This is a genomic window from Stenotrophomonas lacuserhaii, from assembly GCF_039674585.1.
GTDB classification, from domain to species: domain Bacteria; phylum Pseudomonadota; class Gammaproteobacteria; order Xanthomonadales; family Xanthomonadaceae; genus Stenotrophomonas; species Stenotrophomonas pennii_A.
The window spans coordinates 1-46,873 of record NZ_JBDJNU010000030.1; the positions used below are offsets into that span (position 1 = coordinate 1).

General features: G+C 67.5%; 36 protein-coding genes. 15 read left to right on the plus strand and 21 right to left on the minus strand.

What is annotated here, in order from left to right:
• Positions 1-140: 140 nt before the first annotated feature.
• The gene (locus tag ABE522_RS12230; protein ID WP_346591915.1) at positions 141-1,505 is read right to left on the minus strand and encodes a glutamate--cysteine ligase; all 1,365 of its coding nucleotides are present in this window, start codon (positions 1,503-1,505) and stop codon (positions 141-143) included.
• Between the two features lie 173 nt (positions 1,506-1,678).
• Between ABE522_RS12230 and ABE522_RS12235 the strand changes: the two genes are divergently transcribed.
• Both ABE522_RS12235 and ABE522_RS12240 read left to right on the plus strand, forming a co-directional pair.
• A complete protein-coding gene (locus ABE522_RS12235) occupies positions 1,679-2,506 on the plus strand; it encodes a helix-turn-helix transcriptional regulator (RefSeq protein ID WP_406846350.1) in 828 nt (275 codons plus the stop codon).
• Between the two features lie 340 nt (positions 2,507-2,846).
• Positions 2,847-3,818, plus strand: a complete 972-nt coding sequence (locus ABE522_RS12240; RefSeq protein ID WP_346591917.1) for an MBL fold metallo-hydrolase — start codon at positions 2,847-2,849, stop codon at positions 3,816-3,818.
• Positions 3,819-3,904: 86 nt separating this feature from the next.
• Here ABE522_RS12240 and yihA read toward each other — a convergent pair whose 3' ends face one another.
• Positions 3,905-4,504, minus strand: coding sequence for a ribosome biogenesis GTP-binding protein YihA/YsxC (gene yihA, locus ABE522_RS12245; protein WP_042614138.1), 600 nt, complete (start codon positions 4,502-4,504; stop codon positions 3,905-3,907).
• A gap of 124 nt (positions 4,505-4,628) precedes the next feature.
• On the opposite strand from yihA, the gene ABE522_RS12250 reads away from it, so the two are divergent.
• The 5 genes from ABE522_RS12250 to fhuE all read left to right on the plus strand — a co-directional run bounded on the left by ABE522_RS12250 (position 4,629) and on the right by fhuE (position 10,282).
• Entirely contained in the window at positions 4,629-5,426 is a 798-nt protein-coding gene (locus tag ABE522_RS12250) for a c-type cytochrome (RefSeq protein ID WP_346591918.1), read from the plus strand.
• Between the two features lie 102 nt (positions 5,427-5,528).
• Positions 5,529-6,176 carry a thiol:disulfide interchange protein DsbA/DsbL gene (locus ABE522_RS12255; protein ID WP_346591919.1) on the plus strand — a complete coding sequence of 216 codons (648 nt, stop codon included), beginning with the start codon at positions 5,529-5,531 and terminating at the stop codon, positions 6,174-6,176.
• Positions 6,177-6,276: 100 nt separating this feature from the next.
• A complete protein-coding gene (locus ABE522_RS12260) occupies positions 6,277-7,098 on the plus strand; it encodes a thiol:disulfide interchange protein DsbA/DsbL (RefSeq protein ID WP_346591920.1) in 822 nt (273 codons plus the stop codon).
• A gap of 52 nt (positions 7,099-7,150) precedes the next feature.
• Entirely contained in the window at positions 7,151-7,888 is a 738-nt protein-coding gene (locus tag ABE522_RS12265; RefSeq protein WP_346591947.1) for an endonuclease/exonuclease/phosphatase family protein, read from the plus strand.
• Positions 7,889-8,122: 234 nt separating this feature from the next.
• The gene (gene fhuE, locus ABE522_RS12270; protein ID WP_346591921.1) at positions 8,123-10,282 is read left to right on the plus strand and encodes a ferric-rhodotorulic acid/ferric-coprogen receptor FhuE; all 2,160 of its coding nucleotides are present in this window, start codon (positions 8,123-8,125) and stop codon (positions 10,280-10,282) included.
• Positions 10,283-10,359: 77 nt separating this feature from the next.
• On the opposite strand, the gene ABE522_RS12275 is transcribed toward fhuE, so the two are convergent.
• Complete coding sequence (locus ABE522_RS12275; RefSeq protein ID WP_406846351.1) at positions 10,360-13,233, minus strand: TonB-dependent receptor; 2,874 nt, start codon at positions 13,231-13,233, stop codon at positions 10,360-10,362.
• Between the two features lie 211 nt (positions 13,234-13,444).
• On the opposite strand from ABE522_RS12275, the gene ABE522_RS12280 reads away from it, so the two are divergent.
• Entirely contained in the window at positions 13,445-15,421 is a 1,977-nt protein-coding gene (locus tag ABE522_RS12280; protein ID WP_346591922.1) for a transglycosylase SLT domain-containing protein, read from the plus strand.
• 144 nt (positions 15,422-15,565) lie between these two features.
• On the plus strand, positions 15,566-16,786 hold the full coding sequence (locus ABE522_RS12285; protein ID WP_346591923.1) for a multifunctional CCA addition/repair protein: 1,221 nt from the start codon (positions 15,566-15,568) through the stop codon (positions 16,784-16,786).
• A gap of 24 nt (positions 16,787-16,810) precedes the next feature.
• Here ABE522_RS12285 and ABE522_RS12290 read toward each other — a convergent pair whose 3' ends face one another.
• From ABE522_RS12290 to ABE522_RS12325, 8 genes are all read right to left on the minus strand, one after another.
• Complete coding sequence (locus tag ABE522_RS12290; RefSeq protein WP_042614147.1) at positions 16,811-17,245, minus strand: SseB family protein; 435 nt, start codon at positions 17,243-17,245, stop codon at positions 16,811-16,813.
• Between the two features lie 102 nt (positions 17,246-17,347).
• A complete protein-coding gene (locus tag ABE522_RS12295; RefSeq protein WP_346591924.1) occupies positions 17,348-18,385 on the minus strand; it encodes a S41 family peptidase in 1,038 nt (345 codons plus the stop codon).
• 138 nt (positions 18,386-18,523) lie between these two features.
• Positions 18,524-21,355: an autotransporter outer membrane beta-barrel domain-containing protein gene (locus tag ABE522_RS12300; RefSeq protein ID WP_346591925.1), complete on the minus strand. Its 2,832-nt coding sequence runs from the start codon at positions 21,353-21,355 to the stop codon at positions 18,524-18,526.
• Positions 21,356-21,673: 318 nt separating this feature from the next.
• Positions 21,674-22,741: an acyltransferase family protein gene (locus ABE522_RS12305; protein WP_346591926.1), complete on the minus strand. Its 1,068-nt coding sequence runs from the start codon at positions 22,739-22,741 to the stop codon at positions 21,674-21,676.
• The gene (gene nagA / locus ABE522_RS12310; RefSeq protein ID WP_346591927.1) at positions 22,738-23,886 is read right to left on the minus strand and encodes an N-acetylglucosamine-6-phosphate deacetylase; all 1,149 of its coding nucleotides are present in this window, start codon (positions 23,884-23,886) and stop codon (positions 22,738-22,740) included. The genes ABE522_RS12305 and nagA overlap by 4 nt, the downstream gene beginning before the upstream one ends.
• Positions 23,886-24,914, minus strand: a complete 1,029-nt coding sequence (locus ABE522_RS12315; RefSeq protein ID WP_346591928.1) for an SIS domain-containing protein — start codon at positions 24,912-24,914, stop codon at positions 23,886-23,888. Before ABE522_RS12315 ends, nagA begins: the two co-directional genes overlap by 1 nt.
• An 8-nt stretch (positions 24,915-24,922) precedes the next feature.
• The gene (locus ABE522_RS12320; RefSeq protein ID WP_346591929.1) at positions 24,923-25,990 is read right to left on the minus strand and encodes a LacI family DNA-binding transcriptional regulator; all 1,068 of its coding nucleotides are present in this window, start codon (positions 25,988-25,990) and stop codon (positions 24,923-24,925) included.
• 42 nt (positions 25,991-26,032) lie between these two features.
• Positions 26,033-27,322, minus strand: coding sequence for a sugar MFS transporter (locus ABE522_RS12325; RefSeq protein ID WP_346591930.1), 1,290 nt, complete (start codon positions 27,320-27,322; stop codon positions 26,033-26,035).
• Positions 27,323-27,685: 363 nt separating this feature from the next.
• Between ABE522_RS12325 and ABE522_RS12330 the strand changes: the two genes are divergently transcribed.
• From ABE522_RS12330 to ABE522_RS12340, 3 genes are all read left to right on the plus strand, one after another.
• Positions 27,686-28,705, plus strand: coding sequence for a glucokinase family protein (locus ABE522_RS12330; RefSeq protein WP_346591931.1), 1,020 nt, complete (start codon positions 27,686-27,688; stop codon positions 28,703-28,705).
• A 166-nt stretch (positions 28,706-28,871) separates the two neighbouring features.
• Positions 28,872-31,502 (plus strand): TonB-dependent receptor, encoded by a 2,631-nt coding sequence (locus ABE522_RS12335; RefSeq protein WP_346591932.1) that lies wholly within the window; start codon positions 28,872-28,874, stop codon positions 31,500-31,502.
• Positions 31,503-31,623: 121 nt separating this feature from the next.
• Positions 31,624-33,948 (plus strand): family 20 glycosylhydrolase, encoded by a 2,325-nt coding sequence (locus ABE522_RS12340; protein WP_346591933.1) that lies wholly within the window; start codon positions 31,624-31,626, stop codon positions 33,946-33,948.
• 195 nt (positions 33,949-34,143) lie between these two features.
• On the opposite strand, the gene ABE522_RS12345 is transcribed toward ABE522_RS12340, so the two are convergent.
• Entirely contained in the window at positions 34,144-34,530 is a 387-nt protein-coding gene (locus tag ABE522_RS12345) for a VanZ family protein (RefSeq protein WP_346591934.1), read from the minus strand.
• A complete protein-coding gene (locus ABE522_RS12350; RefSeq protein ID WP_346591935.1) occupies positions 34,527-35,711 on the minus strand; it encodes a class I SAM-dependent methyltransferase in 1,185 nt (394 codons plus the stop codon). The genes ABE522_RS12345 and ABE522_RS12350 overlap by 4 nt, the downstream gene beginning before the upstream one ends.
• A 57-nt stretch (positions 35,712-35,768) precedes the next feature.
• Between ABE522_RS12350 and ABE522_RS12355 the strand changes: the two genes are divergently transcribed.
• The gene (locus ABE522_RS12355) at positions 35,769-36,506 is read left to right on the plus strand and encodes a pteridine reductase (protein WP_346591936.1); all 738 of its coding nucleotides are present in this window, start codon (positions 35,769-35,771) and stop codon (positions 36,504-36,506) included.
• Between the two features lie 204 nt (positions 36,507-36,710).
• On the opposite strand, the gene folK is transcribed toward ABE522_RS12355, so the two are convergent.
• On the minus strand, positions 36,711-37,211 hold the full coding sequence (gene folK / locus ABE522_RS12360) for a 2-amino-4-hydroxy-6-hydroxymethyldihydropteridine diphosphokinase (RefSeq protein ID WP_346591937.1): 501 nt from the start codon (positions 37,209-37,211) through the stop codon (positions 36,711-36,713).
• Between the two features lie 86 nt (positions 37,212-37,297).
• Here folK and ABE522_RS12365 point away from each other — a divergent pair, with 86 nt between their 5' ends.
• Positions 37,298-38,038, plus strand: coding sequence for a proteasome-type protease (locus ABE522_RS12365; protein ID WP_346591938.1), 741 nt, complete (start codon positions 37,298-37,300; stop codon positions 38,036-38,038).
• Positions 38,039-38,161: 123 nt separating this feature from the next.
• On the opposite strand, the gene ABE522_RS12370 is transcribed toward ABE522_RS12365, so the two are convergent.
• The 3 genes from ABE522_RS12370 to ABE522_RS12380 form a co-directional block, all read right to left on the minus strand.
• Complete coding sequence (locus ABE522_RS12370; RefSeq protein ID WP_346591939.1) at positions 38,162-39,676, minus strand: ATP-binding response regulator; 1,515 nt, start codon at positions 39,674-39,676, stop codon at positions 38,162-38,164.
• A 123-nt stretch (positions 39,677-39,799) separates the two neighbouring features.
• Positions 39,800-40,159, minus strand: coding sequence for a hypothetical protein (locus tag ABE522_RS12375; RefSeq protein ID WP_346591940.1), 360 nt, complete (start codon positions 40,157-40,159; stop codon positions 39,800-39,802).
• Positions 40,160-40,282: 123 nt separating this feature from the next.
• Positions 40,283-40,660: a BON domain-containing protein gene (locus ABE522_RS12380; RefSeq protein ID WP_346591941.1), complete on the minus strand. Its 378-nt coding sequence runs from the start codon at positions 40,658-40,660 to the stop codon at positions 40,283-40,285.
• A gap of 171 nt (positions 40,661-40,831) precedes the next feature.
• Between ABE522_RS12380 and ABE522_RS12385 the strand changes: the two genes are divergently transcribed.
• A complete protein-coding gene (locus ABE522_RS12385; RefSeq protein ID WP_346591942.1) occupies positions 40,832-41,869 on the plus strand; it encodes an oxidoreductase in 1,038 nt (345 codons plus the stop codon).
• A gap of 86 nt (positions 41,870-41,955) precedes the next feature.
• Here ABE522_RS12385 and gnd read toward each other — a convergent pair whose 3' ends face one another.
• From gnd to ABE522_RS12405, 4 genes are all read right to left on the minus strand, one after another.
• The gene (gene gnd / locus ABE522_RS12390) at positions 41,956-42,861 is read right to left on the minus strand and encodes a phosphogluconate dehydrogenase (NAD(+)-dependent, decarboxylating) (RefSeq protein ID WP_346591943.1); all 906 of its coding nucleotides are present in this window, start codon (positions 42,859-42,861) and stop codon (positions 41,956-41,958) included.
• Between the two features lie 5 nt (positions 42,862-42,866).
• Positions 42,867-44,156, minus strand: coding sequence for a hypothetical protein (locus tag ABE522_RS12395; protein ID WP_346591944.1), 1,290 nt, complete (start codon positions 44,154-44,156; stop codon positions 42,867-42,869).
• A gap of 2 nt (positions 44,157-44,158) precedes the next feature.
• Positions 44,159-44,740 (minus strand): DUF2242 domain-containing protein, encoded by a 582-nt coding sequence (locus ABE522_RS12400; RefSeq protein ID WP_346591945.1) that lies wholly within the window; start codon positions 44,738-44,740, stop codon positions 44,159-44,161.
• 143 nt (positions 44,741-44,883) lie between these two features.
• On the minus strand, positions 44,884-46,873 hold a 1,990-nt coding region (locus ABE522_RS12405), incomplete at its 5' end, for a YadA family autotransporter adhesin (RefSeq protein WP_346591946.1).

Consider the following 46,873-nt stretch of genomic DNA (forward strand, 5'->3'; position numbering starts at 1 on the left):
CCATGGATGGCGCGAAACGAGGCCCGCAGGAGCGGCTTCTGCCGTCCCCCACCAACCCCTCCCGTCCGGCCCAATCCCGGAACGCGGCTTTACGCGACCCACCACGAGGGGCCCAGCCGTTCGCTGAAACAATCAGTCGATCAGTACGCGAATTCGCGGAACACGTGGTCCACGTCGCCATTCCAGCGCCCATGGAACAGCGCCAGCTTGCGCTCGGCCGGGGTCAGGCCGGACTCGACGATTTCCTGCAGCACGTCCAGGTAATGGCTTTCGTCCATGCCGTCTGCGTTCAACGCAGCGCGGCGCTTCAGGCCGCCCACCGCGATCTTCACCGCCTCGCGCGAAAGATCACGCACCGTGCCGTTGCGGAACGGCAGGTTCATCGCATGCCTGGGCACGCCATCGCGCAGCGCGTGGCGCTCGACCAGGGTGAAATCACGCACCAGGTCCCAGGCTGCATCCAGGGCCTCATCGTCATACAGCAGGCCCACCCAGAACGCCGGCAGCGCGCACAGGCGGCTCCACGGGCCACCGTCGGCGCCGCGCATTTCCAGGTACTTCTTCAACCGCACTTCCGGGAAGGCGGTGGTCATGTGGTCGGCCCAGTCGGTCAGGGTCGGCAGCTGGCCCGGCAGCACCGGAAGCCTGCCGGCCATGAAATCGCGGAAGCTCTGGCCGCTGGCATCGTGGTACACGCCATCGCGATAAGAGAAATACATCGGCACATCGAGCAGGTAATCCACGTAGCGCTCGTAACCGAAGCCGTCCTCGAACACGAAATCGAGCATGCCGGTGCGGTCGGCATCGGTGTCGGTCCAGATGTGCGAGCGGTAGCTGAGGTAGCCGTTCGGCTTGCCTTCGGTGAACGGCGAATCGGCGAACAGCGCGGTGGCGATCGGCTGCAGCGCCAGCGACACGCGGAACTTCTTCACCATGTCCGCTTCGGACGCGTAATCCAGGTTGACCTGCACCGTGCAGGTGCGGGTCATCATGTCCAGGCCGAGCGAACCGACCTTGGGCATGTAGTGCTTCATGATCTGGTAGCGGCCCTTCGGCATCCACGGCATCTCATCGCGCTTCCACTTCGGCTGGAAGCCCATGCCGAGGAAGCCCAGCTGCAACTCACCAGCCACCTGGGCCACTTCGTTGAGATGGGTGCCGGTTTCCACGCAGGTGTGGTGGATGGTTTCCACCGCCGCGCCGGACAATTCCAGCTGGCCAGCCGGTTCCAGCGTCACCGACGCACCATCGCGCAGCAGGGCGATGGTGCGGCCTTTTTCCTGCACCGCTTCCCAGCCGAACCGCTGCAGGCCCTGCAGCAGGGCTTCGATACCGCGATCACCGTCGAAGGTGGGCGCACGCAGGTCGTCCAGCCGGAAGCCGAATTTTTCATGCTCGGTACCGATGCGCCAGGCGGCGCGGGGCTTCTCTCCCGAGGCGATCACCTCCACCAGCTGCGAACGGTCAGTGATGGGCGTCTGCGCGACGTGGCTGGGACTCGACAAGGGACAGGCTCGCTGGTGGGGTGGCGGATGGAATGGGGCTGCGGCCCCGTCATCACAAGGGCGCACTATAGCGTGAGGCCTGCCCGCGTCACGCCCCCGTGACGGACTTCAGCATCCCACCCGCGGGGGCTTGACCCCCGTACACTGGAGGGATGACGTTCGTCCCGCCCGCCATGGCCGATTCCGACACCGCCAGCGTACTGGCCGACATGGCCAGCCTCGCCCACTGCGCGCGGGCCGAAGGCTATGCCTGCGTCACCGCCCTGCGCGAGCACGGCGCACGCTCGGTGGAGATCCCCCAGCCGCAGTTCGCGATCCTGCTGGAAGGCGAAAAGCGCGTACGCACGGCGACCCAGTCCCTGCATTTCGCGCCCGGCGATATCTTCCTGATCAGCCGTCGCTGCCGCATCGATGTGGTCAACCTGCCCGACGCACAGTGCGGGCGCTATACCAGCGCCGTGGTGCCGTTCTGCAGCGAAGCGCTGGCTGCCGCACGCACCTTGTGGAACGAGCCCCTGCCCGCCGCCGGTGAGGCGCTGGCACGTCTGCCGTTGGACGCGCACGGTGCGCTGCTGCGACGCTGGCGGCAGGCGCTGCAGGATGGTCATTACAGCGAGGCGCGGCTGGCCCTCGCCAGCTTCGCCATCACCCTGGCCCGGCAGGGCCATGGCAGCCTGCTGCTGGCGCCGCAGCCGACGCTGTCTGAACAGGTGCGCGACCGACTGGCTGCGGAGCCGGCGCGTGACTGGCAATCCCACGATGTGGAAGCCGCGCTGGCCATCAGCGGGGCGACCCTGCGACGCCGGTTGTCCAGCGAAGGAACGAGTCTGCGCCAGCTGCTGACCGAAGCGCGGCTGGCCCACGCGATGGGCCTTCTGTACACCACCTCGCTGCCGCTGAAATCGGTCGCCGCGCGGGTGGGCTATCGCTCGCTGCCGAGCTTCAGCAAGCGCTTCGTCGAGCGCTACGGCTTGTTGCCCGCCGATATCGGGCGGGCCTGAAGCGCGGCGTGTGCCGGTAGCGACCGGTAGCGCCGAAGGCCGCGGCAGGAGCCGCTGCCAACGTCGCTTGCGACGGCCCGAAGGGTGCCGGTCAGGAAGACCGGCATAGCCATGCTCGGCGAGCGCAGCGGAAGCAGAAGCGTGACGACCAACGGTCGTCACCCACCAAAACCAACGGTCATCACCCACCAGGAGCACCAGCACAAGCTCACGGCCAGCGGCCGTCACTACCGGGACGGGCGCCGCGGAGCGCCATGCGCACCAGCTTGAGCACTTCGCACCGACGTGCCACGCGACGATGGGGCCAGCGGAATGTCCCGCGCAACCAAGCCGAACCGCCATGTCCCTGCAACGCCCCGCGCTGGCCAGCGCCCTGCTTTTCACCCTGTGCGCCTCGCCCCTGGCCGCCCTGGCCAGCCCCCATGCGGCGGCCCGCACCAATCAGGTCCCCGGCGTCTACCACCAGCGGATCGGCGCCCTGCAGGTCACCGCGCTGTTCGATGGCGTCGTGGCGTTGGGCCGCAAAGCGCTGGTCGGGGTCGACCCGGACGTCGTCACCCGCGCCCTGCAGGACCGCTACGTGCCGGAAAGTCCGAAGGGCCTGCAGACGGCAGTGAACGCCTTCCTGATCCGCGAAGGCGACCACCTGACCCTGGTCGACGCCGGTACCGCACAGTGCTTCGGCCCCGGGCTGGGCCAGGTGCTGGCCAACCTGCGCGCGGCCGGCGTGGATCCGGCCGAGGTGGATGATGTCCTGCTCACCCATGCCCACCCGGACCACCTGTGCGGCATCGTCGATGCGCACGGGGCGATCGCCTATCCCAACGCCACGGTCTGGTTGTCCAAGGCCGACGCGGACTACTGGCTGGACCCGGCCAGCGACGCCACCGCGCCGCAGGGCGTGCGCTTCGCCTTCGCGCTGGCGCGCAGCGCTGCCGCGCCCTACCAGGCCGACAACCGCCTGCGCACCTTCGCCCCCGGCGACGCCCTGCCTGGCCATGCGATCGCACTGGATACGCACGGCCACACCCCCGGGCACGTCTCGTTCCGCTTCGACAGCCAAGGCCAGTCACTGCTGGTGTGGGGCGACGTGCTGCATTACCACGCGGTGCAGTTCGCCCATCCGCAGGCATCGTTCGAAGCCGACAGCGACCGGCGCGCAGCGATCCACAGCCGCACGGCGATGCTGGCGCAGGCCACGCAGGGAAAATGGTGGGTAGCCGGCGCGCACCTGCCGTTCCCCGGGCTGGGCCACGTGCGCGGCGAAGGGGAAGCGTATGCGTGGGTGCCAGCGGAATATTCGCCGCTTTGACCAGTAGCGATCCGGTAGGGACGGCCGCTGGCCGTCCTCCTTCCCAACGCCGATGACGGCCAGCGGCCGTCACTACCGCGCCGGGGTCAGAGACCCAGCCAGCCGCCGATGATGCCGCGTGCTTCGTCCACGCCCAGCCGGCTTTCGCCGGAGAACACCTGCACGCCGACGGTATCGCCGAAGGCCTCGTGCAGTTCTTTCTTGACCTTGTTCAACGAGATCATCTGCTGGCTGCGGCTGAGCTTGTCGGCCTTGGTCAGCAACGCATGCGCCGGCAGGCCGCGCTGCACCGCATAGGACAGCATCTGCCGGTCGTATTCCTTCAGCGGATGGCGGATGTCCATCACCACCACCAGGCCGCGCAGGGCCTGCCGGGTGCGGAAGTACTGGTCGATGAAGGCCTGCCAGTGCGCCTGCAGGTCCAGCGGCACCTTGGCATAGCCGTAACCCGGCAGATCCACCAAGTGCGCTTCGGGGGTGACCCGGAAGAACACCAGCTGCTGGGTACGACCGGGGGTCTTGGACACACGGGCCAGCGCGTTCTGGCGGGTAAGGGCGTTCAGGGCACTGGACTTGCCGGCGTTGGAGCGGCCGGCAAACGCCACTTCGGCACCTTCATCAGGCGGCAGCTGCCGCATGTTGTGGGCCGAAACGAAGTAGTGCGCGCGTTCGATGAGAAGAGACATGGCGCATAGGATCGCATGTTGCGCTGCCGCGCGCCCGACCATTGTTTGACCGTGCCATGAACCGGCGTTGATAATCCGGCGTATCCGGGCGGAGGGCCTGGCCGGACCAGAACGGAGCTTTAGCATGCGCCACGCTCGCGTTATTGCCGTTTCCGCTGTCGCCATATCCATCCTGGGCGCTGCCGCCTGGGCGCAGACCCGCATCACCCCGCTGCCGGACAACGGCCCGATCCAGACCGCATCGCTGGAAATCGACTTCAGCAAGACCCAGTGGGGCGATGCCAAGGCCGGCCAGGCCAAGGCTGCCGCCTGCGCGGCCTGCCATGGCGCCGATGGCAACGCGAGCATCGAGATGTATCCGCGCATCGCCGGCCAGAGCGAACGCTATTCCGCCCAGCAGATGGCACTGATCGCCACCGGGCAGCGCACCTCGGGCGCGGCGGTCGCCATGGTGCCCTTCGTCAAGGATCTCACTGCACAGGACATGCGGGATATCGGCGCGTTCTTCGCTACCCAGAAGGGCGCCGCAGGGATCGCCGATGACACCGCCGTCGCCGATGGCCCCTATAAAGGCCTGAAATTCTACGAGATAGGCCAGCAGCTGTATCGCGGTGGCGACGCGGCGCGCGGCCTGCCGGCCTGCATGGCCTGCCACGGCCCGACCGGCGCCGGCAACCCCGGCCCGGCCTATCCGCACATCGGCGGCCAGCACGCCAGCTATGTGTCCCGTCGCCTGCAGGAGTACCAGGCCGGCCGCACCGGGGAGACGGACAAGGCCCACTTCCAGATCATGGCCAGCGTGGCATCCAAGCTCACCGAGCAGGAAATCCAGGCGCTGGGCAGTTACCTGCAGGGCCTGCACGACCGCGCCGACGATGTCGCCGCGCAGGCCACCGCAACGGCGCCGATCGCCGCTCCCTGACCACCGTCGATCGCCTGCGGTATCCCCCGCGCGCGCTGGCTGAGGTATGTTCATCTCCGCGCCGGCACCCGCCGGCGACTGTTTTCATGGAGATGCGTGTCGATGAGGTTGATTCCCCGTCTGTTGCTGTCCCTGCTGGCGTTGCTGCCGCTGGCCCTGTCCGCCGCGCCCGCCGCGTCCGACCTGCAGGAAGGTCGCGATTACGAGCGCATCGCCCAGCCCGGCCCGTTCCAGCCGCTGGCCGGCAAGATCGAAGTCGTCGAAGTGTTCGGCTACACCTGCTCGCACTGCGCGCACTTCGAACCGCAGCTGGTCGCGTGGACCGCCAAGCTGCCCAGCGACGTCCGCTTCACTGCCGTCCCCGCTGCCTTCGGCGGCCCCTGGGATGCCTGGGCCACCGCCTACTACGCCGCTGACCAGCTGGGCATCGCCAAGCGCAGCCATGGCGCGGTGTTCAAGGCCCTGCACGAAGACCGGAGCCTGCCGATGCAGAACGTGTCGGCCGAAGAACTGGCGACCTTCTACACGCAGTACGGCGTCACCGAGGCGGCCTACGTGACCGCGCTGAAGAGCGAAGCGGTACAGGCCAAGGTCACCGCCGCGCGCGATTTCGCCCGCCGCACCCGGATTCCTGGCACCCCGAGCCTGGTCATCAACGGCCAGTTCCTGGTCAAGGGCAACAGTGCCGAAGACCAGTTGCGCATCGCTTCGGCGTTGATCGCACAGGCCCGCTCCGGCAAGGCCCGCTGAACCACGCGCCATCCACACGCGGTGCCCATGCGCCTGCGTGTCATCATTCGTTCCTGGCCGACGCCCGACGCCGGCCTCAACCATTGCTGGAGAAGCTTTGATGAAGACCCGTTTCGCCCTCACCCTGCTGGCCCTGCTGCCTGTCCTCGCCGCCTGCAAGGCCGACGACGGCACCGCCAATGTCGCCGCACCGGCCGAAGCCACCCCGGCCGCCGAGACCGCCCCGGCAGCGGATGCCGCCGCACCGGCCACCAGTGAACAGGCTGCCGGCACCGAGCAGGCGGCGGGCAGCGAAGCCGCACCGGCGGCGGCCAACGACGCCCCGATGCGCCTGACCGGCCCGGAACCGGTGGCCGGCACCGACTACGTGGTGATCGAGAACGGCCAGCCGTTCCAGCCGGTGGCCGGCAAGGTCGAAGTGGTCGAGATCTTCGGCTACGTCTGCCCGGCCTGCGCCGCGTTCCAGCCGCTGGTGGGCCCGTGGAAGGCCGGCCTGCCGGGTGATGTGAACTTCATCTACGTGCCGGCCATGTTCGGCGGCACCTGGGATGACTATGCCCGTGCGTTCTATGCCGCGCAGACCTTGGGCGTCCAGGAAAAGACCCATGAAGCCGTCTATGCCGCGATCCACGCCGAGCAGACCCTGAAGGGCGAGCGCGGCCGCGATTCGGTCGACGATATCGCTGCTTTCTACGGCAAGCATGGCGTGGATGCCAAGCAGTTCAGCGCGGCCATGAGCAGCTTCGCGGTCAACGCCAAGACCAATGCAGCCAAGCAGTTCGCCCAGCGCAGCAAGATCTCCGGCACGCCGTCGCTGATCATCAACGGCAAGTACCTGGTGAAGGGCAATTCGTTCCCGGACTACCTGCGCATCGCCGACCACCTGATCGCGCGTGAGCGTGCGGCCAAGGCCGGCAACTGATCCCGGACAAGCGCATCCCGTCGTGAATTCCCCCACATCACGCACCCTGCGCCTGCTGACGGCCAACATCCAGGCCGGCTCGAGCACCCGCCGTTACAGCGACTACGTGACCCGCAGCTGGTCACATGCGCTGCCGGCGGGTCGCAAGCGCAGCAGCCTGGATGCGATCGCCACGCTGGCCCGCGGGCACGACATCGTCGGCCTGCAGGAAGCCGACCCGGGCAGCCTGCGCTCGGGTTTCACCAACCAGACCCACTACCTGGCCGAACGCGCCGGCTTCAATTACTGGAGCCACCAGCCGAACCGGCGCATGGGCGGGGTGGCCTCGTCGGCCAACGGCCTGCTGAGCCGTCTGGAGCCGGTGGAAGTGCAGGACCATGCCCTGCCCGGCCGGATCGGCGGGCGCGGCGTGCTGCTGGCCAAGTTCGGCGATGGTGCCGAGGGGCTGGCGGTGGCGGTGGCGCACCTGTCACTGGGTGCGGGCTCGCGGTTGTCGCAGCTTTCTTTCATCGCCGACATGTTGTCCGACCACCCCAACGCGGTGCTGATGGGCGACTTCAACTGCCTGGCCGAACGGCCGGAAATGCAGGTGCTGTACCAGAAGACCACCCTGCAGCCTCCGGGCTGCGTGGTGCCCACCTTCCCCAGCTGGCGCCCGGACCGGGCCATCGACCACATCCTGGTCAGCAGCAACCTGCAGCAACGCAGCATCGAAGCCGTCCCGGCGGCGTTCTCCGATCACCTGGCCCTGGCCATGTCGATCGACGTCCCGGCCAGCGCCCTGCGCTGAAAAAGGGGACGGAGGGGATTAAGTCGTTTTCAGCCAAGCAAGCGAGCCGAAAACGACTTAATCCCCTCCGTCCCCTTTTTACGCCATTGATGATGCGAATCAGTCCCATTATCATAGTGTGATCGTGATCGCACAGGATGGTGCGGGCGCGCCTAGCTCTCCCCACTTCCCGCTCCGTCTGGCCACCAGGGATCCCCGGCCAGGCGCCTGTAGCGACCTGCCTGGTTGATGCCAATGACCCGTCCCGCCCCCCTCGCCCTGCGCCGCCTGCCGCAGGCCCTGATGGTTGCGCTGTGCAGCCTGGCTGCCACAGCTGCGTTCGCGCAGGACACCGACACGCCCGATGGCAGCGCCGCCACCACGCTGGATGGCATCGTGGTCAAGGGTGAGCGCGCCGAAGGGTATTCGGTCCGCCGTACCTCGGCCGGCACGCGCTTCGACCTGGCCCCGCGCGAGATCCCGCAGTCGATCAGCATCATCAGCCACCAGCGCATCGAGGACCAGAACCTCGACGACATCATCGACGTGCTGGCCAACACCACCGGCGTCAGCAGCACCCAGTCCGATACCGAGCGCACCGAGTTCTACGCGCGCGGCTTCTACATCGACAGCTACCAGTTCGATGGCCTGCCCACCCAGATGGTGCAGAACTGGAGCTACGGCGATTCCGGCCTGGACCTGGCCCTGTACGACCGCGTTGAAGTGGTTCGCGGCGCGACCGGCCTGCTGAGCGGCGCCGGCAATCCGTCGGCTTCGGTGAACCTGATCCGCAAGCACGCCGACAGCGCCGAACTGACCGGCAACGTGTCGGTCAACGTCGGCAGTTGGGGCCGCACCCGCAGCACCGTGGACGTGACCACGCCGCTGAACGCCAGTGGCTCGGTGCGCGCGCGCGTGATCGGCAGCTACCTCGACACCGAATCACAGATGGACCGCTACAACCAGCACAAGACGCTGGGCTATGCGGTCATCGATGCCGACCTGACCCCGGACACCCAGCTCAGCGTGGGCTACGACTACCAGCAGAAGCGCGCCAACGGCGCGACCTGGGGCGGCTTCCCGATGCTGTTCTCCGATGGCAGCCCGACGCCGTTCGACGAAACGTTCAGCGCCAACCCGGGCTGGACCTACTGGGACACCACCAGCAAGCGTCTGTTCGCCACGCTGGAACACGCCTTCGCCAACGACTGGAAGGTCAAGCTCGGCGCGACGCACGACACCACCAAGGCCGACGACAAGCTGTTCTACCCGGCCTACAACGACTGGACCACCGGCGCCTCGCTGCTGGACAGGAACACCGGCGCCGGCGTTTCGCCCTCGGCCGGTTTCTACAACACCGAGCGCAAGGTCAACGCGGTGGACGGCTTCGTGGAAGGTCCGTTCCAGCTGTTCGGCCGCGAGCACCAGTTCATGGCCGGCCTGAGCTACAACAAGCGCGAGTTCGCCAACTACGGCGACTACCAGGTAGGCTGGGCGCCGCTGGACAACTACCTGGCCGGCGTGGGCAACTTCCCGGAGCCGAACTGGGCCGCCACCCTGCCGTTGCAGAGCGAAGGCACCATCACCCAGAAGGCCGGCTATGCCGCCACCCGCCTGTCGCTGGCCGATCCGCTCAAGCTGATCCTCGGCGCGCGTTACACCGACTGGGAGAGCACTGGCGAAGGGGCCGACCGCTCGCACAAAGTCACTACGCCGTACGCGGGCCTGGTCTTCGACATCAACGACACGTACTCCACCTACGCCAGCTACACCGAGATCTTCCAGCCGCAGACCGCGCGCGACCGCAGCGGTAGCTACCTGGATCCGGTGGACGGCAAGAGCTACGAGATCGGCGTCAAGGGTGCGTGGTTCGACAATCGCCTGAACGCCTCGGTCGCGGCCTTCCGCATCGAACAGGACAACGTGGCGCAGGTCACCAGCGAGCCGATCCCCAGTCGGCCGGGCGAGTTTGCCTACGTCGCCGCGCGCGGCACGGTCAGCCGTGGTTTCGAGTTCGAGCTCAACGGTGAGCTGGCCCCAGGCTGGAATGCCACCTTCGGTGCGTCGCGCTACGTGGCCAAGGACATCAACGACGCCAACATCAACACCAACCTGCCGCAGACCACGATCAAGCTGTTCACCAGCTACACCCCGCAGTCGCTGACCGCACTGACGGTCGGCGGTGGTGCCAACTGGCAGAACGGCATCTACTACCCGGTGCCGGCTTACGGCCGCATCGAGCAGGACGGCTACGCGCTGGTCAGTGCCTTCGTGCGCTACCGCCTCTCGCCGGAGTTCAGCGTGCAGGCCAACCTCAACAACCTGCTGGACAAGCAGTACTTCTCGCAGATCAACGGCTACGGCGCGTATGGCGATGGGCGTAACGGCTCGCTGACGTTCACCTACAACTTCTGAGTCTGGCAAGTGACGACCAACGGTCGTCACCCACCGATGCAGGCAGGTGCGGATCGAAAGATCCGCCCCTGCCTGCATCAGAAGCGCAGGTCCGCGCGTGCGTACCAGTAACGACCACGCGGGATGTCATACGTGGACGCGTCGTAGCCGTTCAACGAGCACGACAGGCAGATCGGCGGATCCTTGTCGAACACGTTGTTCAAGCCCAGGCTCAGCTGCAGGCCCTTCATCCAGTCGACCTTGTAGCCCACCTGCATGTCATGGAAGGTGGTGGCGGCCAGCTTGTTGGTACCCGCGACCTGGTCACTGCAGATCGGGAACGCGGAGGCATCGCCGCACTCTTCAGTAAGCTCGGAAATGTGCCGCACCGTCCACGAGGCATTCCAGTTGTCCAGCGCCCACGACACGCTGGCATTGCTGGTCCATTCCGGGATTGAACTATCGGCCACTTCCACGCCCGGTTCCTGCGGCTGGCGCTGGCCGGCCGCGCCGAGTGCCTCGTAACGGCCAACGAAGGTGTTCTGCCAGCCCAGCTTGAACTGACCGATGTCGGTCTGCGGCAGGGTGTAGAACAGGTCCACGTCCCAGCCATCGGTCTTGATCGAACCCAGGTTGGTCAGGCGGTTGTTGAAGCCGCTGATCGCACCGGTGTTGGCGCGGGTGATGCCGTTGCAGTACAGCGGGTCCAGCGAATCCACGCACAGGTCCAGCTGGGTCTGCGCGTTGATGGCCTGGATGGCGCCCTCGATGGTATGGCGGTAGAACGTCACCTCCACGTCGAAGCGCTCGGACCATTCGGTGTTGTTGGCGAACCAGGGACTCCACACGAAGCCGGCACTGAAGCTGCGCGAGTGCTCCGGATCCAGCTCGATGTTGCCGCCGGTGGTGACCGATATCTGCGAGTTGGCCGACTGGAACCCGGTCGGCACCCCGAGCGCGGCGCAGTTGGCTGCATTGCCGCGCGGTGCATCGCCGCCCAGGCCGATCGAGCACGGATCGAAGAGCTCCAGATCGCCACGCGCAGCCGAACCGTACAGTTCCCCGATGGACGGTGCACGGAAGCCTTCGGCATAACTGGTGCGCAGCACGAAATCATCGGTCACCTGCCAGCGCAGGCCGTACTTCGGCGTGAACTCTCCACCGAAGGTGGAATAGTCCGAGTAACGTCCGGCCAGGCTCAGGTCCAGCTTTTCGCCGAGCGCACTCTTGGCGAAGATCGGGATGCTCAGCTCCAGGTAGGCTTCGTTGACGTCGTAGGAACCGGACGTCGGCAGTGACGGGACCCCGTTGTAATGGCCGATCACGGTCAGCGGATCGGGCTGATAGGAACCCTCGTACTTGCGGTACTCGTAGCCCGTGGCGAACGCCACCGGGCCGGCAGGCAGGGTGAACAGCTCGCTGGAGAGGTTGGCAGTGAACAGGCTCAGCTCGTTCTGGCTGCGGTCGCGTACCACCGGCTGGATCCACTGCAGCATGGCAGGGGTGATGCTGCCTTCCCCACTGAAGATATCCAGCGGAACGCACCCGGGAGTGGCCGCACAGATCGCCGGATCGCCGAGCGCAAGATTTACGTTGTAGATGTTGTAGCTGCCGTAGTTGGTCTGCTCAGCCTTGTTCTTGCTGTACATGCCATTGACGTCCCAGAACCAGCTGCGGTCCGCCGCCTCGAAGTCACCGACCAGGCCGGTTGCAAAGTAGCTGGTAGTGACCTCCTGCTCGAACACGCGCGCACCGCCCTCCACCGGGCGACGGCCAATGAACTGCAGGTTGTCAGAGGAAATCAGATCGAAGCCGAACGGGTTGTAGGGATTCAATGCCGAGACGGTGATGTTGTCCGCCAGCGCGTTGCCAGTACCCGCATTGGGGCCCAGCCCCAGTGGCTCCGGCGCCGCCTGGTTGGTCGATTCACGTCGGTTGCCCAGCGCCTTCACATACCACTGCATGTTGTCGGTGATGTCGAAGCGGAACTGACCAAAGATGCCCTTGCGCTCAGAGGGCGTCAGCAGCAGGTTGTACTGCGCGTAGTTGAATCGATCGGCGCTGGTGAAGCAGTGGTAATCATCCGTGCGGCTGCAGCCAGCGCTGCCATCGTAGGTGGGCGTACCCGAGCCCACGTTCGGGACCAGATCCTGCGCCGCCCCGGTGTTGGGATCAACGAACTGGAAGCGCCCCTGCGGAATGCTGCCACTGCCGAACGACAACCCTGTGCCCGGTTTCGGCAAGCGTGACTGGTCGCGCGTATTCGCATACACCGGATCCTGCTTGGTATAGCTGGCGCCCAGGAACAGGCTGTAGCGATCACCCTGGGTGCCCCAGGCCAGGTCGATGCCCTTCTGCGCGCCATCGCCCTTGCTGTACTCGCCGTAGTTCATCGTCACCTGGGCGCCATCGAAATTGCGGCGGGTGATGATGTTGACCACGCCGGCAATTGCATCGGAGCCGTACAGCGACGAGGCGCCGTCTTCCAGCACTTCGATGCGTTCGACGATGGCCAGCGGGATGGTGTTGAGGTCGGTCGCCGAGCCGACACCGGAGGCGGACGATTCGTTGACCCAGCGGATGCCATCGACCAGCACCAGCACGCGCTTGGCGCCCAGATGGCGCAGGTCGACCTGCGCCGAGCCGGCACCCACGCCGCTGCCATCGGGCGGGAAGCCGAAATTGCCGGACGAGTTGAACTTGGCATTCAACGCCGAGCCGGAACCGGTGAGCTGCTGCAGCACTTCGCCGATGGAGGTCAGGCCGGTGCGTTCGATTTCAGTGCGGGTGAGGGTCTGGATTGGCAGGTGGCCTTCGACCTCGGCACGCTTGATGCGCGACCCGGTCACTTCAACACGATCCAGGTCAGTGGCGACACGGGGCGCGTCCTGTGCCATGACGTTGACGGACGACATCAGGCCGACGCACAGGGATACAGCGACCGCCAAGGGGCGGCAATGCAGGTTGTTCATTCGCTTCTCTCTCTCCAGATGGGCGTGCTAATCAACTGCGGAAATCACACAGCGTCCTAGTTGTAAACAACTTGTAAAACATACGGCGTGACCTGCTCCTCGCTTTCACCCGGGCTGCACAAAGCCGAATTGGGGATGCGCGATAGCTGCAAAGGACCCCGCGCGCTCGCGTGAACAGCGGAATTCAGGCGTCAGCAGCTATGCTCCCCGCATGACTCGACACTCTCGCCCTGCCCTGTCCCTGCTTGCCGCCGCTGTGCTGTCCTGCGCCGCGCCAAGCGTCTCTGCCCTGTCCTCCGATGCCCAGCGCGCGCAGCTGAAAGCGGCCATCGCCGATGCCGAACGCGGCCAGTTCAATGCGGCCCAGGCCGGCACGCTCAGCCGCAATCCGGCGTACGGCTGGCTGGAATACGCCAACCTGCGACGCAACATCGAAACGGTCGGCAATGACCAGGCCCAGGCCTTCCTCAAGCGCTACGACGGCCAGGCCGTGGCCGCCACGTTCCGCAGCGTGTGGCTGCCGGCGGTCGCCCGCCGCCAGGACTGGTCGACCCTGCTGGCCAACTGGGCCCCGACCGAAAACGTCGGCCTGCGCTGTGCACAGCTGACCGCGCGCCAGGCCACCGGCAAGGCCGATGCGCAGTGGACGAGCGAGGCGCAGGACCTGTGGCGCAAGGCCGGCAAGTCGCTGCCCGATGGCTGCGATGCGGTGTTCGCCGTGTTGCAGGCGCAGGGCGGCATGACCGACGCATTGCGCTGGGAGCGCGTGGACGCCGCCGCCGATGCCGGACAGCCGGCAGTGATGCGCAGCGCCGCGCGTGGCCTGCCCGCGGCCGACCTCGCCCTGGCCACCGATTACGCCGCCTTCGTCGATGCGCCCAGTGCCAAGGCCCTGAACTGGCCGCGCAACGAGCGCAGCCGCCGCATCGCCACCGATGGCCTGCAGAAGCTGGCCAAGGCCGATCCCGATGCCACCGAACAGCAGCTGCCGCAGTACGCGCAGGCGCTGGGCCTGAGCGCGGACCAGCAGGCCCAGGTGCGCTACCAGATCGCCCTATGGACCGTCGCCTCCTACCTGCCCGATTCGGCGCGCCGCCTGAATGCCGTGCCGGATTCGGCGTATGACGAGCGCCTGCACGAATGGCGCGTGCGCGAAGCGATGTCGCGCGGTGACTGGCCGGCCACGCTGGCCGCGATCCGCAAGATGGGCCCGACCCAACGGGCGGACTCGCGCTGGACCTATTTCGAAGCCCGCATGCTGGAAAAGACCGGCCAGGCCGCGCAGGCCAGGCCGGTGTTCGCGCGCGCCGCCAGCTCGCCGACCTTCCATGGCTTCTTGGCCGCGGACAAGCTGGAACAGCCGTACATGCTGTGCCCGTGGAAGCCCAACGACAGTGCATCGGCGCGTGCCGCCGTCTCACGTGACCCTGCCATCGTGCGCGCCATGGAGCTGTACCGCATCGACCGCGCCAGCTGGGCAACGGCCGAATGGAACAGCGCGCTGGCGAAGTTCGACGACACCCAGCGCCGCCTGGCGGTGGAAGTGGCGCAGGAAAACGGCTGGTTCGATCGCGCGGTGTTCTCGCTGGGCAAGCAGCCGGACGAACAGCGGCTGTACCACCTGCGCTTCCCGTTGCACCACGATGGCAGCATCCGCCGGGAAGCCGCGCGCAATGCGATCGATCCGGCGTGGGTGGCTGCGGAAATCCGTGCCGAGAGCATCTTCAGCCCGAATGCCCGCTCGCCCGCCAACGCCATGGGCCTGATGCAGGTCCTGCCGACCACCGGCGCTGCGGTGGCCAGGAACATCGGGCTGACCAACTACGGTGGCGCAGCCAGCCTGTACGACCCGGACACCAACATCGCCATCGGCACCGCCTACCTGCGCCAGCTGATGAACAAATATGACGGCCTGCCCTACGTCACCATCGCCGCCTACAACGCCGGCCCCACGCCGACCGCGCGCTGGCAGACCCAGCGCCCGGGCTTTGATCCGGACCTGTGGATCGAGACCATCAGCTACAAGGAGACCCGCGAGTACGTGGCCCGCGTGCTGGCCTTCAGCGTGATCTACGATTGGCGCCTCAACGGCGATGCGCTGCCGCTGAGCGACCGCCTGATGGGCAAGCTGGTGGATAGCCGCAAGAAGTTCACCTGCACTGCCGCGGCGGGTGCCAAGGCGGACTGAGCTGCGGCCGGTAATGACGGCCAGCGGCCGTCACTACCGAAGGCGGGGTAGCGCCGAGCCATGCTCGGCGAGCGCAGGGCAGGCAGAAGCATGACGGCCAGCGGCCGTCACTACCTGAGGCAAACCCGCCGTATCATGGGCGGCATGAAGATCTATCTCGTCGGCGGCGCGGTGCGCGACCGCCTGCTGCAGCGCCCCGCCGGTGACCGCGACTGGATGGTGGTGGGCGCCACGCCCGCACAGATGGAGGCCCAGGGCTTCCGTGCGGTCGGCCGCGACTTCCCTGTCTTCCTGCATCCGGATACCGGCGAGGAATACGCGCTGGCACGCACCGAACGCAAATCCGGCCGCGGCTACCGCGGTTTCGTGGTCGATGCCGATCCGTCGGTCACGCTGGAAGAAGACCTGCAGCGCCGCGATTTCACCATCAACGCAATCGCCTGCGATGAAGACAGCGGCACCCTCGTCGATCCGTATGGCGGCGTCCGCGATATCGAAAACCGCGTGCTGCGCCACGTCGGCCCGGCCTTCGTTGAAGACCCCCTGCGGGTGCTGCGTGCGGCGCGTTTCATGGCCCGCTTCGCCCCGCTCGGCTTCACCATCGCCGATGAAACCATGGCACTCATGCGCGATGTCGCCGCCAGTGGCGAGCTCGACGCGCTGGTGCCCGAACGGGTGTGGCAGGAACTGCGCCGCGCCCTGGCATCGGAACGTCCCTCTGCGTTCCTGCGCACGCTGCACGATGCCCACGCGCTGGCGCCGATCCTGCCCGAGCTGGCCGCGCTGTACGGCGTGCCGCAGCGCGCGGAGTACCACCCGGAAGTGGATACCGGGGTGCACCAGGAAATGGTCAGCGACATGGCCGCGCGACTGGCGCCGGACGATGATCTGGTCGGCTTCGCCGCGCTCACCCATGACCTGGGCAAGGCGCTCACCCCACAGGAAGAATGGCCGCGCCACATCATGCACGAGCAGCGCGGGTTGAAGCCGCTGAAGGCGCTATGCGCGCGGTTGAAGGTACCGGCCGAGCACCAGCAGCTGGCCGAAGTGGTGTGCCGCGAGCACCTCAACGTGCACCGCATCGACGAGCTGCGCGATGCCACCGTGCTGGAGCTGCTGGGCCGCTGCGATGCCCTGCGGCGGCCGGAACGCATCGCCCGCATCGCGCTGTGCTGCGAAGCGGACAAGCGCGGCCGGCTCGGCTTCGAGGACAGCGACTACCCGCAGGGCGACACCCTCAAGCGCCTGCACCGCGCCGCGTTGTCCGTGCAGGCGCGTGACCTGGATACGACCCACCTGCAAGGCCCGGCGATCGGCCAGGCGCTGGCCAGGGCGCGCATCGCCGCGATTGCGGCGGCACGCTGAGCCGACGCCAGCCAGCAGCGATCCTCAGCGGGCTTCGCCGCGGGTGAACGCGTCGGCGCGCTGCTTCAACTGCACCACCGCATCGGGAATCATCTCCATGCCCAGGTCGAAACCGGGGTTGAGGACGATGCCGACGCCATCGGAAATCGCGCTCAGCAGCCAGCGCACTTCCACCTGCAGGGCGTTTTCGAACTGCGGCAACTGTTCACTCCACGCGCTGGCACGTTCAACGGCGGAGAAGATGGCGAACATCGGCTCGTCCGCTTCGCTGGTCAGCACCAGCGGATTGATCGACTCATCCCAGTCCGCGTCCGGGCCGACCGGCTTGTCCAGCAGCACGAACACCTGGTCGCCCAGCAGGCTGTCCAGGAAGGCCGGCGCCTGCAGGGTGCCGTCCTGCGCCTGCACCAGGCGCACTTCCAGATCGTTCAGCGGTTCAAAGGGGGCTTCGGCTTCCACGGTTACTCCTGGTTGCGTGCTGACACGCGTGATCGATACGGCGACTTTAACAGGCCGCGACGTTGTCATCCTGTGGACTGGCGCCGCCCCTCGCCGATGACCTCACCCGGCACGCGGGGCGGCCTTTGCCTGCGCCACGCAGCCGGGCTGCGAGAGCAGCCAGCGGCTGGCGGCAGTCACCGTGGCCGCCTCCCCCTCGGCGGGCTGGTCCGGCATGATCGGTCCGCCATCGCCCATGCCGTTGCGGTCGGCCATCAGCGTGTCGGTCAGCAGGAAAAGCGTGCCATCGGGCAGGCGGATGGAGGAGTTGGAGGTGGCAAACCCGGCCGTCGGCGCGCCAAAGCTGCGCGAGTCCGGACGCCCACGGAAGACCAGCGCAGTGGCTTCGCCGGAACTGGCGGTGCGTTCTCCCAGCAGCACGGCGACCGGCACACCCGGCTCACGCAGGCGATAACCGGATTGGCCGAACCCCAGCATGGGGCGGCCTTTCACCATCAGCGTGCCGTCGTGCGATTCCCACGGCACATTCGGTCCCGCGCCGCGCAGCATGCCAAGCACCTGGATGCCATCGCCGGGGATCCGCAACAGCGGCTCCACGCCCAGCAGCATCGGCCACATGTTGCCGCCGGTGTTGTTGCGCAGGTCGACGATCCAGCCGCAGCGCGGGCTGGAATCGGCATCGCGCACGCGTCGTTGCAGCTCCACCGCACGCTGCACCGACTGCCGTGCCTGCTCGGCCGGCGTGCTGGCCGGGGCCGGGGAAAAGCGATCGACCGCCACCCAGCCAAGCCGGCGATCCAGCGTGGCAGGCAGGCCGCCGCGCCCCATTGCGGTACCCGCACCAGGCACCGCGTCGAGCGGCGCGGGAAGCTGCACGGCGCCGGCGGCTACCCAGCGTCCATGGCCCTTCGAACTGCGCTGGATGGCGGCATCCAGCAAGGAGCGCACCCGTGCGGGATCGCCGTGCGCGCGGGCGATATCGGCGCGCACGGCCTTCCAGTCCACGGTCTCGCGGTACAGCGCCCGCTGTTCCATCAGGTCCAGCATTTTCGCCAGCGATTCGGCTGACGGAACGTCCACCGCCTGCGCTGCGGCAGGCACCAGCATCATCGCAACCACCCACGCACGCCTACCGGCCATCGCGCTACATCCATGTAGAGGAAGCCGGATGATACGTGAACGCAGGGCGGGACCGCGATGGCTGGGGGATCCCGCCGAGCAGGGCTCGGCGCTACCGATACGCCCATGGCAACGCCGGGCCGTGCCCGGCGGAATGCTTCACCAGTCGAAGCGCAGGCCGATGTTCCCCTCCACGCTCCTGCGTTCGCGGTTGCGGTCCTCCAGGTCCTGCGTGTAATCGGCCACCGCGTACGCGCTCACGTTGCGGTTGAAGCGCCCCACCACGCCCACGCCGACTTCCCACGCACTGGTCTCCTGCCCCGCCACGATGCGGTTGCTGCCGAAATCCACGCGGTTGTCGCGGTCCAGCGTCTTCCAGTAATCGAGCTTGAAGTATGGCTGCCAGCCGTTGTCGGCCAGCCCGTAATCGCCGGCCAGGCGCAGGCCGATGCGGCCGGTCCAGGCGTTGTCGGCATCGAAGCGGATCGCCGCCACCGCATCGGCCGCATCATCCAGCGACTGTCGCTGCCAGATGACCTGCAGCTGCGGTTCCAGCCACCACGACGACTGCCCGAGGCGCAGCAACGGCTTGCCTGCTTCCAGCGAGGCACTGGTGCCATCGCCGCGGACGTCGATGCCCAGCCCGCGGGTGGACCACGCCTGCCCGCGGTAACGGCTCTGCATCACCACCGCATCCAGGTAGCCGCCGGCGGTGCCGACGCCGGTCCAGCTCAGGCCCACGTGCTTGTCATCCAGCCGGGTCTGGCCCACGTGCACGTTCTCCCAGCCCAGCGCCAGACCGGTGATGCGTCCGGTGGCGCGGGTGCGGCCGACGAACACGCCCCACTCGTTGCGGAAGCTGCCGTCGTCGCTGGCGTGCAGATCGAGCCCGGCCTGCAGTCCCTGCAGGTCGCCATCGAAGCCGGTCAGCGCATCACCATTCCAGTGCTGCTCCTCGCTGCTGCCGATCAACCGGCCCCATGCAGCGCGTGCGACGCCCTCGCCCGCCAGCAGCCGCTGTTCGCCCTGGCGTTCGTGGAAGGTGCCCAGTGAGGCCTGCGATACGGTGCGCAGCAACGACGGCACCACCGTATAGGCCGGTGTTTCCAACCGGTAGATCGGGGTCACCGCGGCCTGCGACGGGCGTGCGCCGGGCGTCGGCGGGGTGGCCAGCGGGCCCGGCACCACGGCGACCTCATCGGGCACCGGTGGCGGCGTGGTGATCACCGGCGGTGCAACCGGCGCGGGCTCCGCTGGCGGCGCCGGCGGGGCCGGTTCGGGCGCGACCGGGTCCGGGTCCGGCGCACCCGGATCAACCGGAACATCCGGCGGCGGTGGCGGTGCCGGCGGCAACACCGGGGGCGGCGTGCCAAGGTCTTCCGGCAAGGCCGGCTCGGGCAGCGGTGGCGTGGTCGGCGGCGGTGCCGGCGCCGGATCCGCGCTGGCCACGATGGTCGAACGCAGATACCAGTTTTCGACCGTGCCGCCGCTGACCCCGCCCTTGAACAGGAAGTACTCGTAGGCGCCGGCAGCGACCGGCGAGAACAGCGCGAACGCATCCGCGCTGGTGGTGGCGCCGTTGCCCGCCTGCACCAGCAGGATGCCATCGGCGATCGTCGCCCCGCCGCCGCCGCCGGCGTTGATCACCCCGATGCCGGTGGTGCCGGTGCCGGCGCCGCCGGCGATCACCAGGCGGTCACTGGCCGAGCTGTCATCGCCCAGCACCGTGTCGAGGTACAGGCCACCGCCGTTGCCGCTGTAGTTGCCATTGATGGTGAACACATCGCCGGCCACATCATTGCTGCTCATGTCGATTCGGCCGGCATTGAGCACGCTGGCCAACGACCCGGCAGTGAACGCGGACACCCCGGTGGCCCCACTGGCAAACAAGGCACTGGTGGCGTCGATATCCAGCGTCCCGCTGGCGGTGCCCGCATCACCCAGCACCAGCGTGCCATCGAAGGTCATCTGGCTGTCGTCGGCCAGCGCGATGCGTTCCCAGCCGGTGTAGCGCGCTACCGCCGTGGTCTTGACGTTGTCCATCGCCAGCGCGTCGGTGCCGCTGCCGCCGTCCAGCCTCGGCACCGCGCCCAGGTGCGATTCGTTGAGGCTGGACAGCCGCGCGGTGTCGTCGCCCTCGCCCATGTCGATGAGGTCGTGCACCACCCCGCCGCCGCTCCAGTCCAGGGTGTCGTTGCCCACGCTCATGCGGATTTCGCCGCGCACCGTGCCGCCGGTGACGGTCACCCTGTCATCGCCGCCACTGACACTGATGTTGCCGCCGATGTAGCCATCGGACAGGATGATCGTGTCGCGGCCGAAGCCGGTGACCAGGTTGCCGTCGATGGTGCCGCCGGACATGTCGAACACGTTGTTGTCCAGCTTCATGTTGACCCGGCCGATGCGACCGCCGGTCATTTCCGCGTAATCGCCATCTTCGAACGCACCGACGATGCGACCGCCGGCCATGCGGAAGGAATCGAAGTTATCCCCCTGCAGCAGCGCGCCGATGCTGCCGCCACTGACCTGCAGGCTGTCGGCACCGTCGCCCTGGTCCAGCGAGGCCAGGCTGCCCGCACTGAGCACGGCGACATCATCCCCGCTGCCCTGCGTGGCCGCGCCTGCCACGGTGCCGCCCTGCAGTTCCAGCCGATCGTTGCCGGCGCCCTGCGCCAGCGTGCCGCCGATGCTGCCGCCGGTACGCAGGATGGCGGTGTCATTGCCGCCGCCCTGGGTGACATTGCCGATGATGGCCCCGGAGAGATCGACCAAGTCGTCACCGCCGCCCATGACCACGGCGTCGGCGTTGCCCACGTCGACCACCGCACCTGGCAGCAGTCGTACCGAGCCGCTGTCCGTGGCGTTGCTGCCGGTGCCCAGCGTGCTGGTCCACGGCGTGGGCGGGGTGGCATCGCAGACCGTGCTGGTGCCGGTGGTGATGCAGTCGGCACTGACGTTCAGGGTGGCCACCAGCAGCGCGGTGCCTGCCATGGCCCGCACGTGGAGAAGGTTTGAGATGCTGAATGCAAGCCGGGAAGGTACGGGACGGTGCATGGGACGTTCTCCAACATGGTGATCGGAAGAAACGAAATGCGACTCAGCGTGCCGGCCTCGACGCCCACCCCGTGCACCGCCGGCTTGCTGCGGTTGTCCCCGGACTGTCCCCTGCGTCAGCTACCGTAATGGGGTCCTGCGGCCGCAGTCTGACATTGCGGCCTACGTAGTTTCCACAGTTTAAATGCGATGGCTTTCACACATTAAGCGTGAATACGCGTGTCTCTCACGTGGCTGCGACATTAATGAGCGGGTTCATATCTTCAGGTAGATACGGCGCGTATCCAGCCACCACGCCACCGCCCACCATGCAGCGACGAAAGCCACCGCGACCAGCAGCGAGGCAGTTGCCAGCTGCGTCGGCAGTGCGCCGGCGGCGGCGTTCCAGGCTGCCTGCCAGAGGCCGCTGGCGCCGAGCAGCACTGACGTCACCGATGCGCCGAGGTACACGGTGATGGCATTCACACCGAAGCGGCGCCCCAACGCCGGCCAGCCACGCTGATCGATCAGCCAGTGGGCGGCGAGCAGGGCGATGATCGCCAAGCCACCCGTCCAGAGCACATAACTGGGCGTCCACAGATTCTTGTTGAGTGGCAGCCAGGCTGCTGCCGCCAGGCCGATCGCCAGCAGCAGCGCACCGCCGATGGCCAGCCGCAGCGTCTGGTCGGCGCGCAGCATCTGCCCCGCCAGCAGCCCCAGCAGCGTGGTCGCCAGCGCCCCCAGCGTGCTAACCAGCCCTTCCGGATCATGGCCCAGCCCTGTCGCCGCGTCGTACTGGTAGATCCACGGGGCGAACAGCGCCGTGTCCAGCCGGCTGACCGGGTTGAGCAGCGGCGACAGCGTATCGGCACCCAGCAGGATGCCCGCGTAGCCGGCCAGCAGCACTGCCAGTGCCGCCCACTGCAGCCGCTGGCGCACGTACGCCGCCAGCAACCCCACCAGCGCCGCGCATACCGCGATGCGCTGCAGTACGCCCCACAGGCGGTAGTGCGGCAGCTCCAGCAGCCACCACGCCAGCGCATGAAGCAGCAGGCCGGCCACCAGGATCCGCAGCGCGCGGGTCAGCACGCCGCGCGCCAGCGCAGGCCGCGCCACCGCGTTCGCCGCGCGTGGCACCACGCTGAACGCCATCGACACACCGACCAGGAACAGGAAGAACGGAAACACCAGGTCGGTCGGCGTGCAGCCGTGCCATGCCGCATGCAGCAAGGGCGCATGCACATGGCCCCAGTCACCGGGATTGTTGACCAGCAGCATCGCCGCCACGGTGATCCCGCGCAGCGCATCGATCGATGCCAGGCGCGCGCCGGCGGCCGTGCTCATGCGGCTTCGTACTGCCCGGCAATCCAGGTGCCACGCACCTGCAGGGCATCGTCCAGCAGCACCAGGTCGGCCTGGAAGCCCTCGGCGATATGCCCCAGTCGGTCGTCCACGTTGAGGAAGCGCGCCGGGTAGGTCGAGGCCATGCGTGCGGCTTCGGCAAGTGGCTGGCCGAGCAGCTGCACGGTGTTGCGCACCGCGGTGGCCATGTCCAGCGCGGAACCGGCCAGCGAACCGGCCGCGTTGCGCACCACGCCGTCCACGGCGGTGATGATCTCACCGTACAGTTCGTAACTGGGGTCATCCGCACCGACCGGCGGCATCGCATCGGTCACCAGCAACAGGCGACCGCGCGGCTTGGCGGCCAATGCCACGCGCAGGCTGCCCGGATGCACGTGCACACCATCGACGATGATGCCGACCCAGCTGTCGCGGTCTTCCAGCGCGGCGCCCACCGCACCCGGCTCGCGGCCCTGCAGCGGTGACATCGCGTTGTACAGGTGGGTGAAGCCACGGATACCGGCATCCAGCCCGGCACGTACTTCTTCATAGGTGGCCGCGGTGTGCCCGGCGGCGACGATGACGCCGCGCTCCACCAGCGCGCGGATGGTCTCCAGCGGCACCCGCTCCGGCGCCAGCGTGAGCAGTGTCACGCCATTGTCCAGCGATGCCGCCAAGGCGATTTCATCGGCATCCGGCACACGGAACTTGCTGACGTCGTGCGTACCTTTGCGCGCCGGCGCGATATAGGGACCTTCCAGGTGGATGCCGATCACCCCGGGCACCGCCTGCGCGATGGCATCGTGGGTGGCGGCGATCGCCGCGCGCATCACCTGCAGGTCATCGCTGATCAGCGTCGGCAGCAGCGCGGTGGTGCCGAAGCGGCGATGCGCCGCGGCGATCGTGCGCAGGGTCGCCACGTCCGGCGTGTTGTTGAACAGCGCGCCGCCGCCACCGTTGACCTGTACGTCGATGAAGCCCGGCAGCAGCCAGCCGCCACCGAGGTCCACCTGTTCGTCGGCCGGTCCCAGCTGCGGCGCCGCGTCGGGCAGCACCGCGCTGATGCGGCCCTCTTCGATCACCAGCGCGAGGTCGTCGCGGAACTCGTCGCCCACCAGCATCCGGGCATTGCGCAGCACCTGCTTCATCAGACGGTCTCCGTGACCTTGTTCAGATGCGGCGGCAGGTCGGGGTTGTGCCCGCGACGCAGCGCCAGCGCGTTGATCGCGCGGTAGAAGCTCTGCACGGTCAGCAGCGGCGCGCACAGCGGGTGCGGCGCGGCTGCCACCGGCAGGTCTCCGCCCGCCCCGGCCAGCCACACCTGCGCACCACGTGCGGCAAACTCATCGGCCACCGCGCGCGTGCCGGCACCGGTTTCATCCGGCTGGGCGAAGGCCAGCACCGGGAAGCCCGGCCCGACCAGCGCCATCGGTCCGTGCTTGACCTCCGCCGAGCTGTACGCCTCGGCATGCAGGCCACAGGTTTCCTTGAACTTCAGCGCGGCTTCCTGGGCCGCGCCCAGGCCGAGGCCACGCCCCAGCACGAACAGATTGGAGGCCTCGACCAGGCCCTCGGTGACCGCGCTCCAGTCCGCCTGCCACGCCTCGCGCAGTGCCGCCGGCAGCACATCCAGCGCCGCGCGCAGCGCGCTGTCCTGCTTCCAGTACGCGGCCAGCTGCAGCACGGCGGCCAGCGAGGCGAGATAACTCTTGGTCGCCGCGACGCTGCGCTCGGCACCGGCGTGCAGCGGGATCACCGTATCGGCCAGCTGCGCCAACGGCGAATCCTCCACGTTCACCAGCGCCACCACGCGCGCGCCGGCGGCCTTGGCCGCTTCCGCATTGCGCAGCAGGTCCGGACTCTTGCCGGACTGGGAAATCACGATGAACAACGCCCCGCGCAGCTGCAGCGGCGCGGCATACACCGACCCCACCGATGGCGAAGCCGACGCCACCACCAGCCCCAGCTGGGTTTCCAGCAGGTACTTGGCATAGGTCGCCGCATGGTCGGAACTGCCGCGCGCGCAGGTCACCACGAACGGCGGCGGTGCAGCGCGCAGGCTGGCGGCGAGGGTTTCCATCACGCCATGGTTGCGCGCGAACTGGGCCGCGATGACATCGGCCGCCTCGGCGGCTTCGCGGAACATCAACGTGTCGGCAGGGGCTGGCAGGGACATGGCGGTACTCAAGATGGATCGGAAGGAAGGACGCGCGCGGCGGCTGGTCGCATCGGTGCGGTCGAACCGCGCACCACCAGCTGCGGCACGAAGCCCTGGTTGTGCAGCGGCGACGGCGCATCGTCATACGCATCGCTGCGCAGCTGCGCGATCAGCAGGCGCGCGGCATGCCGGGCGATGTCTTCGGTGGCCTGCTTGGCGGTGGTCAGCGGTGGCCAGGACTGGCGTGAGAACGGACTGTCCTCGAAGCCGGCGATGGACAGGTCGTAGGGCACGTTCATCCCGGCCGACTTCGCTGCCGCCAGCACGCCGGCGGCGATTTCATCGTTGGAACCGAAGATGGCGGTCGGCGGCTCGCGCAGCGCCAGCAGGCGCCGTGCGCCGCGGAAACCATCGTCGAAGGTGTAATCGCCCTGCACCACCAGGTGCTTGTCCACGGTCATGCCGTAATCCTTCAGCGCCGCCTCGTAGCCGGCATGGCGCTCCACCGATGAACGGTGCGAACTGCCCCCCCACAGGAAACCGATGCGCTGGTGGCCAAGCTGGATCAGGTGCTCGGTCACTTCATAGGCGGCTTCGCGGTCATCGACGAACACACAGGCGCCGTCGGCGGGATCTTCGGTGGCGGCGATGATGCGCACCAGCTTGATGCCGCGCGCGGTCAACGCCTGCACCAGGTCGCGGCGCTCGGACATCGGCGCGGTCAGCACCAGCCCGGCAAGCCGCGAGCGCTGTACCCAATCAGCCAGCTCTTCGGCCAGCAGCGGCGAACTGGAATCGCAGGGGTGGATCTGCAGCCCGAAGCCGGTCTCGCGGCAGGCCGCCAGCACGCCGTTCTGCACGCCGATGATGTGGTATGGGTTGGGGTTGTCATACACCAGCCCGACCACGAAGGTAGTGCCGCTGCGCAGGTTGCGCGCCGAGGGATCCGGCTCGTAATCCAGCTCGGCCACCGCACGCAGCACCCGCGCGCGGGTGGCCTGCATCACCGACGGTTCGTTGTTGATGACGCGCGACACGGTCTTCAGCGAGACCTTGGCCTTCTCGGCGACGTCCTTGATTGTGGCTCTGCGCATTGCCGTTCCCCGCGGTTGATCCGTGGCGTCCATGATCGCCGATCAGGCAGCGTCGCGCGGCAGGCCCGCGCGGTGCCCGATGGTCGAATAGAACAGGATGTACAGGTAGCACGGGACCATCAGCAGCAGGAACACCAACTGGAAGTCGACATGCTGCTTGAGCACGGCAAAGGCCTGCGGAATGATCGCACCGCCGGCGATACCCATCACCAGCAGCGCCGAGCCGGTCTCGGTGAAGCGGCCCAGGCCGCGGATCGCGAGCGGGAAGATCGCCGGCCACATCATCGCGTTGGCGAAGCCAAGCAGTGCCACGAAGGCGACCGACGCATAACCATGGGTGAAGTAGGCACCCAGGCAGAACAGCACGCCGAGCGCGGCGGAAATGCTCAGGTAGCGCGACTGGGAAACAAAACGGGGGATCAGCAGCAGGCCCACCACGTAGCCCACCAGCATCGCCCCCAAGGTAAGCGAGGTGAACATCTTGGTCTGGTCCAGCGGCAGGTCGAAGCCATGACCGTAGGTGCCGATGGCATCACCCGCCATGACTTCCACGCCCACATAGACGAACAGGCACAGCACGCCCAGCCACAGGTGCGGGAACTGGAAGATGCTGCTGCGTTCGATCCCGCCCTTGCCGGCCGGTGCGGCATTGGCCTCGGATGACTTCAGTTCGGGCAGCGGCGAGAACAACACCGCTACCGACAGCACCACCAGCAGCGCGGCCATGCCCAGGTAAGGGGCATGGATCTTGGCGGCAAAGTCGTTGAGCAGTGCCGCGCGGGTTGCAACGTCGGCCTGCTCCACCGCAGTGGAAAGATCGCCCACGCCATGCAGCACCAGCGTGCCGATCAGCACCGGCGCGAGCATGCCGGCGACCTTGTTGCAGATACCCATCAGCGCGATGCGGCGTGCGGCGGTTTCAATCGGCCCCAGGATGCTGATGTACGGATTGATCGCGGTCTGCAGCAGCGCCAGGCCGCTGCCGATGATGAAAAGACCGCCCAACGCGCCCGGATACCAGCGTTGTGTGGCGAACTCACCAAAAGTGGCTGCACCAGCGGCCATCACCAGCAGGCTCAGGCTCAGTCCCTTCTTCATGCCGGTACGGCGCAGTATCCACGAGGACGGCAGCGCCAGGAAAAAATAGGACAGGTAGAACACCATCAGGACCAGGAAAGCGCCCACTTCGTCGAGCTCGAAGGCCAGTTTGACGAACGTGATCAGCGGTCCATTGAGCCAGGTGAAGAAACCGATCAGGAAGAACAACACGCCGACGATGGCGATGGACGTGGTGACGCTGGTACGCGCACCTGCAGCGTGGACGGCGGACATCGGCAAGGCTCCTGCTGCGACGGCGCGCGGGGCGTCGTCGACGAATGGCTGGGAACAACGTTGTCACATTCTTTCGACGGGCGTGGGGACTTTGTCAACTCGCAAAATCATTGCGGCTGCATTTGCTGCAACGCCGCATCGGCGCGAAAGCGCGATGCAATGACACTGATCGTCATCGCAGGTCCCCGCGCAGCGGGGTTGTCCGGCGTCCTGGGCAGACCTGCGTGTAATCGTTTTCTACGGAAACCGGTCCCCGCAGTGCAGCAACGAAACTTTCACGGAATCGTTGACATCGTTGTCAACACCGCTTCATATTCCGCTCAACGGCGGGTCAATCATGGCCCGCACTCCGCAGGAGCCCGCGTGACCGCTGCCAGCCATCCCGCCCCCGCCCATGTCCTGTCCGCCGATGCGTCAAGCTTCCTCGCGGCGGACGTCGGTGGCACTCATGTCCGGGTGGCCCGCGTGGAGGCCAGTGGAGACGCCGCGCATCCGGTCCGGGTGCTGGACTACCGCAAGTACCGCAATGCCGATCACTCCGGCCTGGGCGCGATCCTTTCGGACTTCCTCGGTGACGGCATGCGGCCGGCGCATTGCGTGGTGGCCACCGCCGGCTACGCCCGCGAAGACGGCACGGTGATCACCGCGAACGTGCCCTGGCCGTTGTCGGCGCGCCAGCTGGAATCCGAGGTCGGCGTGCAACACGTGCACATCGTCAACGATTTCGAGGCCGTGGCCCATGCGGCGGCCCAGGTCGATGCAAGCGGCGTGCTGCAGCTGTGCGGGCCGGGCAGCGCGCCGATCGGCCCCACGCTGGTGGTGGGGCCCGGCACCGGACTGGGTGCGGCATTGTGGATTCCAACCGCGCACGGTCCGGTGGTGCTGGCGACCGAGGCCGGCCAGGCCAGCCTTGCCGCCAGCGATGAGCTGGAAATGGCGATCCTGCGCCACATGCTGCGCGGCCGCTCCCATGTGTCGGTGGAGCATGCGCTGTCGGGCCCCGGCCTGATCAACCTGTACACCGCGCTGTGCGCACTGGAAGACCAGCCCGCCATGCTGGGCACCCCCGATGCGGTGACCGCTGCCGCCATCGCGGGCACCGATGCACTGGCGCGCAGGGCGCTGGACGTGTTCTGTGGGCTGCTCGGCAGCACCATCGGCGACATGGCCCTGTTGTACGGCGCCCATGGCGGGGTCTACCTGGCCGGCGGGATCCTGCCGAAGATCCGCGATTACCTGCGTGCCAGCACCTTCGTGGCGCGCTACCTCAACAAGGGACCGATGAGCGAAGCGCTGCAGCGGATCCCGGTGAAGGTGGTCGAACACGGTCAACTAGGCGTCATCGGCGCGGCCAGCTGGTATCTCGGCCAGCAACCCCGCTGACCGCACGGCGCGCTGGAGCGCGTGGCGACCTGGACGAACGACGCGGTACCCGGAACACGCAGCACGCTGTACCCGGAACACCCGACCCGCCGGCCGCGGCGAGGTCGTACGACAGCAACAACCACGCGCCGACGCGGCGAAACTTCGTGTGATGAGGAGAGACATCATGAACACCCGCAAGTCCGTACTTTCGGCCGCCATCGTCGGCTGCCTGGCCTTCAGTGCCCACGCCCAGCAGACCCAGACACCGCAGGACCTGGACACGATCACCGTGGTCGGCATCCGCGCCAGCCTGGAAAAATCGCTGGACACCAAGCGCAACAACGTCGGTGTGTCCGAAGCGATCACCGCCGAGGACATCGGCAAGTTCCCCAGCACCAATGTCGCCGAAGCGCTTTCGCAGATTCCCGGCGTCACCCTGGACCGTCGTTTCGGCCAGGGCGAGCGGGTCAGCATCGACGGCACCGATCCCAGCCTCAACCTGTCCTTCCTGGATGGCCACCCGGTCGCCCAGGCGATCTGGTTGTACGGCGAACAGCCCAACCGTGGCTTCGACTACACCCTGCTGTCACCGCAGATCCTCGGCCGTGCGGAGATCATCAAGTCTTCCGAAGCACGCCTGACCGAAGGCAGCCTCGGCGGCACCGTGCTGATGCACACCCGCCAGCCGCTGGACCTGAAGAAGAACGAAGTGGCCGCCTCGGTGGGTTACAGCTACAGCCAGCAGGCCAGCGAAGGCAAGCCGAACGCTTCGGCGCTGTACAGCTGGAAGAACGACGATGAGACGTTCGGCATCGCCGTTTCCGCGCAGCATTACGAAGAAGCGATCGACCGCCAGGGCATCGAAGTGTTCGGCTACGCCAAGGCCAGCAGTTTCACCAATGCCCCGGGCGTGGCTGGCGATGTGGACGTACCGAACTCGATAAATGCCGCCTGGTTCCAGCAGGAGCGCAAGCGCGACAGCGCCGTGGTCAACCTGCAGTTCAAGCCGACCGAGGAACTGGAGTTCAACCTCAGCGGCCTGTACATCAAGGAAAACTTCGACAACTACAACCAGTCGATGTACTCCTTCCTGACCTGGAACGATGGCACCCGCAACGCCATCGACCAGCTCGGCGGCGTGCGCAACGGCGTGGCCACCAGCGGCCACTCCAATGCCAACGCAGACGCCACCAGCGGCACGGTCATCTATGACAACAACGTGCGCGAATCCGAAGTCACCACCAAGGGCCTGGACCTGCGTGGCGCCTGGAAGGGTGAAGGCTGGGGCGTCAACGGCCAGGTCGGCCAGAGCAAATCGGAAAACAAGAACCTGGCGCAGTACTTCATCGAGCCGGTGTACAACGGCGCCTACAGCTGGAGCGTGGATGACGGCCTGACCTTCGACGACCCGGCCGGCGCGCGTGATCCGGCCAACTGGGGCGCCCCGGGCGGCTGGCTCGGCAACAACGGCATCTTCGCCACCGACAGCAAGGACACCTACGCGCAGCTGGACTTCAACGTGCAGTTCGACAGCGTGTTCAACCAGCTGCAGTTCGGCGTGCGCCACGGCAAGCACGAAGAAAACTTCGAGCTCAATGTCTACGGCGGCGTGCGCACCGGCACCCTGGCCGACGTCGGCACCATCGGCCTGACCGACGGCATCCAGGGCTTCGGTGACGACCAGTCCCGCCACATCCAGGTGGGCCGTGACAACGTGCTGCGCTGGGTCAAGGGCAGCCCGCTGGACTTCGCCAACCCGGATCCGTCCAGCTACCTCAACAACAGCTGGGCACTGGAGCAGACCAACAACGCGGCCTATGCGCAGTTGAACTTCTCCAACGGCCCGCTGCGCGGCAACGTCGGCGTGCGTTACGTGGATTCCAAGACCGACGGCAGCGGCTTCGTCTACGGCGGCACGCCGACCCTGACCGACCTGGACAGCAAGTGGCAGACCCGGAGCAAGAAGGAAGACTTCGTGCTGCCGTCGGTGAGCCTGGCCTGGGACACCGACAGCGACTGGGTGTTCCGTTTCTCCGGTGCGAAGGTGATCGCCTGGGCACCGTACAACCAGATGGTCAACAACACCTTCCTCAACGATACCCAGCTGACCGGTTCGGGCGGCAACGCCGACCTGTCGCCGTATGAGTCGTGGAACTTCAACGCGTCGGCCGAGTACTACTTCGCACCGCAGGCGGTCGTGGCGTGGTCGATCTTCTACAAGAAGATCGAGAACTACATCGACACCTCGGCCACCATCGAGCGCCAGTACAACTCCATCCGCGATACCTCGCCGCTGACCTGGGACAGCATCGTGGGCACCAACGGCTGCACGGCAGATGGTTACTGCGACTACAGCATCCAGCGTCCGCGCAATGCCGGCAGCGGCCACGTCAAGGGCTTCAACCTGAGCTTCCAGCAGCCCTTCGGCGAGAGCGGGTTCGGCCTCACCGGCAACTACACCTACGCCAACGGCGAGAACAACACCGGTGATCCGCTGCCCTACCAGTCGCGCAACGCCGTGGCCTTCAGCCCGTACTACGAAAAGGGCCCGCTGAATGCCCGCCTGACCTACAACTGGCGTGACAGCTACCTGGCCGGCGGCTACGTGGCCGGCGCAGCGCCGGCAAGCGTGGACGACTACGCCGAACTGGGCGCCAGCATCGGCTACACCTTCAACGAGAACTGGTCGCTCACCGTCGATGCGCAGAACCTGCTGGACGAGACCTACTTCCAGTACCTGGGCGACAAGGAGCACCTGGCCGGCAAGTACAAGAGTGGCCGCCGCTACATGGCCACGGTGCACTTCAAGTTCTAAGCTGCAGCTGGCAATGTCCCATCGCAACGGGCCCGGTCATCCGGGCCCGTTGCATGATGGGGACGGTAAAACGGGAGGCACCGGCCAAACGTCGGCGCCCCGCCACCACAGGAGTCACCTGATGCGCTTCACCTCCCTGACCCCGCTGCTGCTGTGCCTGGCCATCGCGCCGCTGGCGCGCGCCGCCGATGCACCGGCCATCGACAACGCCCCCGGCCCGTTGCTGCGCGACGGCAGCCTGCCGCTCATTCCCGCACCGGCCCACGTGGAACGCCTCGATGGCGCGCCCTTCAAGGTGGAAGCCAGCACCCCGGTGTGGGCGCGCGGCGACGCGGCCACGCGCGTGGCACGCCAGTTCAGCACGCTGTTGCGCGACAGCGGCGGCCCCACCCTGCCGGTCAAGAACGGGAACGGCAAGAACGGCGTCAACTTCGTGCTCGACACCGCGCTGAAGACCGGCGCCGAAGGCTACCAGCTGCGCTCCAGCGGCGACGGCGTGACCGTTGCCGCGGCGACCGAAGCCGGCCTGTTCTACGGGGCGGCGACGTTGTCGCAACTGTTCACCGGCAACACCGACGGTGCCCTGCCGGCACTACGCATCGACGATGCCCCGCGTTTCAGCTGGCGCGGCCTGATGTTGGATTCGGCGCGGCACTTCCAGAGCCTGGACGAGATCAAGCAGGTGCTCGATGCGATGGCCGCGCACAAGCTCAATACGTTCCACTGGCATCTCACCGATGACCAGGGCTGGCGCATGGAAATCAAGCGCTACCCGAAGCTGACCGAGGTCGGCAGCTGCCGCATCCCGGCCGGCGATGGCGGCCGCGATCCGGCCACCGGCGCAGCGCGTCCGTACTGTGGCTTCTACACCCAGCAGCAGATACGCGAAGTCATCGCCTACGCCGCCGCCCTGCATATCCAGGTGATCCCGGAGATCGACGTGCCGGGCCACGCCACCGCCGCCATTGCCGCCTACCCGGAGCTGGGCGTACTGGATACGCCGCTGCAGCCGCTGAGCGAATGGGGCGTGTTCCCCAACCTGTTCAACACCGAGGAAAGCACGTTCACCTTCCTGGAAAACGTGCTGGAAGAAGTCATCGCCCTGTTCCCGTCGAGCTACGTGCACGTGGGCGGCGATGAAGCCGTCAAGGACCAGTGGATCGCCTCGGCGCGCGTGCAGCAGCGCATGCGCGAACTGGGCGCCAGCGATGAAATGCAGATGCAGAGCCATCTCATCAAGCGTCTGGAAACCTTCCTGGAACACCACGACCGGCGCCTGATCGGCTGGGACGAAATCCTCGAAGGCGGCCTGCCGCCGCAGGCCACGGTGATGTCCTGGCGCGGTACCGAAGGTGGCCTGAAGGCGGCCAGCGAAGGCCACGACGTGGTGATGTCGCCGGTCACCGACATGTACATGGATTACCTGCAGACCTCATCGCCGAACGAGCCACCGGGCCGTCCGTTGCTCACCACGCTGGCCCGCACCTACGCCTTCGAGCCGGTGCCGGCTACGCTGGCGGCGGACAAAAAGCACCACATCCTCGGCCTGCAGGCCAACATGTTCACCGAACACACGCGCAGCTACGCGCGCCTGCAGCACAACCTGTTCCCGCGCCTGGCCGCGGTGGCCGAAACCGGCTGGAGTCCGGTGCAGCAGCGTGATTTCCGCGACTTCCTGGCCCGCCTGCCTGCGCAGCTGCAGCGCTACCGCGCGTGGGGCCTGGCCTATGCACAGACCCCGTTCGAGGTGGCGGTCGAGCATCAGGACGACCGGCGCGCCGGCAGCGTGCAGCTCAGCCTGGCCAATCCACTCGGCTATGAAGTGCGCTATCGCACCGATGGCCAGCCGGTGACCGCGGCTTCGCCGTTGTACGAAGCACCACTGCAGGCCCGGCTGCCGGTGACCGTGCAGGCAGCCGCGTTCTTCAACGGGCAGCCACTGGCTGCTGCGCCCAGCGTGGCCGCGTTCACCGCCCGGTCGCTGCTGACCCGCCACGACGACGAACTGCTGACCTGCCCCGGTCCGGGGCAACTGTTGCTGCGACTGGAAGACGATGGCCCGGCCGATGGCGAGCGTGCGGTGTTCAACGTCAATATCTTCAACCCGTGCTGGCGGTGGGCGGACGCCGACCTCACCGGCATCCGTACGTTGAACGTCCGCGCCGGGCGCATCCCTTATTACTTCCAGTTGGCCCACGACGAACCACAGCGCAAGTTCGAAGCGGCCACGCGGGCACACGGTGAAATGAAGATCCGCCGCGGCGACTGCAGCGGCCCGGCACTGGCCGAAGTGCCGCTGCCCGCCAGCGTCGGTGCCGATGGATTCGTGACCCTGGAAGCGGGATTGCCGAAGCAGACGAGCGGCAAGGGCGACCTGTGCATCAGCTTCACCGGCGACACCCGGCCGGCGATGTGGGTGCTGGACGAAGTGACCCTGGCCCGGTAACACAGGGCCAATGCCCGGCGAACGCAGTAGACCCGGTAGCGCCGAAGGCAGCGGCAGGAGCCGCTGCCAACGTCGCTTGCGACGGCCCGGAGGGTGCCGGTCAGGAGGGCCGGCATCGCCATGCTCGGCGAGCGCTGCGGCGCTTCAGGCAGCCCGCCGAGCATGGCTCGGCGCTACCCCTACCCTCGTCCGGCGTCAGCCGCGCAGGCGCAGCAGCAGGTCCCGCCACGGCGTCAGTGCCGTGGCGAGGCCGGCCACCACCCCGACGGTATTGGCCAGCGCATCAGCCGGGTCGGCCATGCGGGTTTCGGTCAGCGCACCTTGGGCGAACTCGATGCCCACACCCATCAGTACCAGGCCCATCGCTGCCCACAGCAGCGCACGTCCCCGCTTGAACACCTGCACCGCACTCCCCGCCAGCAGGAAATACGCCAGGAAGTGCTCCACCTTGTCGCTGCCCTGCGGCAGCGCCAGCGGTGGCGGCGGGATCAGGCAGACCACGATGACCGTCAGCACCGCGGCCAGCCACACACCCAGCCAGAACCGCGGATGGCGCAGTGGCTTGAGCCATAGGCCGCTCACAGCCGCCAGCTCAGGTCACCCAGTTCGAAGGACGGTTCGAAATCCACGTCGCGCTGCAGGCCGATCACCTGGAACCGCTCGCCCATGCCGCTGGGCAAGGTGAGCTTCTTCACCTCCTCGCGCAGCTGTACACGGCCCACGTCGTCGGTGCGCTCATCGGCCAGCGCCAGCACCTGGTCCAGCCCGTTACCGAGCAGGAAACTGGCCTGGCTGCAGTAACCGGCCAGGTCGAAGCCCGCGTGCAGGCCGGCTTCGGCCATGGCGGTGAAATCCACCGACGCGGTGATGTCCTGCAGGCCCGGCCACAGGTAGACCTCGTTGTGGACATGATGGCGGTAGAACGCGCGCACCGTGCCGTCATCGCGTTCGGGCAGGTAGTACTCGCCGCGGTTGTAACCGTAGTCAACGAACAGCATCGCGCCGCGCTTCAGGCCGCCGGCCACCGCCTGCAGCCAATAGGGAAGCTGCGGCAGCAGTTCGGACCGGTAGCCATCGGCGAACGGCTTGTCCAGGTAACGCTCCAGGTGCCGCACCGCGCCGCTCAGCAGCATGTCCGCCGGCGCCGTGGCACGCACGAACTGATCGTTGGCGTCCAGCGCCACGGTTTCTTCGTAGACCTCGCCTGCGCTGATCACGAAGCGCGGCGTAGGCAACGCGTCGATCACCTCATTGGCAAACACCACGCCTTCCCAGTCGTCGTCGAACGGCCGGTCCAGCCATTCCACCCGCCCGCCGATCTCCGCCGGCAGGTTCTGCTGCAACCGCTCGCGCTGGCGCTGGCGCAGATCGGCGCTGGGCTCCAGGATCGCATAGCGCGCCGGCAATGCCTGCAGTTCCGCCAGCCGCAGCAGCAGCGCTTCGGCGAAGGCACCGGTGCCGCCGCCCAGTTCCAGCATGCGTGCCTGCGGCCCCAACTGGTCGAACAGCGGGGCCAGCGCATTGGCCACCGTAGCGGCGAACAATCCGCCCATTTCCGGCGCGGTGGTGAAATCGCCGCCGGCGCCGAATTTGCTCGCGCCCGCGCTGTAGTAACCCCATCCGGGCGTGTACAGGCACAGCTCCATGAAGCGCGAGAACGGGATCGCGCCGCCCTGCGCACGGATTTCATCGCGCAATGCGGCCGCCAGCTGTTCGCTGTGGGCCAGGGCATCGGTATCGGGCAAGGGAAGGGTGGACTGCATGGCGTCTTCAAATGCGGTGACAATGGTGCACAGGATAGCCGAGCCATGGAGTTCCCGATGACCCCTCCCGCCCCCGTGGCCCTGATCACCGGCAGCGCGCGCCGCATCGGTGCGGCCATTGCCGGTCATCTGCACCAGGCTGGCTACAACATCGTGCTGCACGCCAACCGCTCCAGCGACGAGCTGCAGCAGGCCGCTTTCGCGTTTGAACTGGCCCGGCCGGGCAGCGTGCTGGCGCTGCAGGCCGACCTGCGTGACAGCGACGCCCTGGCCGACCTGGTCGACCAGGCAGTGGCCCATTTCGGCAGGCTGGATGCGCTGGTCAACAATGCCTCCAACTTCTTCGCTACCCCGCTCGGGCAGATCACCGCCGAAGCCATCGATGATCTGTACGCGGTGAATGCGCGCGCGCCGCTGCTGCTGGCACAGGCCGCTGCACCGCACCTGCGCCGCAGCCACGGCAGCATCGTCAATCTCACCGACCTGCACGGCAGCCAGCCCATGCGCGACCATCCCGCCTACTGCATGGCCAAGGCCGCGCTGGAAATGGTGACCCGCGCACTGGCACTGGAGCTGGCGCCCAAGGTGCGGGTGAACGCGGTGGCGCCGGGGGCCATCCTGTGGCCGGAAAGCGGCAAGGATGATTTCGCCCGCGAAGCGCTGCTGGCGCGCACCCCGCTGGCGCGCATCGGCACGGTGGAAGAGATCGCCGAGGCGGTGCGCTGGCTGATCATGGATGCAGGCTTCGTTACCGGCCACACCCTGCGGCTGGATGGCGGCCGCACGCTGTCCTGAGCCGCCGGCTTCGGTCGTGACGACCGCGGTGGGTGACGACCGCGGGTCGTCCCCCCCTTTGCCGCTGCGCTCGCCGAGCATGGCGATGCCGGCCGTCCTGACCGGCACCCTCCGGGCCGTCGCAGGCGACGTTGGCAGCGGCTCCTGCCGCTGCCTTCGGCGCTACCGGGGTCGGTGACGACCGCGGTCGGGCATGTCGCGGCATCAGCCCTCGTCTTCGGGGCCCAGCTCCACCACCTCGAAGGCATCCCCGAACTGGCGGTGGGCCCGCCACAGCGCGTCCAGGGTCAGCCCGCTGACCGGATCGACGAAGTCCGGCGCGATGTCGGCCAGCGGCTTGATCACGAAGGCATGCTTCAGCTCGGGGCGCGGAATGCGCAGATGCCCCGGCCCTTCGACGATCAGGTCGCCGTAGAACACCACGTCGATGTCCAGCGTCCGGTCGGAAAAGCGCGGCCCGCTGCGGTCACGCCCGTGCCGGTCTTCCAGTGCATGCGCCCAGGCATCCAATGCGTCAAGGCCCAGCTCGGTTTCGATCGCCACGGCATTGTTGAGGAACGCAGGACCGTCAAAGCCCACCGCCGCCGTGCGATAGGCCGGGGAGACGGTGATGCTGCCGAAGTGTTCGGCCAGGGCGGCCACGGCGGCATGCAGGTGGCGGCGGGGCTGGACATTGCTGCCCAGGCTGAGGAGCACGGTGGTCATGCGGATCATCGGGTGGCAGGGGGGAGGTAATGTCTTCATCACGGCATCACCCGTACCATTGGACCGCACTTGATGGGACGATGCCAATGACTTATTGCGTCGGAATCGACGTGGACGAGGGGCTGGTCTTTGCGGCCGACACCCGCACCAATGCGTCGGTGGACGATGTACGCGTCCATCGCAAGCTGCATGTCTTCGAATACCCCGGCGAGGCGGTGTTCGTGCTGATGGCCAGCGGCAACCTGGCCACCACCCAGCTGCTGGTTTCACGCCTGCAGCGCGACGTGGAAGAGCAGCGCACGCCGAACCTGCGCGGCCTGCGCCACCTGTTCGAGGTGGCCGAGTATGTCGGCGCGCTGCTGGTCGACAGCCAGGTCAAATGCCGCGACGTGGAACACGGCCACGATGGGGTGAACACCCAGGCGACGTTGATCCTCGGTGGGCAGATCGCCGGCGAGCGGCCTGGCCTCTACATGGTCTATCCCCTTGGCAATGCCATCTCCGCCTCGCCCGAAACGCCTTACCTGCAGATCGGTGAATCCAAGTACGGCAAGCCGATCCTGGACCGCATCATCCGCCCGCGGACGCGGCTGGACGATGCCGCCCGCACCGCGGTGGTATCGCTGGATTCCACCATCCGCTCGAACCTGTCGGTGGGCCTGCCGCTGGACCTCGCGCTGGTGCGCCGCGACGAACTGCGGATCGGCGGGCAGCTGCGCCTGAGTGGTGATTCGCCACTGTATGCGGACATCCACCGCAACTGGGCGCACCGGCTCGAACAGGCAGTCGCCGCGCTGCCGCGTTTCCCGTGGGAACAGCAGGCGTGATGCCTGGGTAGCGCCAAGCCATGCCTGGCGAACGCGAAGGCGTGACGACACGGTCGTCGCCCACCCAGAGCAGGAAACGGTCGTCACCCGCCACAGCACCAACATGACAGCCAGCGGCCGTCCCTACCGGTGCGAGCGCAGCGCCTTGGCCACCGAACGGAACACCTGCTGCATCTCCAGCGGTTTGCGCAGCAGGTGAAGGGATACCCCCGCTGGCGCCTCGACAGGCAGCTCGCAGGTGTCATCGCGCAGCAACAGCGCCGCGCCGCGGAATCCCCGCTGTGATAGCTCGGACAACAGCGCGCTGGCGGTCAGCAACTGCGCCCCGCCATCCAGAATGACCAGTGCGGGCATCGTATCGGGCCCCACCGCCCGCAACGCGGCTGCACCATCGGAGGCCAGTTGCAACAGATAGCCCTGGCTGGACAAGGCGTTCCCGAGCAGCGAGAGGCGGGTCGCCTCGGCATCCACCACCAGGATCGATTGGCCCTTTCCGGCCGCCAACGGCTGGCTCGGCGAAGCCGGTATTCCGGCCTGTTCGCTGACCGGCAGGTGCAGGTCGAAGCGCGTCCCGCAGCCCGGTGCGCTGGTGACCACGATCCGGCCGCCGCAGCTTTCCACGATCCGCTTGCAGGACATCAGGCCCAGTCCGGTGCCATCCGGCTTGGTGGTGAAGAACGGACTGAACAGCCGTTCCAGGGTGGGCGCGTCCATGCCGGTGCCCTCGTCGATCACCGAAATGACCAGCCATCGGCGTCCTTCGAGCAGGCCATCCAGGTCCACGCGCAGGGTCAGCCTGCCGCCGTCGGGCATCGCCTGCAGCGCGTTGAGTGCCAGGTTCAGCAGCACCTGCTGCAGCTCGGTGTAGTTGCCATCCACCGCCAGCGCGCCGCCCGCCGTCTCCACCTGCAGCTCGACATCGCTGGGCAGGGTACCGCGCAGCAGCAGCTGCACGGCCTCAAAAAGGTGGTGGACCTGGACCCGCTCGCTGGGCCTGGGAGACCCGCGCACGAAGGACAGCATGGATTCGGCCATCTCGTGGCCACGCCGCCCGCATTCGGCGATGACCTGGGCCATGTGCAGCAGCTGCGGATCCTGCGTACGCGCTTTCAGCAGCTCCGGCACGATCAGCAGGGGCTGCAGGATGTTGCGCAGGTCGTGGCTGAGGCCCGCCGCGAGCAGCGACAGGCTTTCCAGCCGCTGTGCCCGCATAAGTTCGCCCTCCACACGCTGGCGGTCGCCGTTGGCACGGGCGTCGCGCACCGCACGCGCCACCGCTGAAGGCAGCCGTGCCGGCTGGTGCTTGAGGATGTAGTCGCTGGCACCGCGCTGCAAAGCGGCTACCGCGGCGTCTTCACCGGTGGTGCTGGACAGGAACAGGAATGGCAGGTCCGGCTGCGCCAGGCGTACGATGTCCAAAGCCTGGAAGCCTGAAAAGGCCGCCATGTTCAGTTCGGCCAGCACGACGTGGGGCTGGAACGCCTGCAGCGCGTCAAGCAGCTGCGCTTCCTCGTCCACGCGCTGGAAACTGGCGCGCATGCCCGCCGCCAGGATCTGTGCAACGACGCGCTCGGCATCGTCCGGCACGTCCTCGACCAGCAGGATACGCAGATCACCCACCTCAGTTTTCACTGGCATGGCCTCACCCTGGCTACCCACATTGCCGAACCCCCAGCGAACTCCGGAACGCCGCCCCCGCGCCGCGCAACCACCCAGGCCGCGAAGGTCGCGTGAAGCCACTATAGTCCAGGACCGCGGTGTTCAACCAACCGACTTGCGCCATACGCGATCCAGCGCCGCCCAGTCGACGACCCTGCGCGCGCCTCCGGACTCCGGCGCGGGGGGCGGAGCGGCGGCGCGGGACCCGACCGCGAACATAGGCTGGCCGAATGTCCAGTAGGCCACCGAGCCGAGTGCCGCCAGCGTCCCCACCGCCAGCAGGATCCTGCGCCAGCTGGGCGCGCCGCTCGCCACGGGGGGCGCGGTGCAGTCGGAAGCTGGCAGGCTTCTGTTGCAGACCCGGATCGGCAGCAGGGCCCCGGTTTCGGCGGGACCGTGGGTAATGAACGGGGCCGCAATCCGCAACGGCGGTGATACGGCGTGGTCGGTCGCGCGGATCATCAGTCATCCAAGGATAAGCCAGCGCGACATTGCAGCAGCGGGTTCCGCTCCGCGCCAGAGCCAGAAACGGCAAAGGCGCTCACCTGGAGCGCCTCCGCCTTCCTGCCCTGTCGCCGCGCCGGATTACTTCGACGCGGTGCTGGCGACCTTCAGCTGGGTGGAATCAACGCGGGTGACACCCTTGATCCCCTTGGCCGTGTTGACCGCCTTGTCATGCTCGGCCTTGTTGGCGACATTGCCTTTCAGCGTCACCACGCCGTTGACGGTGGTCACGCTGATGTCGGTTGCCGGCACATTGCTGCTGACGGCCAGATCACCCTTCACCTTGGTGGTGATCCAGGTATCGGTGACCGGCTCGTTGGAGTCATGGTTGGCCGCATGGGTGCGGTCCTGCGCCATCGTGGCGTCCTTCCTGGCCGGGTCGTTGGCCATGGCCAGCGGTGCGGACAGCAGCATGCCCAGCCCAATGGTCGCAGTAAGCAGCTTGGAATTCGTCTTCATCGTGCGGTCCTCCTCGTTGGTGCCCGAAGTGTCCCGCAGGCAGCGTCCAGCCCGTGTGCGGGTGCCGTCATGCCGGGGTGAATCAGCGCGTTGCAGACGCCGACCGTTCATGTTTTGCCGGGCGGCGAGGTGCCGGTACGCTGTCCCTCCCTACGCAACGCGGAGCACGCCATGTCTGTCGACCTGCAGGTTGCACTGATCGGCTACGGCCTGGCTGGACGGGTATTCCACGCGCCGCTGATCCAGCATACGCCCGGACTTTCCCTGCACAGCGTGGTCAGTTCACGACGGGATGAACTGCGTCGGCATTTCACCGATGTGCATGTGCGTCCCGCCCCCGGGGACGTACTCGGAGACCCGTCCGTGGATGCCGTGGTGATTGCAACCCCCAACGACCAGCACGCGCCGCTGGCCATCGCCGCACTGCGCGCCGGCAAGCATGTGCTGGTGGACAAGCCCTTCGCGCTGGACACCGCGCAGGCGGAAACCGTGCTGCGCGCTGCGGAGGAAAACGCACGCGTGGTGACCGTGTTCCAGAACCGGCGTTTCGATGCGGACTTCCTTACGCTTCGGCAGCTGCTGGCAAGCGGCGCGCTGGGCGATATCGCCGAATGCCATTCGCATTTCGACCGCTTCCGCCCGCAGGTGCGCGATCGCTGGCGCGAGCGCGAGCAACCGGGCAGTGGCCTGTGGTACGACCTGGGCCCGCATCTGCTCGACCAGATGCTGCAGCTGTTCGGTTGGCCGCAGGCGATCACCGCCGACCTTGACTGCCAGCGCGGCGAAGGCAGCACGGACTACCTGCATGCGGTGCTGCACTATCCCCGCATGCGCGCCATCGTGCATGCGGGTTCGCTGGTCAGCGCAGCAGCGCCGCGCTTCAGCGTGCACGGCAGCAAAGGCAGCTGGATCAAACAGGGACTGGATGTGCAGGAAGCACAGCTGGCCGCAGGCAAGGTACCCGGCGCGCCGGGCTGGGGGCTGGATCCCCTGCATGGCGTCCACTCGGCCTTCGACGACGCGGGCACGTTGCAGCACACCACCGTGGACAACGTGCCGGGTGACTATCGGCGGCTGTACAGCACCTTCGCCGCGGCGATCCGTGGCGAGGGACCAGCCGAGGTCACCCCGGAGCAGGCGCTGCAGGTGATGCAGCTGCTGGATGCTGGACGCCGCAGCGCGCGCGAGGGCCGCACCATCGCGCTGTGATGCGCCTGGTAGCGCCGGGCCATTATCGACGGCTTCTCGCGGTTTTCCCCGCGTCCGCCGAGCATGGCTCGGCGCTACCAGGGCGATCAGATCTTCTTGATTGCGTGCCCGCCGAATTCATTGCGCATCGCCGCCAGCAGACGGTCGCTGAAGCTGTTCGACTGGCGCGAACGCAGCCGCTCGAGCAGCGAAAGGGTGATTACCGGTGCCGGTACATCCAGCGCGATGGCTTCGGCCACCGTCCAGCGGCCCTCGCCGGAATCCTCCACGTAGGGCGCGATGCCGTCCAGCGCCGGATTGCGCTGCAGTGCCTGCGCGCTCAGGTCCAGCAACCACGAACGCACCACGCTGCCGTGCCGCCACACCTCGGCGACCTGGCCCAGGTCGAGTTCCATTTCTTCCTTGCGCTCCATCAGCGCGAAGCCTTCGGCATAGGCCTGCATCATTCCGTACTCGATGCCGTTGTGGATCATCTTGGTGAAGTGCCCTGCCCCGTTCGGCCCCACCCGTGCCCAGCCGCGATCGGCAGCCGGAGCCAAGGCCTGGAACAGCGGCGCCAGCTGTTCCACCGTGGCGGCATCACCGCCGATCATCAGGCTGTAGCCTTCCTGCAGCCCCCACACGCCGCCGCTGGTGCCGCAGTCCAGGTAGAAGATGTCATCGTCGGCGAGCGAACGCGCGCGGCGGATGGAGTCCTGGTAGTTCGAGTTGCCGCCATCGATCACCACATCGCCTTCAGCGAGATGCGGTACCAGCTGCGCCAACGTCTGGTCGACGGTATCGCCGGCCGGCACCATCAGCCACACCACGCGCGGCACCGGCAGCGCGGCGACCGCTTCGGCCAGCGTGGCGAACACCTCCAGCCCTGACTCCGCCGCCCGCGTGCGCGCCGCTTCCATCGGGTCATGGCCCACTACGCGGTGGCCGCCACGCTGCAGCCGCTGGGCCATGTTGGCGCCCATCCGGCCGAGGCCGATCATTGCGATATCCATCTGTTTCACCTTTGCGTTGAGGGACGGCGACCGGCATCGCCGTCGGGTCCGGAATCAGAAGTCAGGCTGCCCGGCAGTCCGGTTGCCGCGCAGTGGCGCAACTGCGCCTGCTGCCAGCGCCGGTACAGCGTGGTAGGCAGATTGTGCACCGTCAGCTCCACCGTGAACGGCGTGCGCGGGTTACGGTCCAGCAGGCGTGCGACATGGAAGCCGATGGGCTTTATACCGCGCGGGTGCACGAAGATCAGGAACTGCCGGTAGAACGGATCGTCCAGCACGGCGTCCATGCGCTCCACCCGCACCGCTTCATCATCGGTGAGCGATGCGCGCAGGGCAGGATCGCGCTCGGCCAACAGCCGTTCGAAGAAACGAACGCCACGGCGTGGCAGCTGCCGGGACAGTTCCCAGAGTTCCCGGTTGCGCTGGTCGTACCAGCCGAATCCGCCGTGCCGCCGCAGCGCGTCGGCCGCCTCGGCGCCCACGTCCACCACGATGAAATTCTCGGCCTGGTTGTTCAGGTCGTCCAGCGTTTCCCGGCCGAGCGCGTGGGTGAGGTAACCCGGCGCACCCATGAAGGCCTGCCGCCCCATCGCCGAGGTGCGTACCGCCTTGCCGTCGGCGAACAGGTCGCCAGCGTGCGCGCCGAGCAGGATGCTGTCGGTGTCGTGCAGGCCGACGAACGTGCCGATGCCGAGCTCATCGTTGTCGAACGCCGTGTCGAACGAGGCATCCCCGTGCAGTTCGCGCTGCGTAGCCAGCTGGGCGACCTGGCGCCCGACACCGCACTCGCTTCGCACGCTGCCCGTGTAGAAAGCCGCCAATGCCTGGCTGTTGCTGCCCGCGGGCTGGTAACCCCGCCCCAGGCTGCGCGTACGCTGCCATCCCTGCGCCTGCGCGCCACGCGCGCCGAAGCCGATCCAGCCGAGCTGCAGGCCTGAAAACCGATAGCCCGGATTACTTTCCAGCGCGTGTGCCGCGCGTCGCGCTGCTTCGCCCACCCGCATCGCGTAGGCACAGACACTGGCCGGGTCGTCCAGCAGGTGCTGCATGAATTCCGCACGCTCGGCAGGCTGCCACTGACGCGGAAGCGTGGCGCGCAGATCACCCTGCGCGTGCGCCTGGCGTAGATCCTCGCGGGTGCAGACAGGGCCGCCGTGCACGTCGGGCGCAGTCACCGCCGCCGACTCGAATCGCCATCCCAAGCGCTCCAGCAGCCCCTGCGTGCAATCCGGCACAGCCGACAGCGCCGAGCCCGGAAGGGCCAGCAGGACCCCCAGCAGCGCAGCTGTGCGCACGCTCAGCGCAGCCCGTCGTCCGTGCCGTCGGATGGCGGCGGATCCGCTGCGGGCGCCGGGGCCGGGGCCGCCACCACCGGCAGGTACTGCTGCAGCCGCTGGAAGAACCGGCCATAGAACTCGCCGTCCTGCACCGTGCTGCTGGCGACCTTCACCAGCGAATCGTCATTGCTGCCGAACGGCAGCGACACCGAGCCCAGCGCGCCTACGCCCACGCTGGCCGAGGTCGGGCTCTTCTTCAACGCGTAACGGTCCTGCACCGCGCTGATGAACACCAGCGCCTGCTCGCCGCGTGGCGCACAGGAAATACGCAGCACCAACTGTTCGTGGTCGTCATCGCGCGGCTGGAAATTCTTGCTGCCTTCCACGCCGGTCCCGTCGGCACGGGCGATCGCATAGCCCTGGCTGAGCAAGGTGCGCCGGGCGGCCTCGCAGGCCTCGGCCGGCGAACCGTCCACGGTGCGCGAGTACATGTCGCCTGAATCAAACGATTCCCGCAGCAAGGTACTGTCGGCCGCACGGCCACCACAGCCGGACAGGCCGGCCATCAGCAATACGGGAGTAAGGAAGACGGCAGTCCGCATGGACGTTCCTGCAGCGATTGACTCGCCGCAGCATAGCGCGCGGTGCGTAAGCGGCAGGTTTACGGCGATGGCGCGCCGGTCCGCAGCGCGCCAGGGGTTGGGCGTGGTTCAGCGCCAGCCCCCCTCCGGGGCCCCCGACGGCATCACCAGCTGAAACCTGCGCCCGCCGACACACTCTGGTCGCTGCCGCTGAAGGCCCCGCCCAGCGATACGCTGACGTTCTTCTTCATGCCCAGGATGCGCTGGTAGCCCACCGCCAGCGCAGTACGGCCGTTCTGCGCGCCCACCCCGGCACCGACGCGGTTGTCCCCGGCCAGGCCGGCCGTGTTGGTCGCCATGCCTGCGTAGGCGGCGGTGATGGCGCCCATGCGGTCCAGTCGACGGTCCAGTTCGTGGATGCGTGCATCGGTGTAATCGCGTCCGTCCTGCAGGCCCTGCTCAAGCTGCTGCAGGTTGACCGCATCGGTGGGCCGCACCCCGGGCGCCACGTTGCTGACCACGCGTTCCTGGCCGGGCGCACCAACCGAATACTCACGGTCGCGGTCGGCGACCGATCCGTTGCCGATCGCCACCGAATCGCGGCCGCTGGCCGAGGCGCCCGCCCCTATCGCCACCGACCCATCGCCGGAGGACTGCGCGTCCTCACCGATCGCCACGGAACGCTCGCCGGACGCATCCGCACCGTCACCGATCACCACCGACCCCGCGCCGCTGCCCGGGGGCAGCGGGCCGCCGTTGCCGGCGCCATCTTCCAGCGCCTGCTCGACCACGCCGACGCGCGCATCCAGGCCGTCCAGCTGCGCCTGCAGCGTGTCCTGCACCGATTGCAGCTGGCCACCATTGATGGCCTCGCGGCTGCCCAGCGCCACCCGGCCGTCAGCCAGGTTGTCGATCACCGAGCCATCGGTACCCCCCAACGACGCCCGCGCGAGCGAGTCATCGTCGTAGGTCAGCACGGTCAGCAGGTTGCCGCGCACCGGATCAATGGCACCGGCGGCACGCAGCTGCCCCATCGACACCGCGTCGCCGTCATCAATGCCATTGGCCACCCCGCTGAGCCGACGCGCCCCATCGGTGCCACTGAAATCCACCGCTTCACCGCCCTTCGCCGCGCCCACGATGACCCTGCCGCTGGCATCGTCATAGGTCACCAGACCCGCCGCACCGGCAGCAAGATCATCCAGCCGCGTATCCAGATCGATCAACTGACCAGCGTGTCCTGACACGGTGCTGTCGAAGGCCGCCAGCGCGTCCCCGACCGTTGCATGGCTGCCGCCCTGCACTGCATACGTAGGCCCCACCACCACGCCGCTGGCAGGATCCAGCGTCGCGCCGCCGCCAAGTGCATCGACCAGCGGCGACAGCTGGCTGACATTCACCGAATCCGCCGCGGCCAGGCCGTTGGACACGTTGACGAGGCGCCGCGCGATGGCATTGCCGCCGGCATCCACGCCGGCGTAGTCGACGACGCTGCCGCCCTTGGCCGCCGCCACCTTCACCGTGCCGGTGGGATCGTCATACGTCACCAGGCCGGCCGTGCCGCCAGACAGTCCATCGACAAGCGCGGTCAGGTTGCCGATGGTGGTGGTGTTGCTGGTCACCCGGCCATCGATGCTGCTGATGTTGCCTTCAGCCGTGGTCACCCGTTCATTGGTGGCGAACAGCTGCGCGCCGTTGACCGCTTCGGTGCTGTCGGCGGCCAACGCGCCTTCCGCCACGCTGGTCAGGCGGCGTGCCTGCGGAGTGCCCGCGCCATCGTCGCCGGCGAAATCAACTGCCGTGCCGCCTTTCGACGCAGCCACTTTCACCGTGCTGCTGGGGTCGTCGAAAGTCACCAGGCCGGCGGTGCCGGAGGACAGTCCGTCGACCACGCTGGTCAGGTTGGTGATGTCGGACGTATTGGTCGTGATGTTAGTTTCGGCCGTGCCGACACGCGTGGTGAGGCCCCCGATGTTGGTGGTGTTGCTGGTCACCCGGCCATCGATGCTGCTGATGTTGCCTTCAGCCGTGGTCACCCGTTCGTTGGTGGCGAACAGCTGCGCGCCGTTGACCGCTTCGGTGCTGTCGGCGGCCAACGCGCCTTCCGCCACGCTGGTCAGGCGGCGTGCCTGCGGAGTGCCCGCGCCATCGTCG

What these genes read in the sequence shown, in the direction of transcription:
- ABE522_RS12285 (WP_346591923.1), top strand. Translation starts at nt 15,566, where the DNA reads ATGAAGATCTATCTCGTCGGCGGCGCGGTGCGCGACCGCCTGCTGCAG.
- ABE522_RS12365 (WP_346591938.1), top strand. Translation starts at nt 37,298, where the DNA reads ATGACTTATTGCGTCGGAATCGACGTGGACGAGGGGCTGGTCTTTGCG.
- ABE522_RS12335 (WP_346591932.1), top strand. Translation starts at nt 28,872, where the DNA reads ATGAACACCCGCAAGTCCGTACTTTCGGCCGCCATCGTCGGCTGCCTG.
- folK (WP_346591937.1), bottom strand. Translation starts at nt 37,211, where the DNA reads ATGACCACCGTGCTCCTCAGCCTGGGCAGCAATGTCCAGCCCCGCCGC.
- ABE522_RS12295 (WP_346591924.1), bottom strand. Translation starts at nt 18,385, where the DNA reads ATGGCCGGTAGGCGTGCGTGGGTGGTTGCGATGATGCTGGTGCCTGCC.
- ABE522_RS12350 (WP_346591935.1), bottom strand. Translation starts at nt 35,711, where the DNA reads ATGCAGTCCACCCTTCCCTTGCCCGATACCGATGCCCTGGCCCACAGC.
- yihA (WP_042614138.1), bottom strand. Translation starts at nt 4,504, where the DNA reads ATGTCTCTTCTCATCGAACGCGCGCACTACTTCGTTTCGGCCCACAAC.
- ABE522_RS12375 (WP_346591940.1), bottom strand. Translation starts at nt 40,159, where the DNA reads ATGATCCGCGCGACCGACCACGCCGTATCACCGCCGTTGCGGATTGCG.
- ABE522_RS12380 (WP_346591941.1), bottom strand. Translation starts at nt 40,660, where the DNA reads ATGAAGACGAATTCCAAGCTGCTTACTGCGACCATTGGGCTGGGCATG.
- ABE522_RS12325 (WP_346591930.1), bottom strand. Translation starts at nt 27,322, where the DNA reads ATGTCCGCCGTCCACGCTGCAGGTGCGCGTACCAGCGTCACCACGTCC.
- ABE522_RS12250 (WP_346591918.1), top strand. Translation starts at nt 4,629, where the DNA reads ATGCGCCACGCTCGCGTTATTGCCGTTTCCGCTGTCGCCATATCCATC.
- ABE522_RS12370 (WP_346591939.1), bottom strand. Translation starts at nt 39,676, where the DNA reads ATGCCAGTGAAAACTGAGGTGGGTGATCTGCGTATCCTGCTGGTCGAG.
- ABE522_RS12275 (WP_406846351.1), bottom strand. Translation starts at nt 13,233, where the DNA reads ATGAACAACCTGCATTGCCGCCCCTTGGCGGTCGCTGTATCCCTGTGC.
- ABE522_RS12255 (WP_346591919.1), top strand. Translation starts at nt 5,529, where the DNA reads ATGAGGTTGATTCCCCGTCTGTTGCTGTCCCTGCTGGCGTTGCTGCCG.
- ABE522_RS12355 (WP_346591936.1), top strand. Translation starts at nt 35,769, where the DNA reads ATGACCCCTCCCGCCCCCGTGGCCCTGATCACCGGCAGCGCGCGCCGC.
- nagA (WP_346591927.1), bottom strand. Translation starts at nt 23,886, where the DNA reads ATGAAGCAGGTGCTGCGCAATGCCCGGATGCTGGTGGGCGACGAGTTC.
- ABE522_RS12300 (WP_346591925.1), bottom strand. Translation starts at nt 21,355, where the DNA reads ATGGCAGGCACCGCGCTGCTGGTGGCCACCCTGAACGTCAGTGCCGAC.
- fhuE (WP_346591921.1), top strand. Translation starts at nt 8,123, where the DNA reads ATGACCCGTCCCGCCCCCCTCGCCCTGCGCCGCCTGCCGCAGGCCCTG.
- ABE522_RS12385 (WP_346591942.1), top strand. Translation starts at nt 40,832, where the DNA reads ATGTCTGTCGACCTGCAGGTTGCACTGATCGGCTACGGCCTGGCTGGA.
- ABE522_RS12260 (WP_346591920.1), top strand. Translation starts at nt 6,277, where the DNA reads ATGAAGACCCGTTTCGCCCTCACCCTGCTGGCCCTGCTGCCTGTCCTC.
- ABE522_RS12315 (WP_346591928.1), bottom strand. Translation starts at nt 24,914, where the DNA reads ATGTCCCTGCCAGCCCCTGCCGACACGTTGATGTTCCGCGAAGCCGCC.
- ABE522_RS12400 (WP_346591945.1), bottom strand. Translation starts at nt 44,740, where the DNA reads ATGCGGACTGCCGTCTTCCTTACTCCCGTATTGCTGATGGCCGGCCTG.
- ABE522_RS12320 (WP_346591929.1), bottom strand. Translation starts at nt 25,990, where the DNA reads ATGCGCAGAGCCACAATCAAGGACGTCGCCGAGAAGGCCAAGGTCTCG.
- ABE522_RS12340 (WP_346591933.1), top strand. Translation starts at nt 31,624, where the DNA reads ATGCGCTTCACCTCCCTGACCCCGCTGCTGCTGTGCCTGGCCATCGCG.
- ABE522_RS12280 (WP_346591922.1), top strand. Translation starts at nt 13,445, where the DNA reads ATGACTCGACACTCTCGCCCTGCCCTGTCCCTGCTTGCCGCCGCTGTG.
- ABE522_RS12305 (WP_346591926.1), bottom strand. Translation starts at nt 22,741, where the DNA reads ATGAGCACGGCCGCCGGCGCGCGCCTGGCATCGATCGATGCGCTGCGC.
- ABE522_RS12240 (WP_346591917.1), top strand. Translation starts at nt 2,847, where the DNA reads ATGTCCCTGCAACGCCCCGCGCTGGCCAGCGCCCTGCTTTTCACCCTG.
- gnd (WP_346591943.1), bottom strand. Translation starts at nt 42,861, where the DNA reads ATGGATATCGCAATGATCGGCCTCGGCCGGATGGGCGCCAACATGGCC.
- ABE522_RS12235 (WP_406846350.1), top strand. Translation starts at nt 1,679, where the DNA reads ATGGCCGATTCCGACACCGCCAGCGTACTGGCCGACATGGCCAGCCTC.